Genomic DNA, 49,673 nt, shown 5'->3' on the forward strand with positions numbered 1-49,673 from the left:
GCATCAATATCGCCAACGCCGCTCATCTGGAGGTTGCCATTGCGCCCTACCCGGGCATGGACGCGGGTGACCTGATCGAACTGTTCTGGGACAACTGCTACGTCGGCTCGCGCTTGCTGTCGCAGGCCGATGTGCAAGACAGCGTCACCCTGCGGGTCCCGGAGAGTTTCATCGTCGATGGAACCGCGCGCATCCACTATCGGGTGATGCAGGTCGGGCGTGGGCCGGCGCTATCCGCCAAGCAACAGGTGCAGGTGAAGCTCGATTGCCCCGGTGGGCAACCGTCGGCCCTGAGCGGCGATGAAAACCAGGGCCTGGCGCCAGTGCGCATTCCCGGCACTATCCGACGCCAAGGGGTGAACCCCAACCAGATCAAGCGCGGCGTACCGCTGACCATCGAACCCTACCTGAACATGGCCGCCGGCGATGCCGTGACCCTGCGCTGGGGTGATGTGCGCATGGACTTGCCAGCGGTCACCGCCAGCGAGGTCGGCCAGCCGATCAATATCTGGGTCCCGCCGCAGATCATCCTGGAGGCAGGAGAAGACCTGCGCCTGGAAGTGACCTACTGCATCCTCGACCGTGTGGGCAACAACTCCCACTGGGCACCGCCACGGACGTTGAAGATCGGTTGCGCCAATCCGTACCTGAACACTGCACCGAAACAGCCGCTCATGGCCGCCGAAACGCGCCGCCGAATGTGAACACCCTGAAAAAGCTTTTGTGGCGAGGGAGCTTGCTCCCGCTTGGGCTGTGGGAGCAAAGCTTGCTCGCGAAACAGGCGCCTCGATTCTGCAAGACCGCATCGCGTCCATCGCGGGCAAGCCTTGCTCCCACATAGCGGGAGCAAGCTCCCTCGCCACGAAAAGCTGATTCGCTCCTAAGCGAGCATACGGCCCTCAATTTAAAACCAACCTATCTATATTCCTAAAAGTTAGTTCAAAAATAATTTATACGCGCTTAGGGTATATGCACCGGACCACCGGACATTCTTGATTTTCGCTCGCCGCATTCATCGCGGCGTTTCTTGAGATGTGAGGTGGGTATGGAACGAAACACAATCACCCCAGTGCAATACGCCCAGGCACTGCCTGCAGCCACGGAGTGGCTGTAATGTCGGATTTGGCGCAAGCAAAAGTCCAGAGCGACCTGGATATCGCACCGCTGTTGTTGCCCGCACAGGTGTTGCGCAACGATGCCGAGGTCATCAAAGCCGCCCACGAACTGGCGCAGGTCGCCCGTCAGCAGGCCGCGCGTCGTGACCAGCAACGCAAACTGCCCTGGGCAGAAATCGAGCAATTCACCCGCAGCGGACTGGGCAGCATCGCCATTCCCCGGGCATACGGCGGCCCACAGGTTTCGTTCGTCACCCTGGCCGACGTGTTCGCGATCATTTCCGCCGCTGACCCGGCCCTCGGGCAGATCCCGCAGAACCAGTTCGGCGTGCTCCAGTTGATACTCGGCACCGGCACCGAACGGCAGAAAAAAATCCTCTTGCAGAGCGTGCTCGAAGGCTGGCGCATCGGCAATGCCGGGCCGGAACGCGGTACTCGCAATACCCTTGAGCTCAAGGCGCGGATCACCGCTGACGGTGACGGGTTTGTCATCAATGGTCAGAAGTTCTATTCCACCGGCGCGCTGTTTGCCCATTGGGTCGCGGTCAAGGCGCTGAATGACGAAGGCCGCCAGGTGCTGGCCTTCGTGCGGCGCGGCACCCCGGGCCTGCGGATCGTCGACGACTGGTCGGGGTTCGGCCAGCGCACCACCGCCAGCGGCACCGTGCTGCTGAACAATGTGCGGGTGGATGCCGACTTGGTGCTGGATAACTGGCGCATCAACGAAACGCCCGGTGTGCAAGGCGCGATTTCCCAACTGATCCAGGCCGCCATCGATGCGGGGATCGCCCGTGGCGCCATCGACGATGCCATCGCCTTCGTTCGCGAACGGGCCCGCCCCTGGATCGATGCCAAGGTCGACCGAGCCAGTGACGACCTCTACGTGATCGCCGACATTGGCAAACTGAAAATCGAACTGCACGCCGCCGAAGCTTTGCTGCGCAAGGCCGGACAGGTGCTGGACCAGGTCAGTGCCGCCCCCATCACGGCGCAATCGTCCGCCCGCGCCTCGATTGCCGTGGCCGAGGCCAAGGTGCTCACCACCGAGATCGCCCTGCAAGCCAGCGAAAAACTCTTCGAGCTGGCCGGCAGCCGCGCCACCCTCGCCGAATTCAACCTCGATCGCCATTGGCGCAACGCACGGGTCCACACCCTGCACGACCCGGTGCGCTGGAAGTATCACGCGGTAGGCGCCTACCACCTGAACGGCACCTTGCCGGCCCGCCATTCCTGGATCTGACGACCCGACCTCTGGAGCAGTACATGACGTTTTCTCAACACGTCGCGGTGATCACCAGCGATGAACAAGCCCTGATCGTGGCCAGCGACCTGGCCGATGACTTCAAGCGCGACAGCGCCCTGCGCGACCGCGAGCGCCGCTTGCCGTACCCGGAACTGGAGGCCTTCTCCCGCTCGGGCCTGTGGGGTATCAGCGTGCCCAAGGCCTATGGCGGCGCCGGTGTTTCCAACGTCACCCTGGCCAAAGTCATTGCGCTGATTTCTCAGGCCGACGGCTCGCTGGGACAGATTCCGCAAAATCATTTCTACGCCCTGGAAGTGCTGCGGGTAAACGGCAGCGAAGCGCAAAGACAACGCCTGTACGCCGAAGTGCTCGCCGGCCAGCGCTTTGGTAACGCCCTGGCCGAACTTGGCACCAAGACTGCCCATGACCGCATCACCCAACTGCGCCGCGACGGCGAGGGCTATCGCATCAACGGCCGCAAGTTCTACGCCACGGGCGCGATCTACGCCCAGCGCATCCCCACCTCGGTGGTGGACGAAAACGGTGTGCAACAACTGGCGTTCGTCCCTCGCAACAGCCAAGGCCTGACGGTGATCGACGATTGGAGCGGTTTCGGCCAGCGCACCACGGGCAGTGGTTCGGTGGTGTTCGAAGACGTTTATGTCGCCGCCACCGACATCGTGCCCTTCCAGAGCGCCTTCGAACGCCCGACGCCGGTGGGGCCGCTGGCGCAGATTCTTCACGCCGCCATCGACACCGGCATCGCCCGCGCCGCCTACGAAGACGCCCTGCATTTTGTCCGCAATAAAACCCGTCCCTGGATCGACGCCACCAGCGACGTTGCCACCGAAGACCCGCACACCCTCAAGAGTTTCGGCCAACTGAGCATCCGCCTGCACGCCGCCGAAGCCCTGTTGGAACGTGCCGGTGAGTTTCTCGACCGGGCCCAGGCCGACACCCGGGCCGACACAGTCGCCGCCGCCTCGATTGCCGTGGCCGAAGCCCGTGCCATCAGCACCGAAATTTCCCTGGCCGCCAGCAGCACGCTGTTCGAATTGGCCGGCAGCCAGGCGACCCTGGCCGAACATGGCCTAGACCGCCACTGGCGCAACGCCCGGGTGCACACCCTGCATGACCCGGTGCGCTGGAAATACCACGCGGTGGGCAACTTCTACCTCAACGATGAAAAACCGCCGCTGCGGGGGACCATCTGATGGCGGCCGGCAAGAAAAAGATCCTGCTCAACGCGTTCAACATGAACTGCATCGGGCACATCAATCACGGCCTGTGGACCCACCCCCAGGACACGTCGACCCAGTTCAACACGATCGAATACTGGACCGCCCTGGCGCAATTGCTCGAGCGCGGATTGTTCGACGGGTTGTTCATCGCCGACATCGTCGGCGTCTACGACGTCTATCAACAATCAGTAGACGTCACGCTCAAGGAGTCGATCCAGCTGCCGGTCAATGACCCGTTGCTGCTGGTGTCCGCGATGGCCGCCGTGACGAAAAACCTCGGCTTCGGCCTCACCGCCAACCTGACCTACGAACCGCCCTACCTGTTCGCCCGACGCATGAGCACCCTCGACCACCTGAGTCGTGGTCGGGTCGGCTGGAACATCGTCACCGGCTACCTGGACAGCGCCGCCAAGGCCATGGGCCTGACCGCGCAGGTCGAGCATGACCGCCGCTACGACCAGGCCGACGAATACCTGCAAGTGCTCTACAAACTGTGGGAAGGCAGTTGGGAAAACGACGCGGTGCTCAACGACCGCGAGCAGCGGATCTATGCCCGGCCAGAGAAAGTGCACAAGGTCCGGCACCAGGGCGAGTTCTACCAGGTCGAGGGTTATCACCTGTGCGAACCCTCACCCCAGCGCACGCCAGTGCTGTTCCAGGCCGGCAGTTCCGAGCGCGGCCTGCTGTTCGCCGGGCGGCATGCCGAGTGCGTGTTCATCAGCGGCCAGAACAAACCGGCGACCAAGGCCCAGGTGGACAAGGTCCGCGCCAGCGCCGTCGAAGCCGGGCGCAACCCTGGGGACATCAAGGTGTTCATGGGCCTGAACGTGATCGTCGGCGAGACCGAAGCGGCCGCCTGGGCCAAGCATGCCGAGTACCTGAGCTATGCCAGCGCCGAGGCCGGCGTGGCGCATTTTTCCGCGTCGACGGGCATCGATTTTTCCCAGTACGAACTGGACGAACCGATCCAGTACGTGAAGAGCAACGCCATCCAGTCCGCCACCAAGACCTTGCAGAACAACGACTGGACCCGGCGCAAATTGCTCGAGCAACACGCCCTGGGCGGTCGCTACATCACGGTGGTCGGCTCGCCCGAACAGGTGGCTGACGAGCTGGAGTCCTGGATCGCCGAAACCGGCCTCGATGGCTTCAACCTGACCCGCATCGTCACGCCGCAAAGCTATGTGGACTTCATCGACCTGGTGATCCCCGAGTTGCAGCGACGCGGCTCGTACAAGACCGAATACGACAACGGCACCCTGCGCGAAAAGCTGTTTCACGCAGAGGCCCATTTGCCTGGACAACACACCGGTTCAACCCACCGGCACTGACCCTGGGGCTACCGACACTGACCCTGTGGGAACAAGGCACTGTGGGAGCAAAGCTTGCTCGCGATGCAGACACCTCGTTTTCTGGAGACCGCATCAATTTCATCGCGGGCAAGCCTTACTCCCACATAGCTCTGTTCGCCAAAAAATATGCACCTCTCCCTAAATGACTGGAATAACTGACATGACCAAACACTTCCTCACCCTGCCAGTCAAAGCATTGGCCCTGGCCCTCGGCCTGTTCAGCTCCGCGCTGTTTGCCGCCGACGCACCGCTGAAAATCGGCACCACCGCCGCGTTCGCCATTCCTCTGGAGGCCGCCGTGGAAGAAGCCAGCAAGCAAGGCCTGAAGGTCGAGCTGGTGGAGTTCAGCGACTGGATCGCGCCCAACGTCAGCCTGGCCTCCGGCGATATCGACGTGAATTACTTCCAGCACATCCCGTTCCTGGAAAATGCCAAGGCCGCCGCCGGGTTCGATCTGGTGCCCTTTGCGCCGGGGATCATCAACAACGTCGGCCTCTATTCGAAAAAATACAAAAGCTTCGACGAACTGCCAGAAGGCGCCAGCGTCGCCATTGCCAACGACCCGATCAACAGCGGTCGCGGCCTGCAACTGTTGGCCAAGGCCGGGCTGATCAGCCTCAAGCCAGGCGTCGGCTACAAGGCCACTGAAGACGACATCGTCGCCAACCCGAAGAAACTCAAGATCCTGCAGGTCGAAGCCGTGCAGTTGGTGCGTGCTTATGAAGACGCCGACCTGGTGCAGGGTTATCCCGCCTACATCCGCCTGGCCAAGACCTTCGATGCCAGCTCTGCCTTGCTGTTCGACGGCCTCGATCACAAGGAATACGTGATTCAGTTCGTGATCCAGCCCAAGAGCAAGAACGATCCACGGCTGATCAAGTTCGTCGACATCTACCAACACTCGCCAGCCGTGCGCGCCGCCCTGGACAAGGCCCACGGCAAGCTCTACCAAGCCGGCTGGGAAAGCTGACATGAACGCCGTCAACGCTCGACTTCGACAAGAAGCCCCCACGCCCCAGAGCGCCGAGCAGACCGAACTGCATCCGGAGCTCAACCGTGCCCATGTGCGCTTCATCGGCCTGGGCAAGACCTACAACGGCGCCCAGGGTCCGGTGGCCGCGCTGCAAGGCATCGACCTGGCAATCCAGCGCGGCGAGGTGTTCGGCATCATTGGCCGCAGCGGCGCCGGCAAGTCGTCGCTGATCCGCACCATCAACCGCCTCGAACAACCCACCAGTGGCCGGGTGCTGATCGATCAGACAGACATCGGCGAGTTCGATGAAGACCGCCTGGTGGAACTGCGCCGGCGCATCGGCATGATTTTCCAGCACTTCAACTTGATGTCGGCCAAGACCGTGTGGCAGAACGTTGAGCTGCCGCTGAAAGTCGCCGGCGTGCCCAAGGAACAGCGCCAGCGCAAAGTTCGCGAGCTGCTGGAACTGGTCGGCCTGCAAGGCAAGCACAAGGCCTATCCGGCGCAACTTTCGGGCGGGCAGAAACAGCGGGTGGGGATTGCCCGGGCGCTGGTGCATGACCCGCAGATTTTGTTGTGCGATGAAGCCACTTCGGCCCTGGACCCGGAAACCACCCAATCGATCCTCGGTTTGCTGCGTGAGATCAATCAGCGACTGGGCCTGACCATCGTGTTGATCACCCATGAAATGGCGGTGATTCGCGAAGTCTGCGACCGGGTGGTGGTGCTCGAACAGGGGCGGATCGTCGAACAGGGGCCGGTCTGGGAAGTGTTCGGCAACCCGCAACACGAGGTCAGTCGAACGCTGTTGGCACCGTTGCAACACGCGATACCGGAAGAACTGCAAAACCGCTTGCAGGTGCAGCCGGCATCGGCGGATGCCGCCACTGTGCTACGCCTGCAATTCACCGGCATCGATCGTGAAGAGCCGGATCTCGCCGCTTTGTTCAGCGCCCTCGGTGGACGGGTGCGGCTGCTGCACGGCGGCATCGAGCGAATTCAGGGCCACGGGCTGGGGCAATTGCTGCTGGCCGTGAGCGGTTCGTCGTGGGGCGCCGAGGAGCTGCGGCAACGGGCGGGCAATTGGGCGCAACGTGTGGAGGTGCTGGGTTATGTGGTTTGATCGGTTGTTGCAGGGTTTCATCGACACGTTCCTGATGGTCGGCGTGTCCTCGTTGATCGCGTTGCTGGCGGGCATCCCGCTGGCGGTGATCCTGGTGACCAGCGGCAAGGGCGGGATCTATGAAGCGCCGGTCTTGAACCGGGCCCTGGGGGCCTTCGTGAACCTGTTCCGCTCGATACCGTTCCTGATTCTGATGGTGGCGTTGATCCCGTTCACCCGGCTCATTGTCGGCACCACCTACGGTGTCTGGGCTGCGGTGGTTCCATTGACCATCGCCGCCACGCCGTTCTTTGCCCGCATCGCCGAAGTCAGCCTGCGGGAGGTCGACCATGGCCTGATCGAAGCGGCCCAGGCCATGGGTTGCCGGCGCTGGCACATTGTCTGGCATGTGCTGCTGCCCGAAGCCCTGCCAGGCATCGTCGGCGGTTTTACCATCACCTTGGTGACCATGATCAACTCTTCGGCCATGGCCGGCGCGATCGGCGCCGGCGGCCTGGGCGACATCGCCTACCGGTACGGCTACCAGCGATTCGACAGCCAGATCATGCTCACGGTGATCGTGCTGCTGGTGGCGTTGGTGGCAGTGATCCAGTTGGGCGGCGACCGCTTGTCACGCGGCTTGAATAAGCGCTGACCGGGGAGAGCAGTTGATCTGTGGGAGAAGTTGATCTGTGGGAGAAGTTGATCTGTGGGAGAAGTTGATCTGTGGGAGAAGTTGATCTGTGGGAGCAAAGCTTGCTCGCGATAGCAGTATTCCATCCAACATGGATGCCAGCTGGACGACCGCAATCGCGAGCAAGCTTTGCTCCCACAGGCAGATCAGCGGGCTTGCGGTATAGTCGGCTGACACTCCCCACCCAAGCCCGCGACCATGAAACACACCACCGAAGACCTGCACGCCATCACCGCCACGACCCTGGGCCATTACAACACCGTGGCAGAAAGCTTTCGCGAAGGCACCCGCGATCACGATGTCAGCCAGAACATCGACGCCTTGCTGCGCCATATCCAGGGCCAGGCGCCGCTGCACATCCTGGATTTGGGCTGCGGCCCGGGGCGCGACTTGCGCACATTCACGGCCATGGGCCATGTGGCGGTCGGCCTCGACGGTTCAGAAGCGTTTGCCCGGATGGCGCGCCAGGACAGCGGCTGCGAGGTGTGGCAACAGGACTTCCTGGAACTCGACCTGCCGGCCGAGCGTTTTGACGGGATTTTCGCCAACGCGGTGCTGTTTCATGTGCCCGTCCAGGAACTGCCTCGGGTGCTCAAGCAACTGCACGCCACCCTCAAGCCCGGCGGCGTGCTGTTCAGCTCAAACCCACGGGGCGAAAACCAGGAGGGCTGGAACGGCCAGCGCTTCGGCGCTTACCACGACCTCGCGGCGTGGCGCACGCTGCTTGGCCACGCAGGCTTCGTGGAACTGGAACATTACTACCGACCGGCTGGGCTGCCGCGGGAACAACAGCCTTGGTTGGCGAGTGTCTGGCGTAAGGTTTGAAGACCAATCCCTCGTAGGAGCTGGCGAAGCCTGCGATCTTTTGATCTTTCGATCTTTCGCTTGAGATTCAAGCGTTCTTGGAAAGATCGCAGCCTCGTTACACTCGTCAGCTCCTACCGACCCAACCACTTCTGCGACAACTGCTCCAACCGTCCGTCATCCTTGATGCGCGTCAGGGCATTGTCCAGGCTGGCCTTGAACGCCGGGTTGCCCTTCTGGAACGGAATCACCAGGCTCGGCGCCGGCTCGCTCTTTTTTTCTGGCTGGAACGACTGCGCCATGACCAACGGACGTGGCGTCTCATCCTTGCTCGCCAGCAGTTGTGCATCCGGTTGGCTGTAAGCCGCACTGAGGTCGAAACGTTCCGCCAGTTCCGGGGTCATTGCTATGTGGTTGATGGCAACGTCGTACTTGCCGCTCTCCACGCCGGTCAGCAGATCCCCGGCATCGGTGACCACGAAGTCGGGGCGTACATCGAGCTCACCGGCAAGCATTTCGCCCAGTTCCACTTCGAAACCAGTGAGTTTGCCGTCTTCCTTGAAGTTGAAGGGCGCGGTGTTGGCCTCGAGGGCAATGCGCAGTTCACCACGGTCATTGATGTCATCGATCAGTTCGGCATGAGCCAGGGGACTCAAAAGGGGTAGCAGGCAAATCAGGCCAGGCAGAAAGCGCATGGTCACTCCTTTGTATTTATACAAGCGACGCTCGTTTCAGGCTCGCTTTGCTATGGTTGTTGCAGGCTTCGACAACGATTGGTCATGAAGTTGTCATGGCCAGGCGGATTTCATGGAAAAACTGGAGAAAAAAATGAAAAGCTTTATGTCTCGTGCCACGTTGGCCGGCCTGTTATTGGGCGCCTCAATGCTGGCAACCGCCGCGACCCCGGCGCCCAAAGGTGCAGAAGTGTTCATCGTTTCCCCGGCAGACGGCGCCACCGTCGCCCAGGAATTCACAGTCAAGTTCGGCGTCAAGGATATCGCCTTGGCCCCGGCCGGCGACGTGACCAAAAATACTGGCCATCACCATTTGCTGATCGATGTCGACAAACTGCCCGCCGCCGGCGCGCCGATTCCAAACGACGCCAACCACATGCACTTCGGCAAGGCACAAACCCAGGCCGACATCAAACTGGCCCCGGGCAAGCACACCTTGCAATTGATCCTGGGTGACAGCGGCCACATGCCGTTCGATCCGTCGATCGTGTCCGAAAAAATCACGGTAGACGTGAAGTAACAGCACCGGCTGATACAACACAAACACCTGTGGGAGCAAAGCTTGCTCGCGATAGCAGTGTTCCATCAAACATGGATGCCAACTGGACGACCGCTATCGCGAGCAAGCTTTGCTCCCACAGGATTTCATGTTGCCCCCAGTGTCAGGCAATAAAAAACGGGAGCCCCTTGCGAGGCTCCCGTTTTTTATTGCAAGCCAGGCCTGCTTAGAACAACACGCGGCAACGAATGGTGCCGTTGATGTGCTGCAGCTTCTCTTGCGCCAGGTCCGAGTATTCGGCGTCGACGTCGATCACGACGTAGCCGACTTTCTCGTTGGTCTGCAGGAACTGACCGGAAATGTTGATGCCGTTTTCGGCGAAGACCTTGTTGATCTCGCTCATCACACCCGGGATGTTTTCGTGGATGTGCAGCAAGCGGTGCTTGCCAGGGTGTGCCGGCAGGGCCACTTCCGGGAAGTTCACGGACGATACCGACGTACCGTTATCGCTGTACTTGACCAGTTTTTCCGCCACTTCCAGACCGATGTTGGCCTGGGCTTCAGCGGTGGAACCGCCGATGTGCGGGGTCAGGATCACATTGTCCAGGCCACGTAGCGGGCTTTCGAAGATGTCGTCGTTGGAGCGTGGCTCCACCGGGAACACGTCGATGGCGGCGCCGATCAGGTGCTTGTCCTTGATCGCGTCGGCCAGGGCGTCGAGCTTGACCACGGTGCCGCGCGCGGCGTTGATCAGGATCCCGCCCTTCTTGATGGCGCGGATTTCCTTCTCGCCAATCATCCACTGGGTGGCAGCGGTTTCCGGCACGTGCAGGGTCACGATGTCGGACATGCCCAGCAACTCGTGCAGGTTGTTGACCTGGGTGGCGTTGCCCAGAGGCAGCTTGGTCACGGTGTCGTAGAAGAACACCTGCATGCCAAGGCCTTCAGCCAGTACCGACAACTGGGTGCCGATCGAGCCGTAGCCAACGATACCCAGCTTCTTGCCACGGATTTCGAAGGAGTTGGCCGCACTCTTGATCCAGCCGCCACGGTGGCAGGAAGCGTTCTTCTCAGGGATGCCGCGCAGCAGCAGGATCGCTTCGGCCAGCACCAGTTCGGCAACGGAACGAGTGTTGGAGTACGGCGCGTTGAACACCGCGATACCGCGCTCGCGCGCCGCGTTGAGATCAACCTGGTTGGTGCCGATGCAGAAGCAGCCGACCGCCACCAGTTTCTTGGCGTGGTCGAAGATCTCTTCGGTCAATTGAGTACGGGAGCGAATGCCGATGAAGTGAGCATCGGCGATCTTTTCCTTGAGCTGGGCTTCCGGCAGAGAACTGGTGATGTACTCGATGCTGGTGTAGCCCGCCGACTTGAGGACGTCGACAGCCGATTGGTGGACGCCTTCGAGAAGAAGGAACTTGATCTTGCTCTTATCGAGAGAAGTCTTGCTCATCTGCGTAAACCTGTGTCCCGGAGAAAAATGGCAGGGAATCGGACAGCGCATGCTGGCCCGACCGGCGTAACAGCCGTCGCCGCAGAACAGCCGTTGGGCACTACGCTGCGGGGTCGGTATGCTAGCATATGCACCCCGCTAAACACTCATTCCTGCGACGTGAAGCGTTCTCAGGATGACCATGAATTGTTCGAGAGTTCTGTCGATGACCAATCCTGCCGTGATAGATGAGCTGAAGACCCTGGTTGAGCCTGGCAAGGTCTTGACCGATGCCGACTCCCTGAACGCTTACGGCAAGGATTGGACCAAGCATTTTGCCCCTGCGCCTTCGGCCATCGTCTTTCCCAAGACCACCGAACAGGTCCAGGCCATCGTGCGCTGGGCCAACGAACACAAGGTCGCGCTGGTGCCATCGGGCGGACGTACCGGGCTTTCCGCCGCAGCAGTCGCGGCCAACGGCGAAGTGGTTGTGTCGTTCGACTACATGAACCAGGTGCTCGACGTGAACCTCACCGACCGCACCGCGGTCTGCCAGCCTGGCGTGGTCACCAAACAACTGCAGAACAAGGCCGAAGAACATGGCCTGTACTATCCGGTAGACTTCGCTTCGGCCGGTTCCAGCCAGATTGGCGGCAATATCGGCACCAATGCCGGCGGGATCAAGGTCATTCGCTACGGCATGACCCGCAACTGGGTGGCGGGCATGAAGGTTGTCACCGGCAAGGGTGACCTGCTGGAGCTGAACAAAGACCTGATCAAGAACGCCACCGGCTACGACTTGCGGCAACTGTTCATCGGCGCCGAGGGCACCCTGGGCTTCGTGGTCGAGGCCACCATGCGCCTGGACCGTGCACCGAAAAACCTCACCGCCATGGTGCTCGGCACACCGGACTTCGATTCGATCATGCCGGTGCTGCACGCCTTCCAGGGCAAGCTGGACCTGACCGCCTTCGAATTTTTCTCCGACAAGGCCCTGGCCAAGATCCTCGCTCGCGGCGATGTGCCAGCACCGTTCGAAACCGAATGCCCGTTCTATGCCCTGCTGGAATTCGAAGCCACCACCGAAGAAGTCGCCAACCACGCCCTGGAGACCTTCGAGCATTGCGTGGAACAAGGCTGGGTGCTGGACGGCGTGATGAGCCAGAGCGAAACCCAACTGCAGAACCTGTGGAAGCTGCGCGAGTACATCTCCGAGACCATCTCCCACTGGACACCGTACAAGAACGACATCTCGGTGACCGTCTCCAAGGTTCCGGGTTTCTTGCGGGAAATCGACGCGATCGTCGGCGAACACTACCCGGACTTCGAAATCGTCTGGTTCGGCCACATCGGCGACGGCAACCTGCACCTGAACATCCTCAAGCCGGAAAACCTGAGCAAGGATGAGTTCTTCGCCAAATGCGCGACCGTGAACAAATGGGTCTTTGAAACCGTCGAGAAGTACAACGGCTCGATTTCCGCCGAACATGGCGTGGGCATGACCAAGCGCGACTACCTGACCTATAGTCGTTCACCTGTGGAAATCGAGTACATGAAAGCCGTGAAGGCAGTATTCGACCCGAACGGCATCATGAACCCGGGCAAGATTTTCGCGGTTTGACGCCTAAAAACACCTGATGAATCCCAGAAGCAGGAGTCGGTAAATGAGCTATCAGCACCAGTATGTCGACGGTACACGTATTCATTTCCCGGTCGGGAAAGTGGTGTGCATTGGCCGCAACTACGCCGAACATGCAAAGGAACTGGATAACCCGGTGCCCACCGAACCCTTGCTGTTCATCAAGCCGGGCAGTTGCGTGGTGCCGCTGGAAGGCGGTTTCAGTATTCCGGCCGACCGCGGCTCGGTGCACTACGAGGCGGAAATCGCCGTGCTGATCGGCAAGCCGCTGTCCACCAAGCCCAGCGTTGAAGAAGTACTGGACGCGATCTCCGGTTTCGCCCCGGCTCTGGACCTGACACTGCGGGACAAACAGGCCGAGCTCAAGGCCAAGGGCCTGCCGTGGGAAGTGGCCAAGTCCTTCGACGGCGCGGCGGTGCTCGCACCGTTCGTGTCGAGCGGCACCTTTGCCGACCTGACCGACATCCCCGTTCGCCTGACCATCAACGGTGAAGTGCGCCAGGACGGCAACAGCAGCCTGATGCTCAACCCCATCGTGCCGATGATCCAGTACATGGCCGGCTGCTTCTCGCTGCAGGCCGGCGACGTGATCCTCACCGGCACCCCGGCAGGCGTCGGGCCGCTGAATGCAGGCGATGAACTGGTACTGGAGCTGCCGGGGGCAAGCCGCTTCGAAAGCAGCGTTCGCTAAAAACGCAATGCTTACCTCACTGTGGGAGCGAGCCTGCTCGCGATAGCGGTCTATCCGACACATTAATGTTGGCTGACACACCGCTATCGCGAGCAGGCTCGCTCCCACAGGTATATATGGCGCATATCCGATCATTTACCGTTTTTTTCACATGCCATCCGGATAATTCCAGGGAATGTGGCGTCTGAGCTAGCCATTCCCCTCGCCGAATTTTCTGGAACGCATTCCCCGATGGCCACAACCCAAGCACTGCCAGCCGCCAAACCTGCCCGTCGCCCTAGGCTCAGGTATGCCTGGTCGCTGCTGGCAGTGGCCGCTGCCTACGGCCTGGCGTTCGCGATGCACTGGGACGACCGCGGCCTGCTTTGGCTATCGGAACACCTCCAGAGCCCGACTCAACGCCAGGTGAGTGTCTGGCTGCCGGACTACCACGCCGTGATCGACGCCAAGCCGCTACCAGGCATGGAGGAGGACGAGGCGTCCGATGTGGCCTACAACCCCCAGACCAAGACCCTGTTCGCCGTCATGGGCAAGCACCCGTCCCTGGTGGAACTGAGCCTTCAAGGCGATGTGCTGCGCAAGATGCCCTTGGTGGGTTGGAGCAATCCCGAGGGCGTGGCCTATATGCCCAATGGCCTGTTAGCGATTACCGACGAACGCCGTCACACCCTCTCGATCGTCCAGGTGGACGCCAACACACGCGAGCTCAACAGCACTGACTTCCCTCACTACGACCTGGGTGCATCAGAAAACCAGAACAAAGGGTTCGAAGGAGTCACCTGGGATCCACGCAACCAGCAACTGGCGCTCGGAGAGGAACGCCCGCCGGCGCTGTTTACCTGGAAAAGCGATGGCAGCCAGCTGCTCAAGGGCGACAAGCAGATCCATGTTAGCAATGAACTGGACCTGCGCAACCTCTCGGCATTGGCGATCGACCCGCGAACCGGTCACATGCTGGTGCTTTCGGCCGACTCCCATCTGCTGCTGGAACTGGACGAAAAAGGCGAGCAGGTCAGCTTCATGACCTTGCTGGGCGGTTTCAACGGCTTGAAAAATACGATCCCGCGTGCCGAAGGCGTCACCGTCGATGAGGCCGGCAACCTGTACATGGTCAGCGAACCGAACCTGTTCTATCGTTTCGAAAAACAGCGCTGACAGCACTAACTCTGCAGGATAAGTCTTCCTTCGTTGTAGGGTGTGGCACACAGCCATTAAGTTTCAGTTCAGGCAGCCGTGGTATTTCCACTCACCTGTTCTCATCCGAGCCCCCCCCCTACATGCGTCGACTCGCCCGCCCCAAACCGTTGATACTGCTGACGCTGGTGCTGATTCTCCTGATCGCAGCCGGCCAGCACCTGCGCCTGTTCGAACGCGCCTGGTTCAACCTCAACACCTATTGGCAACCCATCAGCGAAAAAACCATCGCCTTGGACCAATACCGGGTCGCGCTCGAAGCGCAGGTGATCGAGGGCCTGGACGATGATGTTTCAGCGCTGACGTTCGATCCGATCCGCAAGAGCCTGTTCACCGTCACCAATAAAAATGCCGAGATGATCGAGTTATCGCTGGATGGCAAGATCTTGCGGCGTATCGCCCTGATCGGCTTTGGCGATCCGGAGGCGGTGGAATTCATCAGCGAAGACACTTATGTCATCACTGACGAGCGCCAGCATCGCCTGATCAAGATTCACCTGGAGGCCGACACCCGATTCCTCGACGCAGCCGACGCCGAGCAAATGACCCTCGGCGTGCACATGAGCGGCAACAAGGGATTCGAAGGGCTGGCCTACGACTCGGTGGGCAAACGCCTGTTCGTGGCGAAGGAACGCGACCCGATGCTGATTTATGAAGTGCATGGGTTTCCCCACCACAATCCAGAAAAGTCCTACGCGGTCCATGTGATCAACAACCCCAAGCGCGATGCCGGGCTGTTCGTGCGCGACCTTTCAAGCCTGCAATACGACGAGCGCAGCGGCCATTTGCTGGCGCTGTCCGATGAGTCGCGGTTGATTATCGAATTGGATATCGACGGCCGGCCGTTGAGCACGCTGTCGTTGAGCAAAGGCCGGCAGGGCCTGCAAAAAAACGTGCCCCAGGCCGAAGGCCTCGCCATGGACGACGATGGCAACCTGTATCTGGTGAGCGAGCCGAACCTGTTCTACGTGTTCAAGAAGCCGCAGCCTTGATCCTGGCCTGACGCAGAACCCATGTGGGAGCGGGCTTGCTCGCGAATGCGGTGTATCAGACACTGAATGTCAACCGACACACCGCCTTCGCGAGCAAGCCCGCTCCCACAGGGTTGGGTGTTGAATCAATCACTAATTGCCTGACTTATTCAGCCCGCAGGGTCTTCACCCCTTCAGGGGTCCCCAGCAGCAGCACATCCGCGGGACGCGCAGCGAACAAACCGTTGGTGACCACGCCAACGATGGCGTTGATCTGGCTTTCCAGCTCCACCGGGTTGGTGATCTGCAGGTTGTGCACGTCCAGGATGATGTTGCCGTTATCGGTCAACACGCCTTCGCGATACACCGGGTCGCCGCCCAGCTTCACCAATTGGCGGGCCACATGGCTGCGGGCCATGGGAATGACTTCAACCGGCAGCGGGAACGCGCCAAGCACCGGCACCAGCTTGCTGGCATCGGCGATGCAGATGAAGGTCTTGGCCACGGCCGCGACGATCTTCTCGCGAGTCAGGGCCGCGCCGCCGCCCTTGATCAGGTTCAGGTGCGCGTCGCTTTCGTCGGCACCGTCAATGTAGAACTCCAGGTCGCTCACGGTGTTGAGCTCGTACACCGGGATCCCGTGGCCCTTGAGGCGCGCGGCGGTCGCTTCGGAGCTGGCGACCGCGCCGTCGAACGCGCCCTTGTGTTGCGCCAGCGCGTCGATGAAGCAATTGGCCGTCGAGCCGGTGCCAACCCCGACGACGCTCTTGTCATCCAGCTTCGGGAGGATGAGGTCGACGGCGGCCTGGGCCACGGCCTGTTTGAGTTGATCCTGGGTCATGCGAGCTCCGAAAGCGGGCAGGAAGTAAAGAGGGGCGCGAGTATAACCCAACAAAACCTTGGGATTCGTGTGGTCGCCCAGCTAAAAGCCGGGTTAGACTCCTTGGCCCTGCCCAACCCGCTCAGTGATGCTTTCCGATGCTTGAACAGTACGTCAAAAAGATCCTCACCTCGCGCGTTTACGACGTTGCCGTAGAAACCCCGCTGCAGACCGCTCGCCAGCTCTCCGAGCGGCTGGGCAACAGCATTTTGCTCAAGCGCGAAGACTTGCAGCCGGTGTTCTCGTTCAAGATTCGCGGGGCCTACAACAAGCTGACCCAGCTCAGCGACGAAGAGCGCGCACGCGGCGTGGTCACGGCTTCGGCGGGCAACCACGCCCAGGGCCTGGCCCTGGCGGCCAAGGTGCTGGGCGTCAAGGCCACCATCGTGATGCCCAAGACCACCCCGGAAATCAAGGTCGAAGGCGTGCGTTCGCGCGGTGGCAAAGTGGTGCTGCACGGTGACTCATTCCCCGAAGCCCTGGCCTATTCGCTGAAACTGGTCGACGAAAAAGGCTACGTCTACATCCACCCGTATGACGATCCCCACACCATTGCCGGGCAGGGCACCGTGGCGATGGAAATCCTGCGCCAGCACCCGGGGCGCCTGGATGCGATCTTCGTCCCGGTGGGCGGTGGCGGGCTGATTGCCGGGATCGCGGCCTACGTGAAATACCTGCGCCCGGACATCAAGATCATCGGCGTCGAGCCGGACGATTCCAATTGCCTGCAAGCGGCCATGGCCGCTGGCGAGCGCGTGGTCCTGCCGACCGTGGGGCTGTTCGCCGACGGCGTCGCCGTGGCGCAGATCGGCCAGCACACCTTTGATATCTGCAAGCATTACGTGGACGAAGTGATCACCGTCAGCACCGACGAGATCTGCGCCGCAATCAAGGACATCTACGACGATACCCGCTCGATCACCGAACCTGCTGGCGCCCTGGGCGTGGCCGGAATCAAGAAGTACGTCGAGTCACGGAGCATCAGCGGCCAGACCCTGGTGGCCATCGACTCCGGTGCCAACGTCAACTTCGACCGCTTGCGCCACGTTGCCGAACGCGCCGAACTGGGCGAGGGCCGCGAAGCGATCATCGCCGTGACCATCCCCGAGAAGCCGGGCAGCTTCAAGGCGTTCTGCGAAGCCGTCGGCAAGCGCCAGATCACCGAATTCAACTATCGCTACAACACCGGCAGCGAAGCGCACATCTTCGTCGGCGTGCAGACCCACCCGGAAAACGACCCGCGCAGCGCGCTGATCGCCAGCCTGACCGAACAAGGCTTCCCGGTGCTGGACCTGACCGACAATGAACTGGCCAAGTTGCACATTCGCCACATGGTCGGCGGGCATGCAGCCCATGTCATCGACGAAGTGGTGCTGCGCTTCGAATTCCCGGAACGCCCGGGGGCGCTGTTCAACTTCCTCAACAAGCTGGGTGGGCGCTGGAATATCTCGATGTTCCACTACCGCAACCATGGCGCGGCCGATGGCCGTGTGGTCGCCGGGCTACAGGTGCCGCACGATGAGCGTCACCTGGTACCGGCTGCCCTGGAAGAAATCGGCTACCCGTACTGGGATGAAAGCGATAACCCGGCCTATCAACTGTTCCTGGGTTGATAAAGCCGGGCTAGGCTGTGAGCAAGACTTAAGGAAAATCCAACAATGGAAACATTGACTGCGCTGAAGATCGCTCACGTCATCGCCACCGTACTGCTGCTGGCAGGCGCCCTGGGGCTGGCCGTCTGGGTCTGGCGCACGCGCCGCAATGGCGATGCCACGGCGGCGGCGCGCACGCTGCAACGTCCGCGGCTGTTCATCTGGCTGGTGATGATCCTGGCTCTTGCGAGCCTGCCCTTCACGGGCTGGTGGATGGTGCATCAGGTTGGCTGGCCGCTGGGGCAGACCTGGCTGCTGGCTTCCAGCGTGCTCTACACCTTGGCGGCGCTGGCGGGGTTCTGGCTGGTGGTGCGACTGAACAAATTGCGCAAGGCACCGGGAGGTAGCGGGAAGTTTACCTTTGCCTTGGCGCTGTTCAGTGTTGTCTGCTTTGTCGCCATTGCGGGGTTGATGGGGGCCAAGCCGGTTTAAAACACAGTCTGTGGGAGCAAAGCTTGCCCGCGATTCTGTGGGAGCAAGGCTTGCCCGCGAGTGGCTGTGGGAGCAAGGCTTGCCCGCGATTGGCTTTACGCGATGCAAAGGTACGTATGCCAATCGCGAGCAAGCTTTGCTCCCACAGCCACTCGCGAGCAAGCCTTGCTCCCACAGTTCAATTGCGCAACGAAATTACCGGCCAACCCCGCTTCTGGGCCTCGGCCCGAAGATTCGGATCCGGATCCACCGCCACCGGATGCGTCACCACCTCCAGCAGCGCCAGGTCATTCATCGAGTCGCTGTAGAAATAGCTGCCCTCGAGCGAATGCCCGGTCTCTTCCAGCCAACGGTTCAACCGGGTCACCTTGCCCTCGCGAAAACACGGGATGTCGGTGCTGCGGCCGCTGTAGCGCCCGTCGATCATCTCGCACTCGGTGGCGATCAGGGTCTCGACGCCCAGGCGCTCGGCAATCGGCCCGGTGACAAAGCGGTTGGTGGCGGTGATGATCACCAGCTTGTCGCCAGCGTCACGGTGCTTTTCCAGCAATTCGATGGCCTGGGGCAACACGATCGGCTCGATGCAGTCGCGCATGTAGTCCAGGTGCCACTGGGCCAGCACGTGCATTTCGGTGCGACCGAGGATTTCCAGGCAAAAATTCAGGTACTCGGCGTTGTCGAGCTTGCCGGCCAGGTAATCCTGGTAGAACGCGTCGTTGCGTGCCTTGTACGTGACAGCGTCCAGGAAACCGCGCTCGCACAGGTAATCGCCCCACGCGTGGTCGCTGTCGCCGCCCAGCAATGTGTTGTCCAAGTCGAATAAAGCCAGCCGCATTGCAGTTACTCGCTGAAAAATCTGAAGAAAGGCGTCCAGAATACGGACTTTTCACAAGAGTGCACATAAGCTAGGGACGCTCGTTGCTGCTTTCACAACCTTTGTGGAACAATGCGGCGACATGCGTTTGCGAGGTTGTTGCCGTGATCGATCCCGATGGTTTCCGTCCCAATGTGGGGATCATTCTTACGAATGATGCTGGGCAGGTGCTATGGGCACGCCGTATCAATCAAGACGCCTGGCAGTTTCCCCAGGGCGGGATCAACCCCCAGGAGACGCCGGAAGAGGCCTTGTACCGCGAATTGAATGAAGAAGTGGGGCTTGAGCGAGAAGATGTCGAAATACTCGCCTGCACCCGCGGCTGGTTGCGCTATCGTTTGCCGCAACGCCTGGTCAGGACGCACAGCCAACCGCTGTGCATCGGCCAGAAGCAGAAATGGTTTCTCCTGCGCCTGATCTCCAACGAGCAGCGGGTGCGGATGGATTTGACCGGTAAACCGGAGTTCGATGGCTGGCGCTGGGTCAGCTATTGGTATCCGTTGGGCCAGGTGGTGACATTCAAGCGCGAAGTGTACCGACGCGCTCTCAAAGAGCTTGCCCCGCGCCTGCTGACGCGCGACTGACGACGGAGTTCGACCCCGAGCCATGCTCAATACGCTGCGCAAGATCGTCCAGGAAGTTAACTCCGCCAAGGATCTCAAGGCGGCGTTGGGGATTATTGTATTGCGTGTCAAAGAGGCCATGGGCAGCCAGGTCTGCTCGGTCTACCTGCTGGACCCCGAGACCAATCGTTTCGTGCTGATGGCCACCGAGGGCTTGAACAAGCGCTCCATCGGCAAGGTCAGCATGGCCCCCAATGAAGGCCTGGTCGGTCTGGTCGGCACACGCGAAGAACCCCTGAACCTCGAAAACGCCGCGGATCACCCGCGCTACCGCTACTTTGCCGAAACCGGCGAAGAACGCTACGCCTCGTTCCTCGGGGCACCGATCATCCACCACCGCCGCGTCGTCGGCGTGTTGGTCATCCAGCAAAAAGAGCGCCGCCAGTTCGACGAAGGTGAAGAAGCCTTCCTCGTGACCATGAGCGCGCAACTGGCCGGGGTTATCGCCCACGCCGAGGCCACCGGCTCGATCAGCGGCCTGGGTCGCCAGGGCAAGGGCATCCAGGAAGCCAAGTTCGTCGGCGTACCGGGCTCACCGGGCGCGGCGGTGGGCACGGCGGTGGTCATGTTGCCGCCCGCCGACCTCGACGTGGTGCCGGACAAGGCCATCGCCGACATCGAGGCCGAGCTGGGTTTGTTCAAGACCGCCATCGAAGGCGTACGCGCCGACATGCGGGCCCTGTCGGCCAAGCTGGCGACACAGCTGCGCCCTGAAGAGCGCGCGCTGTTCGACGTTTACCTGATGATGCTCGACGATGCCTCCCTGGGCAGTGAAGTGACCACCGTCATCAAGACCGGCCAGTGGGCCCAGGGCGCGCTGCGCCAGGTGGTGACCGACCACGTCAACCGTTTCGAACTGATGGACGACGCCTACCTGCGCGAGCGGGCCTCGGACGTCAAGGACCTTGGCCGCCGCTTGCTGGCCTACTTGCAGCAGGAACGCCAGCAGACCCTGGTCTACCCCGACAACACCATCCTGGTCAGCGAAGAGCTGACCCCGGCCATGCTCGGCGAAGTGCCCGAAGGCAAGCTGGCGGGGCTGGTCTCGGTATTGGGTTCGGGCAACTCCCACGTGGCGATCCTGGCCCGGGCCATGGGCATCCCGACGGTGATGGGCCTGGTGGACCTGCCGTACTCCAAGGTCGACGGCATCCAGATGATCGTCGATGGCTACCACGGCGAGGTCTATACCAACCCCAGCGACGTGCTGCGCAAGCAGTTTGCCGATGTGGTCGAGGAAGAAAAACAACTGTCCCTGGGCCTGGATGCGCTGCGGGACCTGCCGTGCATAACCCTTGACGGCCACCGCATGCCACTGTGGGTCAACACCGGCCTGCTGGCCGACGTGGCCCGGGCGCAGAAGCGCGGGGCCGAGGGTGTAGGCCTGTACCGCACCGAAGTGCCGTTCATGATCAACCAGCGCTTCCCCAGCGAAAAGGAACAGCTGGCGATCTACCGCGAACAACTGGCCGCGTTCCACCCGCAACCGGTGACCATGCGCAGCCTGGACATCGGCGGCGACAAGTCCCTGTCCTACTTCCCGATCAAGGAAGACAACCCGTTCCTCGGCTGGCGCGGTATTCGCGTGACGCTCGACCACCCGGAAATCTTCCTGGTCCAGGCCCGCGCCATGCTCAAGGCCAGCGAAGGCCTGAACAACCTGCGCATCCTGCTGCCGATGATCTCCGGCACCCATGAGCTGGAAGAAGCCCTGCACCTGATCCACCGGGCCTGGGGCGAAGTACGCGACGAAGGCACCGACGTGCCGATGCCGCCGGTCGGGGTGATGATCGAGATTCCGGCCGCGGTGTACCAGACCAAGGAACTGGCGCGGCAGGTGGACTTCCTGTCGGTGGGTTCCAACGACCTGACCCAGTACCTGCTGGCCGTGGACCGCAACAACCCGCGGGTCGCGGACCTGTACGACTACCTGCACCCGGCGGTGCTGCAAGCCTTGCAGAACGTGGTGCGCGACGCCCATGCCGAAGGCAAGCCGGTGAGCATCTGCGGCGAAATGGCTGGCGACCCCGCGGCCGCGGTGCTGCTGATGGCGATGGGGTTCGACAGCCTGTCGATGAACGCTACCAACTTGCCGAAAGTGAAATGGATGCTGCGCCAGATCAATCTCAGCAAGGCCCAGGAATTGCTCGCGGAAGTGATGACCATCGACAACCCGCAAGTGATCCACAGCTCCTTGCAACTGGCGCTGAAGAACCTTGGGTTGGCGCGGATGATCAATCCGGCTTCGAACAAGACTCTCTGAACCTGCGGCGCCCCTATCGCGAGCAAGCTCGCTCCCACAGGGGATCTCGGTTGTTCACAAATATGTGTTCACTGGAGATCTACTGTGGGAGCGAGCTTGCTCGCGATAGGGCCCGCACTCACACCACAAAAATTAAACCCTGACCGCCACCTCCCCCAAATGCCCCCCATGCGGCCCGAAACTGCGCTCGACCATCTGCCGCGTCCCGTCGGCATGGACAATCAGCGCCGTACTCGCCCGCGTCCCGTAGGCCGGGCTGGCGATGAACACACTCGATAACAGCGTCTCGGTCGCCACGCCCACCCCCGTATCAGGCAGCTCAGCCACCGGAGCAGGTTGCGGGTCGTTCAGCAGCGCCAGCAACGCCTCGGGCTGCGGATCATCCAGCACCTCGCCCAGCGCCGCACGAGCCTTGAGCAACTTGGGCCAGGGCGTGTTCAACCCTGCGTTCGACACGCCATAGAGCCCCTCGCCCAACCGCTGCGGCTGGGTATCGCGGGCGTTGTGGTGCCAGAGCTCGACGCCATCGCCGAGCAGCAGGTTGAAGCCACCGTACTCGCCGGCGCGGGGCACGACTTCGCTCAGGTAGTCGGCAATCGACAGATTCCCGGTCAGGAACCGCGCCACCAGCTCGCCGCGCGACTTGAAGGCCGGCAATTGGCCAGGGTCACGGATGTTGGTCAGCGCCGCAAAGCGCCCCTCGGCGCCAATGCCGAGCCAGGTGCCGCCGGCCTCCAGGTCGCGACCGGCATGCACATGGGGCGCATCAGGCCACTGGGCCAGGGGCAAGGTCGGCCGGGCATAGAACTCGTCGCGGTTGGCCGCCACGATCAGCGGCCGGGCGTGGCCAGGGCGCCAGGCAAATACGATCAGGCACATCAGGTTGTCCTGTGTAAGAAATGGAGCTGAGCAACACTGCTTTTGTGGCGAGGGGATTTATCCCCGCTGGGCTGCGAAGTAGCCCCAAAACTTTCAACTCGATCAACCTGGTACACCGAGTTCCCAGGTTTTAGGGCTGCTGCGCAGCCCAGCGGGGATAAATCCCCTCGCCACAGGGACAGTAATCATTAGCCACTCTACCCATACATCAATGACGCATCCATCGCCTTCAGTAGAGCCCAAGCCCCTCGATCCGTTACCATGCCGCTCTTATTTCAGGGATGGTCGGGGAGACGCTGGTGGAATTTGTGCTCTATCTGCTGCTCGGCGCCTGCGCCGGCGTGCTGGCCGGGTTGTTCGGTGTGGGGGGCGGGATCATCATTGTCCCGGTGCTGGTGTTCAGTTTCACCCTGCAGGGTTTCGACCCGCAGGTGTTGACGCATCTGGCCGTCGGCACCTCACTGGCATCGATCATCTTCACCTCGGTCAATGCGGTGCGCGAGCATCAGCGCAAAGGCGCGGTGCGCTGGCCGGTGTTCGCCTGGATGACCGTCGGCATCCTGATCGGTGCCGGATTCGGTGCGATCACCGCCGAAGCGATTTCCGGCCCGCACCTGCAAAAGATCATCGGCGTGTTCGCCCTGATCATTGCCGTGCAACTGGCCCTGAACTTCAAGCCCAACGCCAGTCGCAACGTACCGGGCAAGGCCGGACTGACCCTGGCCGGCACGGTGATTGGCTGGGCCTCGGCGATTTTCGGCATCGGTGGCGGTTCACTGACCGTGCCGTTCCTGACCTGGCGCAGCGTACCGATGCAGCAAGCGGTCGCGACGTCATCGGCCTGCGGACTGCCCATCGCCGTGGTCAGCGCATTAAGTTTCATGATTTTGGGCTGGCACGATCCGCTGCTGCCGGCCCATAGTCTCGGTTTTGTGTATTTGCCGGCGCTGCTGGGCATCGCCTTGACCAGCATGGTCTTCGCCCGTTTCGGCGCGCGGCTGGCCCATCGCCTGTCACCGCGCTTGCTCAAGCGGTTGTTTGCCGCCCTGCTATTCTGCGTGGGCTTGAGTTTTCTGTTCTGACGCAATCCTGGCTTAATCCCGAGGTGGCAGCGTCGCCCGGGTATTTTTGACGTTTACGAGGAATATCAATGCTGCCTTACCCGCAGATCGATCCGGTAGCCCTGGCCATCGGCCCGCTGAAAATCCACTGGTACGGCCTGATGTACCTGATCGGCATCGGCGGCGCCTGGTTGCTGGCGTCGCGCCGGCTCAACCGTTTCGACCCGACCTGGAACAAGGAAAAACTTTCCGACCTGGTGTTCTGGCTGTCCATGGGCGTGATCGTCGGCGGGCGCCTGGGCTATGTGCTGTTCTACGACCTGAGCGCCTATGTGGCCAACCCGACGCTGATCTTCGAAGTCTGGAAGGGCGGCATGTCGTTCCACGGTGGGTTCATCGGCGTGATGTTGGCGGCGTTGTGGTTCGGCAAGCGCAACAACAAGTCGTTTTTCGAGCTGATGGACTTCGTCGCGCCAATGGTGCCGATCGGCCTGGGCGCAGGGCGCATCGGCAACTTCATCAATGCCGAGTTATGGGGCAAGTCGACCGACGTGCCGTGGGCGATGATCTTCCCGCCGTTCAGCGACCCGGCGCAGTTGCCGCGCCACCCGTCGCAGCTTTATCAATTCGCCCTCGAAGGCGTGGCACTGTTCCTGATTCTCTGGCTGTTCTCGCGCAAGCCGCGGCCAACCATGGCGGTGTCGGGCATGTTCGCGCTGTTCTATGGCATCTTCCGTTTCATCGTTGAATTCGTCCGCGTCCCGGACGCCCAGCTCGGCTATCTGGCGTGGAACTGGCTGACCATGGGCCAGGTGTTGTGCCTGCCGATGATCATCGGCGGCCTGGCGCTGATCTGGCTGGCTTATCATCGTGCGCCGGCTGCGGCAGCCAAGGTTTAAAATTCGAACCCCGGGGCGTTGGCCCCGGGTTCAAGGACACAGGTAACCCATGAAGCAATATCTCGATCTGGTGGCCCACGTCATCAAGAACGGCACCAAGCAAGCCAACCGCACCGGTGTGAACACCATCAGCTTCCCCGGCGCCATGCTGCGCTATGACTTGAAAGACGGTTTCCCGGCCATCACCACCCGCAAAATGGCCTTCAAATCGGCCATCGGCGAGATGTGCGGCTTCCTGCGTGGCGTGAACAATGCCGCCGAATTCCGTGCCCTGGGCTGCAAGGTCTGGGACCAGAACGCCAACGAAAACGCCCAGTGGCTGGCCAACCCGTTCCGCCAGGGCGAAGACGACCTGGGCGAGATCTACGGCGTGCAATGGCGCAAATGGCCGGCCTACAAACAGATCCCCTTGAGCAACCCGGCCGCCATCGAGCAGACACTGGCCCAGGGTTACCGGCAGATCGCCGAGGGCGAAGAAAACGGCCAGGCCTACGTGGTGCTGTACAAGGCCATCGACCAGGTTCGCCAGTGCGTCGACACCATCATCAAGGACCCGGGCAGCCGGCGCATCCTGTTCCACGGCTGGAACTGCGCCCAGCTCGATGAAATGGCCCTGCCGCCGTGCCACCTGCTCTACCAGTTCCACCCGAATGTCGAGACCAGGGAAATCTCCCTGACCCTCTACATCCGCTCCAACGACCTGGGCCTGGGCACGCCGTTCAACCTCACCGAAGGCGCCGCACTGCTGAGCCTGATCGGCCGCCTGACCGGCTACACGCCGCGCTGGTTCACCTATTTCATCGGCGATGCCCACGTCTACGAAAACCACTTGGACATGCTCAACGAACAGCTCACGCGCGAACCGTTCCCGATGCCCAAGCTGGTGATTTCCGAGCGTGTGCCGGAGTTCGCCAAGACCGGCGTGTACCAGCCTGAGTGGCTGGAGTTGGTGGAGCCGGGCGACTTCTCCCTCGAAGGCTACCAGCACCATGCGCCGATGACCGCGCCGATGGCGGTCTAGAAGAATCCCACCATCCCCCTGTGTGCGGGCCTGTGGGAGCAAAGCTTGCTCGCGATGGAAACGCCTCGATCCGTCAGAAGATCGCGTTATCGTTCATCGCGAGCAAGCTTTGCTCCCACAGGCTCACACCAAGCTTTGCTCCCACAGGCTCGCCCATAGGCGACTCTGTGTATTGGGGATTGGTGGCAAGGGCTCAATGCCCGTGACTACGCCCCACATGGGAATGCTCCACCTCCGGCGCCACCGCCCCGCTCACCTCCAGGCGCTGCAAGATCCCGCATTGATCCAGGTCCGGTCCTTCGCCACAGCGATGGCGCAGGTCGATCAGTTGCGTCTGCAAGGCCAGCAGGCCGTCGATGCGGGCCTTGACGTGCTGGATGTGTTCGTCGATCAGCGCGTTGACGCTTTCGCACTGGTCCTGGGGGCTGTCGCGCAGGGCCAGGAGGCTGCGGATTTCTTCCAGGGTCATGTCCAGGGTGCGGCAATTGCGGATGAACGTCAGCCGCTCGGCATGGGCCTGGGTGTAGACACGGTAATTGCCGTCGCTACGGGCCGGTTCCGGCAGCAAGCCTTCGCGCTCGTAGTAGCGGATGGTTTCGACCTGGCAGTCGGTGATTTTCGCCAGTTCTCCGATCTTCATGCTGCGACCTCCCAAATAGGTGCTTGACCCTATAGTGGCTACAGGGTCTTTACTGCGCAACAGGCACTTTTCACGGACGTCACCCGATGAGCGATTCCCTTCACATCCACAAACCCGACCACGGCCATGACCACGGGCATTCCTGCTGCGCATCGAAAGCAGCCCCGTCACAGGTCATCCTCGGCAAAACGCCGACGGACGGTGCGCGGCTGAGCAGTTTCCGCATCGAAGCCATGGACTGCCCCACCGAACAGACGCTGATCCAGAACAAGCTCGGCAAGCTCGAAGGCGTGCAGCAACTGGATTTCAACCTGATCAACCGCGTACTGGGCGTGACCCACGATTTGCCCAGCGACGCGCCGATCATCAAGGCCATCGAATCCTTAGGGATGCAGGCCGAGCCGATGACCCCGGGCAAAGAGAAAACCGCCCCTGACTTGCCCGCCCCGGCCAAGCCCTGGTGGCCGCTGGCGCTGTCCGGCGTGACAGCCCTGGGCGCCGAGGTGATCCACTTCACCAACGCCGCGCCAAACTGGGTGGTCGCAGTGGTGGCATTGGTGTCGATCCTCAGCGGTGGCCTGGGTACCTACAAGAAGGGCTGGATCGCCCTGAAAAACCGCAACTTGAACATCAATGCGTTGATGAGCATCGCCGTGACCGGCGCCGTGCTGATCGGCCAATGGCCAGAAGCGGCGATGGTGATGTTCCTGTTCACCGTGGCCGAGCTGATCGAAGCCAAATCCCTGGACCGGGCGCGCAACGCCATCAGCGGCCTGATGCAGATGGCCCCGGAACAGGCCACCGTGCAACAGGCTGATGGCAGCTGGCAGGCACAAGACGTAAAAGTCATCGCCCTCGGTGCGCGGGTACGGGTTCGCCCGGGCGAAAGGGTGGGCCTGGACGGTGACGTGGTCGCCGGCCGTTCGACCATCGACCAGGCACCGATTACCGGCGAGAGCCTGCCGGTGGAAAAAACCATCGGCGACAAGGTGTTTGCCGGCACCATCAACCAGGCCGGCGAATTGGAATACACCGTGACCGCAGCGGCCGATCACTCCACCCTGGCGCGGATCATCCACGCCGTTGAACAGGCCCAGGGCTCCCGCGCGCCGACCCAACGCTTCGTCGACCAGTTCTCGAAAATCTACACCCCGGCGGTGTTTGTCCTGGCCCTGGTCGTGGCCGTCATCCCACCGTTGTTCATGGGTGCGGCGTGGTTCGACTGGATCTACCGGGCGCTGGTGCTGCTGGTGGTCGCCTGCCCCTGCGCGCTGGTGATTTCCACCCCCGTGACCATCGTCAGCGGCCTCGCTGCCGCCGCGCGCAAAGGCATCCTGGTCAAGGGCGGCGTGTACCTGGAGGGCGGCTACAAGCTCGACTACCTGGCCTTGGACAAGACCGGCACGATCACCCACGGCAAGCCGGTGCAAACCGACTATGTGGCGCTGGACCCGAGCGTGGAAACCATCGCTCCGGCCCTGGCCGCCAGCCTCGCCGCCCGCTCCGATCACCCGGTTTCCCGGGCGATTGCCAACGCGGCTGTGGATAAGCAACTGGCACAGCAGGTTGTGGATAACTTCGAGGCGCTTGCCGGGCGTGGCGTGCGCGGCGACATCGGCGGGCAGACGTATCACCTGGGCAATCACCGCCTGGTGGAAGACCTCGGCCTGTGCTCCCCCGAACTGGAAGAGAAACTCTTCGCCCTGGAAAAACAAGGCAAGTCCGTGGTGCTGCTGCTCGACGCTACAGGCCCCTTGGCGCTGTTTGCCGTGGCCGACACCGTGAAGGACTCAAGTCGCGAAGCCATCCGGCAACTGCATGACCTGGGCATCAAGACCTTGATGCTCACCGGCGACAACGCCCACACCGCCGACGCGATTGCTGCACAGGTGGGCATGGACCAAGCCCGAGGCGACCTGTTGCCCGAAGACAAGCTGCAAGCCATCGAAGCGTTGTACGCCCAGGGTCACCGCGTCGGCATGGTCGGCGACGGCATCAACGACGCCCCGGCCCTGGCCCGTTCGGAAATCGGTTTCGCCATGGCGGCGGCCGGCACCGACACGGCCATCGAAACCGCCGATGTCGCCTTGATGGACGATGATCTGCGCAAGATCCCGGCGTTCATTCGCCTGTCGCGGCAGACTTCAAGCATCCTGAAACAGAACATTGCCTTGGCGTTGGTGATCAAGGCGATCTTCCTCGGGTTCACCTTCGCCGGGTTCGCCACCATGTGGATGGCGGTGTTTGCCGACATGGGGGTGAGTTTGCTGGTGGTGTTCAATGGGTTGCGGTTGCTACGCAAGTAAAGTTTGCGGTGACCGGGAGGGCCCCATCGCGAGCAAGCTTTGCTCCCACAGCACATCTACAGTGAGTTCAAAATTCTGAACTCGCAACGATCCACTGTGGGAGCAAAGCTTGCTCGCGATGGGCTGCACAGCAGCCCCCATGAGTTAACGCCAATTCAATCACGCTTCGGCTCGCGGATCTTGTACCAGGCCACATACAGCGCCGGCAGAAACAGCAGCGTCAGTAGCGTCGCGATGATGATCCCGCCGATCATCGCGTAGGCCATCGGCCCCCAGAACACTTCCCGGGCAATCGGGATCATCCCCAGGCTCGCCGCGGCCGCCGTGAGCAGGATCGGTCGGCGCCGGTGTTCGGTGGCTTCCACCACCGCATCCCAGGGCTCGTAGCCGTCACGTTCGTATTCATCGATCTGGGTCACCAGGATCACCGAGTTACGGATGATGATGCCAATCAACGCGAGGATCCCGAGGATCGCCACGAAGCCCATGGGCGTGCCCGTCGGCACCAGTGCCAGCACCACACCGATCAATCCTAGAGGCGCGACACTCGCCACCAGGAACAGTTTCTGCACGCTGTGCAGCTGGATCATCAGGAAGGTCGCCATCAAGAACAGCATCAGCGGCACGACACTGGCGATCGGCCCTTGGGCCTTGCTGCTCTCTTCCACCGTACCGCCCGTGGCGACCTTGTAGCCCACTGGCAAGCCGGCGGCGAACGTGTCGATGGCCGGTTGCAGTTGCTTGACCAGGTCGGTGGGTTGGATCTCGTCGCGCACCGCGGCCTTGATGGTGATGGTCGGCTTGCGGTCACGACGCCACACCAAGGGCTGTTCCAGTTCATAGCGCACCGTGGCGAACGCCAGCAACGGAATCGAGGTGCCGCCCGGGGTGACGATTTGCAGGTTCTGCAGGGTTTCCGGCGAACCACGCTCGGCATCTTCGGCACGGCCGACCACGTCGATCAGGTAAATATCGTCGTTGACCTGGGTCACGGGCGAGCCGCTGACAATGCTGTTCATCACCCTGGCCACATCATCGGAAGACAGGCCCAGCTGCCGCGCCTTGTCCTGGGCGATGTCGATGCGCAGCACCTTGCCCGGTTCGTTCCAGTCGTAAATGATTTCGCCAATGTGCGAGTTCTTGTCCAGCTCGGTGGCCAGTTCGATCGCATGTTTGCGCACCTGGTCGATGTCCTTGCCGCTGACCCGGTACTGGATCGGCCGGCCCACCGGCGGGCCCATTTCCAGGGCCTGCACGTAGCTGCCAATCCCGACGAAATCCTCACGCAGACGCTTTTGCAGACGCTCGGTGAGGGCCGTGCGCGACTCCAGGCCCTTGCTGACGATCACCAGTTGCGCGTAGTACGGGTTCTGCAGTTGCTGGTCCAGCGGCAGGTAAAAGCGAATCGCGCCTTCGCCGATGTAGCTGCTCCAGCGCTCGATGTCCGGGTCGCCCTTGAGGGTCGCTTCCAGGCGATCGACCGCCCGGCGGGTCTCGTCCATCGAGGCGTTTTGCGGCAGGTTGAGGTCCACCAGGATTTCCGGCCGGTCCGAGGACGGGAAGAACTGGTTTTGCACGAAACGCATGCAAAACACCGACAGCACGAACAGCAGCACGGTGATGCCAATGGCCCACCAGCGATTGCGCATCGCCCACAGCAGGCCGCCGTTGAATGCCCGGCCGATCCGCCCCGGCTCGGCGCTGTGGGGTTTCACGTTGGTGCTGAGGATGTGCACGCCAATCACCGGGGCAAACAACACCGCGACGATCCATGACACCAGCATCGCCACGGCGATGACCGCGAACAGGGTGAAGGTGTACTCACCGGCGGAACTGGCGTTCAGGCCGATGGGCACGAAACCCGCCACGGTCACCAGGGTCCCGGTGAGCATCGGGAACGCCGTCGAGGTGTAGGCGAACGTCGCGGCCTGATCCTTGGTGTCACCTTTTTCCAGGCGCGTGACCATCATTTCCACGGTGATCATCGCGTCGTCCACCAGCAGGCCGAGGGCGATGATCAACGCGCCAAGGGAAATCCGCTGCATGGTGATGCCGCTGTATTCCATGAACAGGAAGACCATCGCCAGCACCAGCGGAATCGAGCAGGCCACCACCAACCCGGCCCTGACGCCGAGGCTGACGAAGCTGACGAGCAGGACGATGATCACCGCCTCGAACAAGGCGCTGGTGAAGCCGCCGACCGCCTCCTCCACCACTTCGGCCTGGTCCGACACGGTATGCACGCCAACGCCCACCGGCAGGTCGGCGGTCAGCTCGCTCATGCGCGCATGCAACGCCTTGCCGAAGTCCTGGATGTTGCCGCCCTTCTTCATTGCGATGGCGAGGCCGATGGCTGGTGTACCGTTGAAACGGAACATCGGCGTGGCAGGGTCAACGTAACCGCGGCTGATATCGGCGATGTCGGCCAGTCGATAGAAGCGGTCGTTGAGCCGCAGGTTGACGTTGGCCAGGTCCTTTTCCGACTGGAACTGCCCGGACGTACGCACGGAAATCCGCTCCGGCCCGGCGTCGATCACCCCTGCCGGAGTCACGGCGTTCTGGGTCTGCAGGCTTTGCACGACCTCACGCTGATCGATCCCCAACGCGGCGAGCTTGCGCGTGGAGAAGTTCAGGTACAGCACTTCGTCCTGCTCGCCCACCATCTCGACCTTGCCCAGGCCCGGTACGCCACGGATCTCGGCGCGCACCTGTTCCACGTAGTCGCGCAACTGGCGCATCGACAGGCCATCGCCGGTGAAGGCGTACACCGAACCGTAGACATCGCCGAACTCGTCGTTGAAGCCTGGCCCTTGCAAGCCGTCAGGGAAATCGCCGCGAATGTCGTTGATCTTCTTGCGCACCTGGTACCAGATCTCGGGGATTTCCTTGGCCCCGGTGGTGTCGAGCAGGTACACGAACACCGTCGATTCTCCCGGTCGGGTGTAGCTTTTGACGTAGTCGAGGGAATCGAGCTCTTCGAGTTTTTTCTCGATGCGATCGGTGACCTGCCTGAGGGTTTCTTCCTGGGTCGCGCCAGGCCAACGGGTCTGGATGACCATGGTCTTGATGGTGAACGATGGGTCTTCTTCGCGCCCCAGGTTCATGTACGAAAACACGCCCATCAGCAGTGCCACGAACATCAGGTACCAGACGAACGACTGATGCCGCAGGGCCCATTCGGACAGGTTGAAAGGCCCTTTCATCGTGCTTCCTCGTCGAGTTTCACTTTCTGCCCCGGCTGGAGACTGTTCACCCCAGCGCTGACCACGCGATCGCCGGCCTTGATGCCGTTGGCCACCAGCACCGAGTTGGCCGAACGTTCGAGAATCCGTACGTCACGGGGCGAGACGGTCTGGGTTTGCGGGTCGACCAGCCAGATGCGCGCCTTGCCGTCGATCTCTTGCAGCGCGCTCAGTGGCAGCTCGATGCGTGGTTCGATGGTCGAGCTCAGGGTCACGCTGATGGCCGTGCCCAGGCGAAAACCTGGCGGTGTGTCGGTCAGTGTCAGGCGCGCGCGGCGAGTACGGGTGGCGCTCTGGGCCTGGGGCTCGATCTCGCGCACGGTGGCGGTGGTGTGGATGTTCGGGTCCAATTGCGCGGCAACCTCGAACACCACGTCCGTGGGCAGGCGCTCGACCAGCCCGGCTGGCAGGTCGATCACTGCTTCCTTGATGTCCGGGCGGGCCAGGGTCACCACTTGCTGGCCGGCGGTGACCACCTGCCCGGCTTCGGCATTCCAGGCCGTGACGACGGCGTCGTGGTCGGTGTGCAGCGCGCTGTAGTTGAGCTGGTCGCGGGACTGCTCCACCGAGGCCTTGGCCTGTTCGAGAGAGGCGCCAGTGGTTTTCAGGTCGGTCTGGGCGATGTCCAGTTGCGCCTGGGCGCCGACGCCACGGTCGAACAATTGCTGCTGGCGACGGGCATTGGCCTGGGCATTGATGTACTGCGCCTCGATCCGCGCCAGATCGCCCTGGGCGGCGCGCAACTGGTTTTGCTGGTCGGTAGGGTCGAGCGTGGCGAGCAGGTCGCCCTTCTTCACTTGCGCACCGACATCGACATTGCGGCTGGCGATCCGTCCAGGCACACGGAAACCCACGTTGCTCTCGTAGCGCGCCTGGATACTCCCGGCGAACCGCCCAAGCGCCTGCTGGTCGAGGGTCCGGACTTCAACGGACAACACCGGACGCACCGGTTCGGGCGGCGCTTCTTCCTTGGAGCAGGCAGCCAGCAAGAGGCCGGCCGAGACCATCCACAAACGCTTCATGGTTGGGCCCCCTGCGTGGTTTTTCCAGCGGTGTTTTCAGCGATCTCGACGCGTACGCCGGGGTGCAACAATTGCCCACCGGCGATAATGATTTTCTCACCACCCTTGAGCCCATCGCTGATGATGACCTTGCCGGTCAGGTAGCGGCCGACCGTCACCGTTTGCAACTGCGCCTTGCCCTCGCCGTCCACCAGCCAAACCGCCGGGTCACTGAGGTTCTTGGTCAGGGCCGACCAAGGCAGCTCGAAGGCGGTCTTGCCGGCGGACTTGGCCGTGGCACTGACCACCGAGCCCAGGCGCATGCCTTCGGGCAAATCATTGAGGGTGACCTTGACCTGCACGGTGCCGGTCTGGGCCGACACCGCCGGGGTGATTTCGCGCACCGTACCGGTGGTCTTGATCGCGGGGTTATCCAACAAACTGATGGTGATTGCAGGGTCCGAGGGCGGTTCGCTCAACAGCGATTCGTAGATATTGAACACGGCGTCGCGCTCGCCGTCCCGGGCCAGGCTGAAGATCGGCTCCGTGGCCTGCACCACCTGGCCGACTTCCGCCTGGCGCGCGGTGATGATGCCCGGGGCCTCGGCAATCAGTGCAGTGTAGCTCAGTTGTTCGCGGGCGTTGGCCAGTTGGGCCTGGGCGGCGCTCAATGCACTCTGGCTGCTGCGCAGTTGGGCCTGGGCCGCGTCGTATTCGCTCTGGCTGGTGTAGCCCTTGGGCAGGAGTTTCTGCTGGCGCACGAACGCCGCCGCACTCTGCTTGACTCGCGCCTGCTCGGCGGCCACCTGAGCCTCGGCGGAGTCGACGTTGGTCTGCAGGTCCCGGGGGTCGAGCCGGGCCAGCACTTGCCGGGCCGAGACCCGGGCGCCGACATCGACCTTGCGTTCGATGATCTTGCCGCCCACGCGAAACGACAAGTCAGCCTGCACCCGTGCCTGGACATCGCCAGTCAAGGTCACCGAAGCGGCGTATTCGCTGGGCACGGCTTGCTGCACGAAAACCCGCGGCAAGGCTTTTTCCACAGGCTTGTCATCACCGCATCCGGCCAGCAGCGCACAGAGGCCCAGGCCAACGACCAGTTTGATTCGGGGACCAGCCATGCAGACTCCTTTGCGCTGTACGGACGTACCAGTGACGATACGACTGTGAGCTTAGAACAGGGTTCCACGAATACAACGGGTGCAGCAAATCAGGCAAACTGATCGCCGCCTGTAGGAGCTGCCGAGCGAAGCGAGGCTGCGATCTTTTGATCTTTCACTTGAGAATCAATGGGGTTCGGAAAGATCGCAGCCTCGCTTCGCTCGACAGCTCCTACGAACCCATGCAGCAGGAGTCTGCCCATGCTCAAGACATTGGCGGTGGCCAACTATCGATCGATCAACAAACTGGTCATCCCCCTGGGCCGGCTGAACCTGATCACCGGTCCCAACGGCAGCGGCAAGTCCAATCTGTACCGCGCCCTGCGCCTGTTGGCCGAGACGGCCCAGGGCGGGGTGGTCAACGCCCTGGCCCGCGAAGGCGGACTGGACTCGACCTTCTGGGCCGGGCCGGAAGAAATCAGCCGGCGCATGCGTAACGGCGAGGTGCCGGTCCAGGCGATTGTGCGCCAGGGCACCAAGCGCCTGCGCCTGGGCTTCGCTGGGGAGGACTTCAGCTATTCGATCGCCCTGGGCTTGCCGGAACCCAGTCGTTCGGCGTTTTCACTGGACCCTGAAATCAAGCGCGAATGCCTCTGGGCAGGCCCGGTGTTTCGGCCAGCCAGCCTGCTGGTGGACCGCAACGGGCCGATGATCCGAGCCCGCGAAAGTCGTTCCTGGGATGTGCTGGCCCAGCACACGCCGACCTTCGACAGCCTGTTCGACCAGGTCGGCAGCCTGCGCACCTCGCCGGAGGTCCTGCAGATGCGCGAGTTCATTCGTCGCTGGCGCTTCTACGATCATTTTCGCAGCGACGCCGACGCCCCGGTGCGCCAACCGCAACTGGGCACTCGCACGCCGGTGCTGCACCACGACGGACGCGATCTGGCCGCCGCGTTGCAGACCATCCTTGAAATCGGTGACGTCGAGGCCTTGCATGCCGCCATCGGCGACGCGTTCCCCGGTGCCCATCTGCGCATTGAGAAACTGCAAGGCGGACGTTTCGCCATCGCGTTTCAACAGCACGGCCTGCTGCGGCCGCTGTCCGCCGCCGAACTGTCGGACGGGACCTTGCGCTATCTGTTGCTGGTGGCCGCCCTGCTCACACCACGACCACCCTCGCTGATGGTGCTCAACGAACCGGAAACCAGCCTGCACCCCGATCTGTTGCCAGCCTTGGCGCGCCTGATCATCCGTGCTTCAGTCAATTGCCAGGTCTGGGTGGTGTCCCACGCCACGCGCCTGATCGCCGCCCTGGAGCAGGATGAGCAGTGCAATTGCATCGTGCTGGAAAAGGAGCTTGGGCAGACCGGGATTGTCGGGCAGCGGGTGCTGGATGAACCGGCGTGGCATTGGCCGGACTAATCTGCGCCTGATCAACCGAATCGCGAGCAAGCTCGCTCCCACAATAAAAAACGCCGACGCTGTATCAGCCGTCGGCGTTTGAAACCGTGAAAGGATATAGCCCGCGAATCAGAACGCCGGCAGTACCGCGCCGCTGTATTTCTTCTCGATGAACGCCTTCACTTCAGGGCTGGTCAGGGCCTTGGCCAGTTTCTGGATGGCCGGGCTGTCCTTGTTGTCCGGACGGGCCACCAGGAAGTTGACGTAAGGCGAGTCCGCGCCTTCGATCACCAGTGCATCCTTGGCCGGGTTAAGACCCGCTTCCAGGGCATAGTTGGTGTTGATCAGGTCCAGGTCGACCTGGTCCAGCACGCGCGGCAGCATGGCCGATTCCAGTTCCTTGAACTTGAAGTTGTGCGGGTTCTTGGCGATATCTTTCGGGGTTGCCAACGCATTTTTCGGGTCTTTCAACTCGATCAGGCCAGCCTTCTGCAGCAGGAGCAGGGCACGCCCGCTGTTGCTGCCTTCGTTGGGCAGCGCGATGGTCGCGCCGTTTGGCAGATCAGCCAGCTTCTTGTACTTCTTCGAGTAGCCGCCGAACGGTTCGACGTGAACGCCGATCACGGTCACCAGATGAGTGCCTTTGCCTTCGTTGAAGTTCGTCAGGTACGGCAGGGTCTGGAAGTAGTTGGCGTCCAGGCGCTTCTGATCAACCTGTACGTTGGGTTGGACGTAGTCGGTGAAGACCTTGATTTCCAGGTCCACGCCTTCTTTGGCCAGGGCCGGCTTGATCAGCTCGAGGATTTCAGCGTGTGGCACCGGGGTGGCGGCCACGACCAGTTTCTCCGCGGCCTGGGCCAGGCCCGAGGCCAGGGCTGCCGCCAATGCGGTGAACAACAGAACCTTTTTCATGCAGTGTCCTTATCGAAAATCACGGTCGTCATGGACGACGGCCAAATGTGGAGTGCCAGTGAAGTGCTATCGCTGGCGTGATGCGGACAATACCGATATTTTTTATTCCTTAAAAATATCTTTTATTCAAGTTCATATTCATTTTACTCATATAGAAAAGCACCGCTTTTGTGGCGAGGGAGCTTGCTCTCGCTCTGTGTAGGAGCTGGCGAAGCCTGCGATCTTTTGATCTTGATCTTGATCTTGATCTTTCGCTTGCGACTCAATTGTCTGGGGAAGGATCGCAGCCTCGTTGCACTCGACAGCTCCTACACAGTTCCTACACAGCTCCTGCAGGCCCGGCGAGGTGTGCCCTATAGCGTTTGCTCCAGTCGATTCAGCAGCGCCTTGAGGGCTAGGCGCTCGGCGTCCGAACCCTGTGCAATGACCTGCGCCACCTGCTGATCAATCAGCTCCAAGGCTGAAGGCTGGGGCGGCAGATTCAAGTGCTCCGGCAAAATCTCATCCCCCGTGCTCACCAGCAACGCGAAGTGAATGACGTTTTCCAGCTCGCGGGTGTTGCCCGGCCAACTGTGCCGCTCGAGGGCGTACTGCGCCGCTTCACTGATCAGCGGCACGCTGAGGCCGAGTCGCTGGCTGTAGATGCCCAGGAAATATTCGGCCAGGGACAGGATATCGCCTACCCGCTCGCGCAGGGCCGGCAGTTCCAGTTGGCCTTCGCTCAAGTAGTGGTAGAGCCGTTCGTGGAATTTCCCGGCCGCCACCGCTTGTGCCAGGTCGATGCTGGTCGCTGCCACCAGGCGGACATCCACCGGGCTGGGCTGATGCGCACCCACGCGGGTGACTTCATGGTTTTCCAGAGCCGCCAGCAATTTGATCTGGATCGGCAGCGGCAAATCACCGATTTCATCCAAGTAGAGGGTGCCGCCATTGGCCGACCCAAACCAACCGGCCCGGCTACTGGCCGAACCGCTATAGCTACCGGCGGCATAGCCGAACAGTTCAGCGTCGGCGTAAGTCGGGCTGATCGCGCCGCAGTTGACCGAGACAAACAACCCGCCGCGATCACTTTCGCGGTGGATATGCCGGGCCAGCAATTCCTTGCCGCTACCGGTTTCGCCGCGTATCAGCACCGAGATCGCACGCGGCGCCAGTTGTTCCAATGCCTGGCGCAATTGCCGCGAACGGGGGTCGACGAACACCAGCGCCTTGGCGCGAATGCTCAGGGGGCTTTTTTCCGCATCGGGAAAGGTCAGCAAGGGCTGACCGAAGGTTTCATGCAAACTCATGGCAGGCTCCCGCCCCAGACCGCCGGGAGACGGGGGGCGCTAAAAATTCAGGCGCGACGCAGGGCGTGATGCTCCATGCGGTTTTGCAGACGATAGAGGTAAGCGAAACCCTGCTCCCAACGCTGATGACCGGACTTCACGTTGATATGCCCCGCCCCGGACAGGATCCCGGCCTCGGCGCCCCAGTTGCGCGCCAGCTCCAGGGCGCGCGGGGCGCTCACGGCGGCGTCGTTGTCGGAGCTGACCACTTGGCTTGGGAACGGCAACAGATCAGTGGGAATCGGCGCGAAGTTGCGCAGCGCCGGGGCGCAGGCCGGCCGTTCGACATCCGCCGGCGCCACCAGCAACGCCCCACGCACCTGCCGCAGGAACTGCACCGGCGCGGTGGCGGCCCAATGGGCCACCGTGATGCAACCCAGGCTATGGGCAATCAGGATCACTGGTGTGCTGTCGGCGGCCACGGCCTCGGCCAGCGCCGCCACCCAGTCTTCACGCCGAGGCGTGACCCAGTCGGCCTGCTCGACCCTGGCACTGTTGGGCAGGCTGTTCTGCCAGTGGGTTTGCCAATGATTTTCCGGCGATCCTTGCCAGCCCGGCACAATCAGGTAGCGAATCGATTCGTTGCGCATGGGTGCTCTCCTGCGTGTCTGTTCCCGGACGAGTATAAGGAGGAGAGCTATATTATTTAAGGAATAAGAAGATATTTGTTAATTCTTTAAAGGAATAACAAATCAACTCTGTGGTATTGCGTCGGTCTCACTCGCTACGCCCCTTGCGCAACAACACATCCAACTGATCTATCACTTCCGCCCAGTCCGCATCTTCGAGGATTTCGTCGCGCAGCATTTGCCGCTGGCCCTCGTTCCAGAAATACGCATCGGCCAAGTGAAGTTCAGGCTTGAGAGGGGAATGGGCCGCGATGAATTTGTCGATATCAACGGCGTCATCAGACAGGCCCAATTGTTTGAACAGCGCGGGCAGGCTGTGGATCGGGGATTCCATGCGAGGCTCCTGAGGATAAGACGGGTGATTGGGTTCTTTCCCGCAGTCTAGCCCTGAATGACCGCCATACTGATCAAAATTCAATCAACCCACGACTCGACTAGACTTTGAATAACGTCCCGACGAATACACGTTGCGGAGGGTCCTGTGAACATTCACTGGTTGACGGTTGCACTGCTGGCGATCAGCGGGCCTGCGTTCGGTGCCGAGGGTCTCGTGCCACTGGGCACCGATCCCCTGGGGTTCTGGCTGGTTGCCGTTGGCGTGGCCTTGCTGGTCTTCGAGGCAGCGCTGCCCAATTACGGCGTCGCGGGGCTGGGCGGCATGGTCCTGTGTGTGATTGGCGCGGTCATCCTGACCAACGCCGATGTCCCGGTTCCGCTGATGCTCGGCCTGGGCCTGATCAGTGCGCTGCTGCTGATCTTCCTGCTGGTCCGTGCGTTGAAAACCCGACCGCGCCAACCCGTCAGCGGCGATGCCGCGCTGTTGGGCAGCGTCACGATGGTGACCGCGTTGCAGGCCGGCAATCATCATCATGGCTGGGTCCAGTTGGAAGGCGAACGCTGGCAGGTGGCAAGTGCGACGCCGCTGCGGTCTGGGCAAGCGGTGCGGGTCATCGCACGCAAGGGGTTGCTGCTGGAAGTGGCCGCCGCTGACTCTGGAGGGGTATGAGATGGGCATGCAAATAGGTTTTGTAGTACTGTTGTTGCTGTTGATCGCACTGGCGGGTGCGACGTTCCGGATCCTGCGTGAATACGAACGAGCAGTGGTGTTCCAGCTCGGTCGGTTCTGGCAAGTCAAGGGGCCGGGGTTGATCCTGCTGATTCCGGTGGTGCAGCAGATGATCCGCGTCGACCTGCGCACCATTGTCCTCGACGTGCCGCCCCAGGACGTGATCACCCGCGACAACGTCTCGGTGAAGGTCAACGCGGTGCTGTATTTCCGCGTGCTCGATCCGCAGAAAGCCATTATCCAGGTCGAGAACTTCCTCATGGCCACCAGCCAACTGGCCCAGACCACCTTGCGCGCGGTCCTCGGCAAGCATGACCTGGACCAACTGCTGGCCGAACGCGAGCAATTGAACGGCGACATCCAGCAAGTACTCGACGCCCAGACCGATGCCTGGGGTATCAAGGTGGCAAATGTCGAGATCAAGCACGTGGACCTCAACGAATCAATGATCCGCGCCATCGCCCGCCAAGCCGAAGCCGAGCGCGAACGCCGGGCCAAGGTGATCCACGCCGAAGGCGAACTGCAAGCCTCGGAAAAACTCATGCAGGCCGCCGAAATGCTCGGCCGCCAGCCAGGCGCCATGCAACTTCGCTACATGCAGACACTGGGCTCGATTGCCGGGGATAAAAGCTCCACCATCGTCTTCCCCTTGCCGATTGAATTGCTCAAGGGGATGGCGGAGTTGTCGCCCAACAAGTCCTGATGCATTGCAGACAAGGCACGCACTGCCCACTGTGGGAGCAGGGCTTGCCCGCGATGGCGGCGATGCGGTCTTTCAGAAATCGAGGCGCCTGTTTCGCGAGCAAGCTTTGCTCCCACAGCGGGGCGGTGCAACATTTCGCTAGGTCCCCTCGCCACAGTGCAATGTTGCGAGTGCTTCATAAGGCCCCTGCGCCCAGCGCAGGATCCGCTCACGCAACAACGCCGAAGCCTCCAGGCGCTTGTCCTCGCTATCGCCAACAAACGTCTGCGCCGGTTGCTTGGCATGCTGCCCAACCGCGGCGAACACTTGCCTGCCTTGCCCCTCATCGAGCCGGAAAAACGCCGCCAGCCGGCCCGTCATCGCCTCGGGCAGTTCGGTGTAGTTGACCGCCATTCCAGCAAATGCCTGACAGTGTTCCAAACCCGTCGCCAACAACCGCCCCACCCGACGCGAGATGAAATCTTCCGGGCTGCTGAACGGTAATCCGTCGTCCAGGACACTTGTTCCGATCATCCCAGGCACCATGTGCATGCCAGGACGACGCAGATGGGAGACGGCGATTTCCAAGGGATCGCGGTACAGGAACAACCAAGGTGTGTCGGGAAAACACTCACGCAGCAGCGCCAGCTCACCGATGTTCCAGGCGTCGAGCTTGACCACCAGGCGTTGCTCCACGCCTCGGCGGCGCTGCCCATAGGCCGACATCAAGCCCTTGAGCGCCACGCACCGCTCGGCAGGCGGCAGATCACTGCGCAGCAACGTATCCAGGGGCGGTGGTTCCGAAATGACGATGTGATCGTCCAGTTGGGCAAGCATCTGGCTGATCAATGTCGAGCCACACCGGGACGCATGGAAAATGAACGCACTGGGCGCCAGGCCCGGGCTTTGTCGTTGCCACTGCCCGAGCACGTCCAAGGGTATCTGGCGGCGAAACGCCTGGTTGAAGGGCAAGCGCAGGGCGTCTTCCACGGCGTCGCCGAAGAATGGCTGCGACAGTCGCGCGTCGCCAAACCAGCACCAATCGACCCGCCACAGCCCGGCCTCTTGCCATACGCGGATCGGCAACCAGCCCTGCAGATTCAGGTCTTCCACTGGTTTCTCCACTGCTGGCGACCGGTGCGCATCGCAGCCCGCAACTCCTCCCGGGTGAAATGAAGCCCTTGTTCGGCCCCCAGCGCCAGGGCAGAGTCAATGAAAGCGTCCAGGTCAGGCAGGCTCTGCAAGGTTCGGGCGAGATGAGGATCCGTTTCCACGCGCTGCCGAAAACGGACAAAGTCGCTTGGTCCGACGCCCGGGGCGGGTGTGGTCGGCAGACCATCGGCAATCTGCTGGGCCAGCCACGGCCCGGGACGACAATCGAGTACCAGGTGAACCCGCGAATGAGCACTTCGATTCACAACCCGATGAGGTCGTGCCAAGTCGAGGAACCAGCACTCGCCCGCCGCCATCGCAATGATTTGCCCATCCAGGAAGAAGTCCACGCCAGGCGAACTGAGCAACGGCACGTGCAGGCGCAGGTCAGCGTCCGGCCCGCCCAGGTCATAGTCGCGATGTTCGTGGATGCACCCGCCGGGCCCGAGCCGCAGCAGCCGGGCCGAGACGATTTCCAGGGGCCAGTCGCGCAACGCTTCATGCCAGCGGCCGTCCGTTGACCAAGGCGCGCGATGCAGCGGCTGGCCGTACCCGGGCGACAGCTCAGTGACGGCATCGGCCGCCGAGATCAGCGCCACACCGCTCCAGTCGCCGCTGTAATAGGCACTGTTGAAATGCCCCTGCCAGCGCTCGTCTTCAATGGCCGCCAATGCCTGCAACAGCAACGGCAGGTTCACCGCCACCGGCAGCCGGGAAAACGCCGGACGCGTCATGCCAGCGCCCGGTTATTGAGTCACCGCGGCCGTCTTCGGCACGGTGATATCGCCCTGGGCCCAGGCCGCTTCGCGGTTAGCCAGCGCCGTGGCGATCGACTGGACTTCGGTCGATTGCACTTCGTTTGGCAGTGGGTCGAGGCCGGCGCTGGCGAAGATCTGCCCGTAGGCGTTGCGCATGTCGGCATAAGCCAGGTCCCGGCGCAGATCGGCCTGCAGGGTGTTCAGTTCACCCTGGATCAGGTCCAGCTCGCCAATGCCGGCAGCCTGGTGACGGCTGCGCAACTGACCGACAATCTGCCCGTCGATGTCCGCCAGTTGCTGGCTGGTCTTGAACTGGCGCAGCGCTTCGCGATAGTTGGCATTGGCCACGTACAACTGCGCCAGCACGGCAATCGACATCGCCTGGCGCCGCGCCGACGCCACTTCTTCACCGGCCTTGGCCACGTCGATGGCCGCCGGGGCGGAAATCACGTTGAACAGGTTCCAGGTGACTTTCACGCCATAGTCGGCCCAGCCCTGCTCCACCAGGAACGAGTTGCTGTCGTAATGCCCGCCGGCGGAGAACTCCAGCCCCGGCAGCAGGCGCAGCATGGCCTTGCGGGTTTCGGCGGCGGTGATGCGGGTCTGGTAATCCTGCTCGCGCAGTTCCGGACGGCTGGCCAGGGCTTCCTGTTCGAGACGGGCCAGGTCGACCTTGAGTTCCGGGATGGTGTATTCATCCTGAGTCGCCAGGGTCAGCTCGGTACCCAAGGGCAGGTTGATCAAGGTCGCCAGTTCGGTCTTGGCCAGGGACAGCGCTCGGCGCTGCTCTTCCAGCTGGCGGGTGGCCTGGATCAGCGAGCGCTGGTAACCCAAGGCCTGCACCGGGTCACCGATGCGCTGTTCGCTCATGCTCTGGCTGTTGTCACGCGCCGCCTCGACCCGAACCATCAGGCTGTCGATCTGCTTGAGCAGGCGCTCGGCGGCCATGGCGCGCCAGTAGGCCGAACGCACGTCCTGGACGATGGTGTTGATCACCTTGCGCCGGCGCTCCTGCACGATCAACCGCTGGTCCCCGGCCTGCTTGGCGCTGATGTAGCTCACGCCGAAATCGAGCACGTTCCAGACCATGGTCAGGTCCGCCACCTCGCGGTCGCGGTCCTGGGAGGTCGACGGCTCCAGGGACTGGGTACCGGTTTCCACGCTCTGGCTGCTGGAAGCACTGACGTTGTTACGGCCCACGTAGCCGGCGTCCAGGGCCATGCGCGGCAGCATGTCGAAACTGGCCAGGTCCAGCTGACGCTTGGCCAGGGCTTCCTCCATGATCTTCAAGCGGCCTTCGAGGTTGTACTTCACCGCCCGGGCCATGGCCTGGTGCAGGGTCAGTGGGCCGCTGAGCGGCTCCTGATCCTTGTACATGTTCTGCAGGTCAGTTCGAGCGCGCTGTTCGCTGACGCTACGCTCGATCGGATCGCTGGTGACCGCACATCCACTCACCACCAACGCCAGCAAACTCATACCGAATAACTTCTGACTTCTATTCATTCCCTGGATTGCCCCTGGCTGCCCCAATATTTTTTAGAATTCAGGCCTGCACTTGGCTGATGCCGACCTGTCGTAACGCGGTTGCCAGGCTATCGACCTGACGTTGTTCAGTGTCTTTGAGCTGTTGCAGCTGCTGACCCAGGGTGGGCGCCCCAAACATCCCGCGCAGCCCTTGGGACGCATCGCCGCCCTGCATCGACTGGTTACCGAAGGCCTCCATCGATTCGCCCTCGGAAGCGGAGTCCTGGCTGAACAGGCTCGAAATGGTGCTGCTGCCGAACACCCCGCCATCGCCCCCACCAAAGCCCAGGAACCCCTGGCCACTGCCATCGCCGGCAGCGTCACTGCTGAAAACCTGGGCGATATAGCTCGGCGCCAGTGCGCCTTGGTTGATGAAAATATCCCCAATCGGTCGCAGGCCCCCGCCCACGTCCCGTTGCTCGAACAACGGTGGGAAGCCCAGCGGCGAACCCAGGTTGCCGGTCGGCGGGGTAAAGACGATCGGTTGCAACGGCACCTCTGACGGCGGGATAACCGTGACCGGGTCGGACGTCAGGAACTCCGGTGGCGGCTTCACATCGTTGGGCACCACGGTGTCGATCGCATAGTTGTTGGACACCGCCACGCTGGCCCCGGCGTTGCCCGTCAGGTCGCTGATGTTGCTGGTGTCCAGGGCAATGAAGTTGCTCGGGTCGGTGAGATTCACCGTTGGTGTGAACGTCGCGGTCCAGGTCCTGCCGCCATCGCTGGTGGCCAGGTTGGTCAGTTCACCGTTGGTGACGCTGAGGTCCGACAGGTCAAAATCCGTCACCGCTTCGCTGAAGGTGAAGGTCACCTGGGTCGTCTCGCCCACCGTCAGGTTCGGGTCGGCGACCACGATGGTTGCCGTCGGCCGGGTGGCGTCGAGTGCGTAGTTGGCGGAAATCGCGATGCCCACGCCGGCGTTGCCGGCCAGGTCCTGCACATTGCTGGCGTCGAGCAGGATCAGGTTGGTGGCATCGTTGACGCCGGCAGTCGGCGTCAGGGTCGCGGTCCAGGTCAGGCCACCGTCACTGCTGGCAAGGTTGGACAACACGCCATTGGCGACACTCAGATCCGACAAGTCGAAACCGGACACCGCCTCGGTGAAGCTGATGGTCACGGTGGTGCTCTGGCCGATGCCCAGGGTGGTGTCGCCCACGGTGATGGTGGCGCCAGGGCGAACCGTGTCGATCGCGTAGTTGTTGGAGTCCACCACGCCGACACCGCTGTTGCCCGAGGCGTTGACCACACCGCTGGTGTCCAGGCTGATCAGGTTGCTGGTGTCGGTGATGCTGGCGCTCGGCGTGAACGTGGCCGTCCAGGTGACGCCGCCGTCGGTGGACGACACATTGCTGAGCGTGCCGTTGCTGATGGTCAAGTCGCTGTTGTCGAAACCACTCACCGCTTCCGAGAACGTAATAGTGACCTGCGAGGTTTCCCCTATCTGCAGCGCACTGTCGGCCACCACAATCGTGGCCGTCGGTACCTGCGTCTCGACCACATAATTGGCCGAATCGGTGGTGCCTGTCCCGGTATTGCCGGCCGCATCGCTCACGCCGGTATTGTCCAGGATGATCAGGTTGCTGGCGTCGGTCACGCCCAGGGTCGGCGTGAAGGTCGCGGTCCAGGTCAGGCCGCCATCGCTGCTGCTGACGGCGCTCAGGGTGCCGTTGGCAACGCTCAGGTCCGCGTTGCTGAAACCGGTCACTGCCTCGCTGAAGGTGATGGTCACCTGCGCGGTTTCACCCGGTTTCAACACCGAATCGCTCAGCACGATGGTGGCGGTCGGACGCTGGCTGTCGACGCTGTAGTTGTTCGAGTCGGTGGTGCCGCTGCCGGTGTTGCCCGCCAGGTCGGCGACGCCACTGTTGGCGAGGGTGATGAGATTGCTGGTGTCGGTGATGCCAGCGGCAGGCGTGAAGGTCGCGGTCCAGGTGATGCCGCCGTCGCTGCTGCTCAGCCCGCTGAGGGTACCGTTGGCGACGCTCAGGTCGGCGTCGGTGAAGCCGGTCACGGCCTCGTTGAAGGTGATGGTCACCAGCGAAGTTTCACCTGCGGCAATGGCGGTGTCGGCGACGACGATGGTCGCGGTTGGGCGCACGGTGTCGATGGCATAGTTGTTCGAATCGGTGGTGCCGACGCCGGCGTTGCCTGAGACGTTGATGACACCAGTATTGTCCAGGGTAATCAGGTTGCTGGTATCGGCAATGCTCGCGCTCGGCGTGAACGTGGCCGTCCAGGTGACGCCGCCGTCGGAGGACGACACATTGCTCAGGGTGCCGTTGCTGATGGTCAGGTCGCTGTTGTCGAAACCGCTGACCGCCTCGTTGAAGGTGATGGTCACCACGGAGGTTTCACCGATGCTCAGGGACGTATCGGCCACCACGATGGTCGCCGTCGGCACCTGCGTATCGATGGCGTAGTTGGCGGAATTGCTGGTACCGGTTCCGGTATTGCCCGCCGCGTCATTCACGCCGGTGTTGTTCAGGGTGATCAGGTTGGTCGCGTCCCGCACGCCGAGGGTCGGGGTAAACACCGCGGTCCAGGTCAGGCCGCCATCGCTGCTGCTGACGGCGCTGAGTGTGCCGTTGGCAACGCTCAGGTCCGAATTGTCAAAACCGCTGACCGCCTCGGAGAAGGTAATGGTCACCAACGACGTTTCGCCAACACTGAGGCTGGAATCGGCCAGCACGATCGTTGCGGTGGGGCGTTCAGTGTCCAGCGCGTAGTTGTTCGAATCGGTGGTGCCGACATTGGCGTTGCCGGCCACGTCAACGATGCCACCGCTGTTGAGCGAGATGACGTTGCTGGTGTCCGTGACGCCAGCGGTCGGCGTGAGGGTCGCGGTCCAGGTGATGCCGCCGTCGCTGCTGCTCAGCCCGGAGATCACGCCGTTGGCGACCGTCAAGTCAGCACTGGTGAACGCCGTCACCGCCTCGCTGAAGGTGATGGTCACCAGCGAGGTCTCGCCAGCGGCAATGGCCGTGTCGGCCACGACGATGGTCGCGGTTGGGCGCACCGTATCGACGGCGTAGTTGTTGGAGTCGGTAGTGCCCACACCCGCGTTGCCCGCACCGTTGATCAGGCCGGTGTTGTCCAGGGTGATCACGTTGCTGGTATCGGAAATGCTCGCGCTCGGCGTGAACGTGGCCGTCCAGGTGACGCCGCCGTCGGTGCTGCTCATGGTGCTCAGGGTGCCGTTGCTGATGGTCAGGTCGCTGTTGTCGAAACCACTCACCGCTTCGTTGAAGGTGATGGTCACTACGGTGGTTTCACCGATGCTCAGGGACGTATCGGCCACCACGATGGTCGCCGTCGGCACGTTGGTGTCGATGGCATAGTTGTTGGAACTGGTGGTGCCGGTGCCGGTGTTGCCCGCCCCATCGTTGACCCCGGTGTTGTTCAGGACAATAAGGTTGGACGTGTCGCTGACCCCGAGGGCCGGGGTGAAGGTGGCGGTCCAGGTGATGCCGCCATCACTGCTGCTGACCGCACTCAGCGTGCCGTTGGCGATGCTCAGGTCCGAATTGTCGAAGCCGCTGACCGCCTCGGAGAAGGTAATGGTCACCAGCGAGGTTTCGCCGACGCTCAGCGCCGTGTCGGCGACCACGATGGTGGCGGTCGGACGCTGGGTGTCGACGGCGTAGTTGTTGGAGTCGGTGGTGCCGCTGCCGGTATTGCCCGCGCCGTCCACTACGCCGGTGTTATTGAGCGTGACCAGGTTGGTGGCATCACTGACGCCCGCGCTCGGTGTGAAGGTCGCGGTGTAGGTGATGTTGTCGCTGGTGCTCAGGCCGCTCAGGCTACCGTTGGTGACGCTCAGGTCGGCCAGGGTGAAACCAGTCACCGCCTCGCTGAAGGTGATCGTCACCACCGATGTTTCGCCAGCGGCGATGGCCGTGTCGGCGACCACAATGGTGGCGGTCGGACGCGCGGTGTCGATGGCGTAGTTGTTGGAGTCGGTGGTGCCACTGCCGGCGTTGCCCGCCGCGTCAGTCAAGCCGGTGTTATCCAGGGTGATGAGGTTGCTGGTGTCGCTGGTGCTGGCGCTTGGCGTGAGCGTCCCGGTCCAGGTGATGCCGCCGTCGCCGCTGCTCAGGCCGGTGACCGTGCCGTTGGCGACCGTCAGGTCGGCGGTGGTAAAGCCTGTCACCGCCTCGTTGAAGGTGATGGTCACCAGGGAGGTTTCGCCAACGCTCAGGGAGGTGTCGGCTACAACGATGCTAGCGGTTGGCCGCTGCGTGTCGACCGCGTAGTTGTTGGAACTGGTGGTGCCGCTGCCGGTGTTGCCCGCCGCGTCCGCCACACCGGTATTGGCCAGGATGATCAGGTTGGTGGCATCGCTGATGCTGGCGCTCGGGGTGAGCGTCGCGGTCCAGGTGATGCCGCCGTCGCTGCTGCTCAGCCCGCTCAAGGAGCCGTTGGCAACGGTCATGTCCGCCAGGGTGAAGCCCGTGACGGCCTCGCTGAAGGTGATCGTGACCAGGGACGTTTCACCGATGTTCAGCGCGGTATCGGCCACCACGATGGTGGCGGTCGGACGCAACGTGTCGACGGCGTAATTGTTGGAGTCGGTGGTCCCGCTGCCGGCGTTCCCGGACAGGTCGGCAATGCCGCTGTTGGTCAAGGTGACCAGGTTGCTGGTGTCATCGATGCTGGCGCTCGGGGTGAGCGTCCCGGTCCAGGTGATACCACCGTCGCTGCTGCTCAGGCCGGTGACCGTGCCATTGGCGACCGTCAGGTCGGCGGTGGTGAAACCACTCACGGCCTCGGTGAAGGTGATGGTCACCACGGAGGTTTCACCGATGCGCAGCGCGGTGTCAGACACCACGATGGTGGCGGTCGGGCGTTGCGTGTCGATGGCGTAGTTGTTGGAGTTGGTCGTCCCCACGCCAGCGTTGCCATTGAGGTCCGCCACGCCCGTATTGTTCAGGACAATGAGATTGGAGGTATCGGTGATCGCCGCATCCGGCGTCAGCGTGGCCGTCCAGGTGATGCCACCGTCGCTGGTGCTCAGGCCGCTGAGCGTACCGTTGGCCACCGTCATGTCGGCCGTGGTAAAGCCGGAAACGGCCTCGGAGAAGGTGATGGTGACCGTCGAGGTCTCGCCAATCCTGAGGGCCGTGTCGCTCACCACGATGGACGCCGTGGGCGCCACCGTGTCATTGACGATGTAATTGTTCGAGTCGGTGGTGCCCACGCCGGCATTGCCGGCCAGGTCGGCAACGCCGGTATTGTTCAGGGTGATGATGTTGGTGGTGTCGGCGATGTTGCTGGCCGCGGTCAACGTCCCGGTCCAGGTGATGCCGCCGTCACCAGTGGTCAAAGTGCCGACGGTGCCGTTCTGCACCGTCAGGTCCGCCGCGGTAAGGCCGGTCACGGCTTCGGAGAAGGTGATGGTGACCGTCGATGTGCCACCGGAGTTCAGGTTGGTATTGGCCACCACGACGGTCGCGGTGGGCGGCGTCTCGTCCGGCACATAGTTGGTGTTGATGGTGCCGCCATCGCCGTAGACGTTGGCCACCGACGCCGGCGAAACACCCGCGGTGCCCGCACTCGTCCCACCCACGCCGCTGCCGCCGACGTTACCGGCCAGGGCGGCGAAGTTGGCAGCGGTGATCAGGATCGAACCTTTGTTCCAGATGGCGCCGACACCTACGC

The 49,673-nt window shown here is 62.2% G+C and carries 41 protein-coding genes; 24 read left to right on the forward strand and 17 right to left on the reverse strand.

Annotation, left to right across the window (positions count from 1 at the left end):
• The 8 genes from B0E42_RS00825 to B0E42_RS00860 all read left to right on the forward strand — a co-directional run.
• Nucleotides 1-704: hypothetical protein (locus B0E42_RS00825; protein ID WP_139353064.1), on the forward strand; the 704-nt coding region annotated here is incomplete at its 5' end.
• A 409-nt stretch (nucleotides 705-1,113) separates the two neighbouring features.
• Entirely contained in the window at nucleotides 1,114-2,355 is a 1,242-nt protein-coding gene (locus B0E42_RS00830) for an SfnB family sulfur acquisition oxidoreductase (protein WP_053185048.1), read from the forward strand.
• Nucleotides 2,356-2,378: 23 nt separating this feature from the next.
• Nucleotides 2,379-3,572 (forward strand): SfnB family sulfur acquisition oxidoreductase, encoded by a 1,194-nt coding sequence (locus B0E42_RS00835; protein ID WP_077505284.1) that lies wholly within the window; start codon nucleotides 2,379-2,381, stop codon nucleotides 3,570-3,572.
• Nucleotides 3,572-4,930 carry an LLM class flavin-dependent oxidoreductase gene (locus tag B0E42_RS00840; RefSeq protein ID WP_077505286.1) on the forward strand — a complete coding sequence of 453 codons (1,359 nt, stop codon included), beginning with the start codon at nucleotides 3,572-3,574 and terminating at the stop codon, nucleotides 4,928-4,930. The genes B0E42_RS00835 and B0E42_RS00840 overlap by 1 nt, the downstream gene beginning before the upstream one ends.
• 181 nt (nucleotides 4,931-5,111) lie before the next feature.
• A complete protein-coding gene (locus tag B0E42_RS00845) occupies nucleotides 5,112-5,921 on the forward strand; it encodes a MetQ/NlpA family ABC transporter substrate-binding protein (RefSeq protein ID WP_077505288.1) in 810 nt (269 codons plus the stop codon).
• Nucleotide 5,922: 1 nt separating this feature from the next.
• Nucleotides 5,923-7,047: a methionine ABC transporter ATP-binding protein gene (locus B0E42_RS00850; protein WP_077505290.1), complete on the forward strand. Its 1,125-nt coding sequence runs from the start codon at nucleotides 5,923-5,925 to the stop codon at nucleotides 7,045-7,047.
• Nucleotides 7,037-7,681, forward strand: a complete 645-nt coding sequence (locus B0E42_RS00855) for a methionine ABC transporter permease (RefSeq protein ID WP_018608843.1) — start codon at nucleotides 7,037-7,039, stop codon at nucleotides 7,679-7,681. The genes B0E42_RS00850 and B0E42_RS00855 overlap by 11 nt, the downstream gene beginning before the upstream one ends.
• A gap of 237 nt (nucleotides 7,682-7,918) precedes the next feature.
• Nucleotides 7,919-8,545 carry a bifunctional 2-polyprenyl-6-hydroxyphenol methylase/3-demethylubiquinol 3-O-methyltransferase UbiG gene (locus tag B0E42_RS00860; protein ID WP_018608845.1) on the forward strand — a complete coding sequence of 209 codons (627 nt, stop codon included), beginning with the start codon at nucleotides 7,919-7,921 and terminating at the stop codon, nucleotides 8,543-8,545.
• A 113-nt stretch (nucleotides 8,546-8,658) separates the two neighbouring features.
• Here the strand turns inward: B0E42_RS00860 and B0E42_RS00865 are convergent, their stop codons facing one another.
• On the reverse strand, nucleotides 8,659-9,219 hold the full coding sequence (locus B0E42_RS00865; RefSeq protein ID WP_018608848.1) for a transporter substrate-binding domain-containing protein: 561 nt from the start codon (nucleotides 9,217-9,219) through the stop codon (nucleotides 8,659-8,661).
• A gap of 133 nt (nucleotides 9,220-9,352) precedes the next feature.
• Here B0E42_RS00865 and B0E42_RS00870 point away from each other — a divergent pair, with 133 nt between their 5' ends.
• On the forward strand, nucleotides 9,353-9,778 hold the full coding sequence (locus B0E42_RS00870) for a DUF4399 domain-containing protein (RefSeq protein WP_024618984.1): 426 nt from the start codon (nucleotides 9,353-9,355) through the stop codon (nucleotides 9,776-9,778).
• A gap of 205 nt (nucleotides 9,779-9,983) precedes the next feature.
• Here B0E42_RS00870 and serA read toward each other — a convergent pair whose 3' ends face one another.
• Nucleotides 9,984-11,213 carry a phosphoglycerate dehydrogenase gene (gene serA / locus B0E42_RS00875; RefSeq protein ID WP_003186856.1) on the reverse strand — a complete coding sequence of 410 codons (1,230 nt, stop codon included), beginning with the start codon at nucleotides 11,211-11,213 and terminating at the stop codon, nucleotides 9,984-9,986.
• A 205-nt stretch (nucleotides 11,214-11,418) separates the two neighbouring features.
• Between serA and B0E42_RS00885 the strand changes: the two genes are divergently transcribed.
• The 4 genes from B0E42_RS00885 to B0E42_RS00900 all read left to right on the forward strand — a co-directional run bounded on the left by B0E42_RS00885 (nucleotide 11,419) and on the right by B0E42_RS00900 (nucleotide 15,708).
• A complete protein-coding gene (locus B0E42_RS00885) occupies nucleotides 11,419-12,813 on the forward strand; it encodes an FAD-binding oxidoreductase (protein ID WP_018608853.1) in 1,395 nt (464 codons plus the stop codon).
• A 43-nt stretch (nucleotides 12,814-12,856) separates the two neighbouring features.
• Nucleotides 12,857-13,522, forward strand: coding sequence for a fumarylacetoacetate hydrolase family protein (locus B0E42_RS00890; RefSeq protein ID WP_003196639.1), 666 nt, complete (start codon nucleotides 12,857-12,859; stop codon nucleotides 13,520-13,522).
• Nucleotides 13,523-13,753: 231 nt separating this feature from the next.
• Complete coding sequence (locus B0E42_RS00895; RefSeq protein WP_024618981.1) at nucleotides 13,754-14,677, forward strand: SdiA-regulated domain-containing protein; 924 nt, start codon at nucleotides 13,754-13,756, stop codon at nucleotides 14,675-14,677.
• Nucleotides 14,678-14,799: 122 nt separating this feature from the next.
• Entirely contained in the window at nucleotides 14,800-15,708 is a 909-nt protein-coding gene (locus tag B0E42_RS00900; RefSeq protein ID WP_053177597.1) for an SdiA-regulated domain-containing protein, read from the forward strand.
• A 145-nt stretch (nucleotides 15,709-15,853) separates the two neighbouring features.
• Here B0E42_RS00900 and rpiA read toward each other — a convergent pair whose 3' ends face one another.
• Complete coding sequence (gene rpiA / locus B0E42_RS00905) at nucleotides 15,854-16,528, reverse strand: ribose-5-phosphate isomerase RpiA (RefSeq protein ID WP_014336005.1); 675 nt, start codon at nucleotides 16,526-16,528, stop codon at nucleotides 15,854-15,856.
• Between the two features lie 137 nt (nucleotides 16,529-16,665).
• Between rpiA and ilvA the strand changes: the two genes are divergently transcribed.
• A complete protein-coding gene (ilvA, locus tag B0E42_RS00910; RefSeq protein WP_018608861.1) occupies nucleotides 16,666-18,180 on the forward strand; it encodes a threonine ammonia-lyase, biosynthetic in 1,515 nt (504 codons plus the stop codon).
• A gap of 45 nt (nucleotides 18,181-18,225) precedes the next feature.
• Complete coding sequence (locus B0E42_RS00915) at nucleotides 18,226-18,651, forward strand: DUF2269 family protein (RefSeq protein WP_018608863.1); 426 nt, start codon at nucleotides 18,226-18,228, stop codon at nucleotides 18,649-18,651.
• Nucleotides 18,652-18,829: 178 nt separating this feature from the next.
• Here the strand turns inward: B0E42_RS00915 and B0E42_RS00920 are convergent, their stop codons facing one another.
• On the reverse strand, nucleotides 18,830-19,486 hold the full coding sequence (locus tag B0E42_RS00920) for an HAD family phosphatase (RefSeq protein WP_018608864.1): 657 nt from the start codon (nucleotides 19,484-19,486) through the stop codon (nucleotides 18,830-18,832).
• A 143-nt stretch (nucleotides 19,487-19,629) separates the two neighbouring features.
• Here B0E42_RS00920 and B0E42_RS00925 point away from each other — a divergent pair, with 143 nt between their 5' ends.
• Nucleotides 19,630-20,109, forward strand: coding sequence for an RNA pyrophosphohydrolase (locus B0E42_RS00925; protein WP_003186867.1), 480 nt, complete (start codon nucleotides 19,630-19,632; stop codon nucleotides 20,107-20,109).
• 22 nt (nucleotides 20,110-20,131) lie between these two features.
• A complete protein-coding gene (gene ptsP / locus B0E42_RS00930) occupies nucleotides 20,132-22,411 on the forward strand; it encodes a phosphoenolpyruvate--protein phosphotransferase (RefSeq protein WP_018608868.1) in 2,280 nt (759 codons plus the stop codon).
• 132 nt (nucleotides 22,412-22,543) lie between these two features.
• Here ptsP and B0E42_RS00935 read toward each other — a convergent pair whose 3' ends face one another.
• Nucleotides 22,544-23,290, reverse strand: a complete 747-nt coding sequence (locus tag B0E42_RS00935) for an NRDE family protein (RefSeq protein WP_077505292.1) — start codon at nucleotides 23,288-23,290, stop codon at nucleotides 22,544-22,546.
• Between the two features lie 299 nt (nucleotides 23,291-23,589).
• Here B0E42_RS00935 and B0E42_RS00940 point away from each other — a divergent pair, with 299 nt between their 5' ends.
• The 3 genes from B0E42_RS00940 (at nucleotide 23,590) to B0E42_RS00950 (ending at nucleotide 26,271) form a co-directional block, all read left to right on the forward strand.
• Nucleotides 23,590-24,372 (forward strand): sulfite exporter TauE/SafE family protein, encoded by a 783-nt coding sequence (locus B0E42_RS00940; RefSeq protein ID WP_024619700.1) that lies wholly within the window; start codon nucleotides 23,590-23,592, stop codon nucleotides 24,370-24,372.
• 68 nt (nucleotides 24,373-24,440) lie between these two features.
• A complete protein-coding gene (gene lgt, locus B0E42_RS00945; protein WP_018608873.1) occupies nucleotides 24,441-25,250 on the forward strand; it encodes a prolipoprotein diacylglyceryl transferase in 810 nt (269 codons plus the stop codon).
• A 49-nt stretch (nucleotides 25,251-25,299) separates the two neighbouring features.
• Nucleotides 25,300-26,271 carry a thymidylate synthase gene (locus B0E42_RS00950; RefSeq protein ID WP_014335997.1) on the forward strand — a complete coding sequence of 324 codons (972 nt, stop codon included), beginning with the start codon at nucleotides 25,300-25,302 and terminating at the stop codon, nucleotides 26,269-26,271.
• A 193-nt stretch (nucleotides 26,272-26,464) separates the two neighbouring features.
• Here B0E42_RS00950 and cadR read toward each other — a convergent pair whose 3' ends face one another.
• Nucleotides 26,465-26,911: a Cd(II)/Pb(II)-responsive transcriptional regulator gene (gene cadR, locus B0E42_RS00955; RefSeq protein WP_003196623.1), complete on the reverse strand. Its 447-nt coding sequence runs from the start codon at nucleotides 26,909-26,911 to the stop codon at nucleotides 26,465-26,467.
• An 86-nt stretch (nucleotides 26,912-26,997) separates the two neighbouring features.
• Between cadR and B0E42_RS00960 the strand changes: the two genes are divergently transcribed.
• A complete protein-coding gene (locus B0E42_RS00960) occupies nucleotides 26,998-29,217 on the forward strand; it encodes a heavy metal translocating P-type ATPase (protein ID WP_077505294.1) in 2,220 nt (739 codons plus the stop codon).
• A 155-nt stretch (nucleotides 29,218-29,372) separates the two neighbouring features.
• Here B0E42_RS00960 and B0E42_RS00965 read toward each other — a convergent pair whose 3' ends face one another.
• Genes B0E42_RS00965 through B0E42_RS00975 form a run of 3 tightly spaced genes read right to left on the reverse strand, consistent with a single transcriptional unit; the run spans nucleotide 29,373 to nucleotide 34,581 of the window.
• The gene (locus B0E42_RS00965; RefSeq protein ID WP_077505296.1) at nucleotides 29,373-32,420 is read right to left on the reverse strand and encodes an efflux RND transporter permease subunit; all 3,048 of its coding nucleotides are present in this window, start codon (nucleotides 32,418-32,420) and stop codon (nucleotides 29,373-29,375) included.
• A complete protein-coding gene (locus B0E42_RS00970; protein WP_077505298.1) occupies nucleotides 32,417-33,481 on the reverse strand; it encodes an efflux RND transporter periplasmic adaptor subunit in 1,065 nt (354 codons plus the stop codon). Before B0E42_RS00970 ends, B0E42_RS00965 begins: the two co-directional genes overlap by 4 nt.
• Nucleotides 33,478-34,581 carry an efflux RND transporter periplasmic adaptor subunit gene (locus tag B0E42_RS00975; protein WP_077505300.1) on the reverse strand — a complete coding sequence of 368 codons (1,104 nt, stop codon included), beginning with the start codon at nucleotides 34,579-34,581 and terminating at the stop codon, nucleotides 33,478-33,480. Before B0E42_RS00975 ends, B0E42_RS00970 begins: the two co-directional genes overlap by 4 nt.
• Nucleotides 34,582-34,821: 240 nt before the next feature.
• Here B0E42_RS00975 and B0E42_RS00980 point away from each other — a divergent pair, with 240 nt between their 5' ends.
• Nucleotides 34,822-35,982, forward strand: coding sequence for an AAA family ATPase (locus tag B0E42_RS00980; RefSeq protein WP_018608885.1), 1,161 nt, complete (start codon nucleotides 34,822-34,824; stop codon nucleotides 35,980-35,982).
• Between the two features lie 108 nt (nucleotides 35,983-36,090).
• Here the strand turns inward: B0E42_RS00980 and B0E42_RS00985 are convergent, their stop codons facing one another.
• From B0E42_RS00985 to B0E42_RS01000, 4 genes are all read right to left on the reverse strand, one after another.
• The gene (locus B0E42_RS00985; protein WP_018608887.1) at nucleotides 36,091-36,873 is read right to left on the reverse strand and encodes a MetQ/NlpA family ABC transporter substrate-binding protein; all 783 of its coding nucleotides are present in this window, start codon (nucleotides 36,871-36,873) and stop codon (nucleotides 36,091-36,093) included.
• Between the two features lie 353 nt (nucleotides 36,874-37,226).
• Nucleotides 37,227-38,162 carry a sigma 54-interacting transcriptional regulator gene (locus B0E42_RS00990; RefSeq protein WP_018608889.1) on the reverse strand — a complete coding sequence of 312 codons (936 nt, stop codon included), beginning with the start codon at nucleotides 38,160-38,162 and terminating at the stop codon, nucleotides 37,227-37,229.
• A gap of 47 nt (nucleotides 38,163-38,209) precedes the next feature.
• Nucleotides 38,210-38,791 (reverse strand): alpha/beta hydrolase, encoded by a 582-nt coding sequence (locus tag B0E42_RS00995; RefSeq protein WP_053185010.1) that lies wholly within the window; start codon nucleotides 38,789-38,791, stop codon nucleotides 38,210-38,212.
• A gap of 127 nt (nucleotides 38,792-38,918) precedes the next feature.
• Nucleotides 38,919-39,164: a DUF2789 domain-containing protein gene (locus B0E42_RS01000; protein WP_018608893.1), complete on the reverse strand. Its 246-nt coding sequence runs from the start codon at nucleotides 39,162-39,164 to the stop codon at nucleotides 38,919-38,921.
• A 147-nt stretch (nucleotides 39,165-39,311) separates the two neighbouring features.
• Between B0E42_RS01000 and B0E42_RS01005 the strand changes: the two genes are divergently transcribed.
• Both B0E42_RS01005 and B0E42_RS01010 read left to right on the forward strand, forming a co-directional pair.
• On the forward strand, nucleotides 39,312-39,836 hold the full coding sequence (locus B0E42_RS01005; protein WP_018608894.1) for an NfeD family protein: 525 nt from the start codon (nucleotides 39,312-39,314) through the stop codon (nucleotides 39,834-39,836).
• Nucleotide 39,837: 1 nt separating this feature from the next.
• The gene (locus tag B0E42_RS01010) at nucleotides 39,838-40,599 is read left to right on the forward strand and encodes a slipin family protein (RefSeq protein WP_014335987.1); all 762 of its coding nucleotides are present in this window, start codon (nucleotides 39,838-39,840) and stop codon (nucleotides 40,597-40,599) included.
• Between the two features lie 138 nt (nucleotides 40,600-40,737).
• On the opposite strand, the gene B0E42_RS01020 is transcribed toward B0E42_RS01010, so the two are convergent.
• The 4 genes from B0E42_RS01020 to B0E42_RS01035 form a co-directional block, all read right to left on the reverse strand.
• Nucleotides 40,738-41,691, reverse strand: a complete 954-nt coding sequence (locus B0E42_RS01020) for a sulfotransferase family protein (protein ID WP_077505304.1) — start codon at nucleotides 41,689-41,691, stop codon at nucleotides 40,738-40,740.
• Complete coding sequence (locus B0E42_RS01025; RefSeq protein WP_077505306.1) at nucleotides 41,679-42,464, reverse strand: aspartyl/asparaginyl beta-hydroxylase domain-containing protein; 786 nt, start codon at nucleotides 42,462-42,464, stop codon at nucleotides 41,679-41,681. Before B0E42_RS01025 ends, B0E42_RS01020 begins: the two co-directional genes overlap by 13 nt.
• A gap of 12 nt (nucleotides 42,465-42,476) precedes the next feature.
• Nucleotides 42,477-43,991, reverse strand: coding sequence for a TolC family protein (locus tag B0E42_RS01030; protein ID WP_077505308.1), 1,515 nt, complete (start codon nucleotides 43,989-43,991; stop codon nucleotides 42,477-42,479).
• 40 nt (nucleotides 43,992-44,031) lie between these two features.
• Nucleotides 44,032-49,673: S-layer family protein (locus tag B0E42_RS01035; RefSeq protein WP_077505310.1), on the reverse strand; the 5,642-nt coding region annotated here is incomplete at its 5' end.

The sequence above is a fragment of the Pseudomonas sp. A25(2017) genome (genome assembly GCF_002001065.1).
Lineage (GTDB): Bacteria > Pseudomonadota > Gammaproteobacteria > Pseudomonadales > Pseudomonadaceae > Aquipseudomonas > Aquipseudomonas kilonensis.

What these genes read in the sequence shown, in the direction of transcription:
- B0E42_RS00900 (WP_053177597.1), top strand. Translation starts at nt 14,800, where the DNA reads ATGCGTCGACTCGCCCGCCCCAAACCGTTGATACTGCTGACGCTGGTG.
- B0E42_RS00895 (WP_024618981.1), top strand. Translation starts at nt 13,754, where the DNA reads ATGGCCACAACCCAAGCACTGCCAGCCGCCAAACCTGCCCGTCGCCCT.
- B0E42_RS01000 (WP_018608893.1), bottom strand. Translation starts at nt 39,164, where the DNA reads ATGGAATCCCCGATCCACAGCCTGCCCGCGCTGTTCAAACAATTGGGC.
- B0E42_RS00915 (WP_018608863.1), top strand. Translation starts at nt 18,226, where the DNA reads ATGGAAACATTGACTGCGCTGAAGATCGCTCACGTCATCGCCACCGTA.
- ptsP (WP_018608868.1), top strand. Translation starts at nt 20,132, where the DNA reads ATGCTCAATACGCTGCGCAAGATCGTCCAGGAAGTTAACTCCGCCAAG.
- B0E42_RS00865 (WP_018608848.1), bottom strand. Translation starts at nt 9,219, where the DNA reads ATGCGCTTTCTGCCTGGCCTGATTTGCCTGCTACCCCTTTTGAGTCCC.
- B0E42_RS00835 (WP_077505284.1), top strand. Translation starts at nt 2,379, where the DNA reads ATGACGTTTTCTCAACACGTCGCGGTGATCACCAGCGATGAACAAGCC.
- B0E42_RS00990 (WP_018608889.1), bottom strand. Translation starts at nt 38,162, where the DNA reads ATGAGTTTGCATGAAACCTTCGGTCAGCCCTTGCTGACCTTTCCCGAT.
- B0E42_RS01030 (WP_077505308.1), bottom strand. Translation starts at nt 43,991, where the DNA reads ATGAATAGAAGTCAGAAGTTATTCGGTATGAGTTTGCTGGCGTTGGTG.
- B0E42_RS00960 (WP_077505294.1), top strand. Translation starts at nt 26,998, where the DNA reads ATGAGCGATTCCCTTCACATCCACAAACCCGACCACGGCCATGACCAC.
- B0E42_RS00950 (WP_014335997.1), top strand. Translation starts at nt 25,300, where the DNA reads ATGAAGCAATATCTCGATCTGGTGGCCCACGTCATCAAGAACGGCACC.
- serA (WP_003186856.1), bottom strand. Translation starts at nt 11,213, where the DNA reads ATGAGCAAGACTTCTCTCGATAAGAGCAAGATCAAGTTCCTTCTTCTC.
- B0E42_RS00980 (WP_018608885.1), top strand. Translation starts at nt 34,822, where the DNA reads ATGCTCAAGACATTGGCGGTGGCCAACTATCGATCGATCAACAAACTG.
- B0E42_RS00985 (WP_018608887.1), bottom strand. Translation starts at nt 36,873, where the DNA reads ATGAAAAAGGTTCTGTTGTTCACCGCATTGGCGGCAGCCCTGGCCTCG.
- B0E42_RS00830 (WP_053185048.1), top strand. Translation starts at nt 1,114, where the DNA reads ATGTCGGATTTGGCGCAAGCAAAAGTCCAGAGCGACCTGGATATCGCA.
- B0E42_RS00840 (WP_077505286.1), top strand. Translation starts at nt 3,572, where the DNA reads ATGGCGGCCGGCAAGAAAAAGATCCTGCTCAACGCGTTCAACATGAAC.
- B0E42_RS00935 (WP_077505292.1), bottom strand. Translation starts at nt 23,290, where the DNA reads ATGTGCCTGATCGTATTTGCCTGGCGCCCTGGCCACGCCCGGCCGCTG.
- B0E42_RS00860 (WP_018608845.1), top strand. Translation starts at nt 7,919, where the DNA reads ATGAAACACACCACCGAAGACCTGCACGCCATCACCGCCACGACCCTG.
- cadR (WP_003196623.1), bottom strand. Translation starts at nt 26,911, where the DNA reads ATGAAGATCGGAGAACTGGCGAAAATCACCGACTGCCAGGTCGAAACC.
- B0E42_RS00870 (WP_024618984.1), top strand. Translation starts at nt 9,353, where the DNA reads ATGAAAAGCTTTATGTCTCGTGCCACGTTGGCCGGCCTGTTATTGGGC.
- B0E42_RS00970 (WP_077505298.1), bottom strand. Translation starts at nt 33,481, where the DNA reads ATGAAGCGTTTGTGGATGGTCTCGGCCGGCCTCTTGCTGGCTGCCTGC.
- B0E42_RS01010 (WP_014335987.1), top strand. Translation starts at nt 39,838, where the DNA reads ATGGGCATGCAAATAGGTTTTGTAGTACTGTTGTTGCTGTTGATCGCA.
- B0E42_RS00975 (WP_077505300.1), bottom strand. Translation starts at nt 34,581, where the DNA reads ATGGCTGGTCCCCGAATCAAACTGGTCGTTGGCCTGGGCCTCTGTGCG.
- rpiA (WP_014336005.1), bottom strand. Translation starts at nt 16,528, where the DNA reads ATGACCCAGGATCAACTCAAACAGGCCGTGGCCCAGGCCGCCGTCGAC.
- B0E42_RS01025 (WP_077505306.1), bottom strand. Translation starts at nt 42,464, where the DNA reads ATGACGCGTCCGGCGTTTTCCCGGCTGCCGGTGGCGGTGAACCTGCCG.
- B0E42_RS00845 (WP_077505288.1), top strand. Translation starts at nt 5,112, where the DNA reads ATGACCAAACACTTCCTCACCCTGCCAGTCAAAGCATTGGCCCTGGCC.
- ilvA (WP_018608861.1), top strand. Translation starts at nt 16,666, where the DNA reads ATGCTTGAACAGTACGTCAAAAAGATCCTCACCTCGCGCGTTTACGAC.
- B0E42_RS00965 (WP_077505296.1), bottom strand. Translation starts at nt 32,420, where the DNA reads ATGAAAGGGCCTTTCAACCTGTCCGAATGGGCCCTGCGGCATCAGTCG.
- B0E42_RS00885 (WP_018608853.1), top strand. Translation starts at nt 11,419, where the DNA reads ATGACCAATCCTGCCGTGATAGATGAGCTGAAGACCCTGGTTGAGCCT.
- B0E42_RS00995 (WP_053185010.1), bottom strand. Translation starts at nt 38,791, where the DNA reads ATGCGCAACGAATCGATTCGCTACCTGATTGTGCCGGGCTGGCAAGGA.
- B0E42_RS00920 (WP_018608864.1), bottom strand. Translation starts at nt 19,486, where the DNA reads ATGCGGCTGGCTTTATTCGACTTGGACAACACATTGCTGGGCGGCGAC.
- B0E42_RS00850 (WP_077505290.1), top strand. Translation starts at nt 5,923, where the DNA reads ATGAACGCCGTCAACGCTCGACTTCGACAAGAAGCCCCCACGCCCCAG.
- B0E42_RS00890 (WP_003196639.1), top strand. Translation starts at nt 12,857, where the DNA reads ATGAGCTATCAGCACCAGTATGTCGACGGTACACGTATTCATTTCCCG.
- lgt (WP_018608873.1), top strand. Translation starts at nt 24,441, where the DNA reads ATGCTGCCTTACCCGCAGATCGATCCGGTAGCCCTGGCCATCGGCCCG.
- B0E42_RS00855 (WP_018608843.1), top strand. Translation starts at nt 7,037, where the DNA reads ATGTGGTTTGATCGGTTGTTGCAGGGTTTCATCGACACGTTCCTGATG.